The 52,189-nt window shown below is 71.9% G+C and carries 40 protein-coding genes, 2 tRNA genes and 2 pseudogenes; 29 read left to right on the top strand and 15 right to left on the bottom strand.

The annotated features are described in order from the left end of the window. The 5 genes and pseudogenes from N5I75_RS02760 to moeZ form a co-directional block, all read left to right on the top strand. Window positions 1-264 (top strand): annotated as a pseudogene (locus tag N5I75_RS02760) (transferase); the annotation flags it as partial. 29 nt (window positions 265-293) lie between these two features. Further along, window positions 294-1,925: a hypothetical protein gene (locus N5I75_RS02755; RefSeq protein ID WP_476673818.1), complete on the top strand. Its 1,632-nt coding sequence runs from the start codon at window positions 294-296 to the stop codon at window positions 1,923-1,925. Between the two features lie 226 nt (window positions 1,926-2,151). Beyond that, the gene (locus tag N5I75_RS02750) at window positions 2,152-3,123 is read left to right on the top strand and encodes an NAD-dependent epimerase/dehydratase family protein (protein ID WP_476673816.1); all 972 of its coding nucleotides are present in this window, start codon (window positions 2,152-2,154) and stop codon (window positions 3,121-3,123) included. After that, entirely contained in the window at window positions 3,111-3,860 is a 750-nt protein-coding gene (locus N5I75_RS02745; protein WP_476673814.1) for a spherulation-specific family 4 protein, read from the top strand. The genes N5I75_RS02750 and N5I75_RS02745 overlap by 13 nt, the downstream gene beginning before the upstream one ends. A gap of 63 nt (window positions 3,861-3,923) precedes the next feature. After that, window positions 3,924-5,102 (top strand): adenylyltransferase/sulfurtransferase MoeZ, encoded by a 1,179-nt coding sequence (gene moeZ, locus N5I75_RS02740; RefSeq protein WP_476673812.1) that lies wholly within the window; start codon window positions 3,924-3,926, stop codon window positions 5,100-5,102. A 112-nt stretch (window positions 5,103-5,214) separates the two neighbouring features. Here moeZ and N5I75_RS02735 read toward each other — a convergent pair whose 3' ends face one another. From N5I75_RS02735 to N5I75_RS02725, 3 genes are all read right to left on the bottom strand, one after another. Further along, window positions 5,215-6,849, bottom strand: a complete 1,635-nt coding sequence (locus N5I75_RS02735) for an alpha/beta hydrolase (protein WP_476673810.1) — start codon at window positions 6,847-6,849, stop codon at window positions 5,215-5,217. Window positions 6,850-6,945: 96 nt separating this feature from the next. Then, window positions 6,946-8,493 carry an alpha/beta hydrolase gene (locus N5I75_RS02730; protein ID WP_476673808.1) on the bottom strand — a complete coding sequence of 516 codons (1,548 nt, stop codon included), beginning with the start codon at window positions 8,491-8,493 and terminating at the stop codon, window positions 6,946-6,948. Window positions 8,494-8,614: 121 nt separating this feature from the next. Then, window positions 8,615-11,158 carry a lysylphosphatidylglycerol synthase transmembrane domain-containing protein gene (locus tag N5I75_RS02725; protein WP_476673879.1) on the bottom strand — a complete coding sequence of 848 codons (2,544 nt, stop codon included), beginning with the start codon at window positions 11,156-11,158 and terminating at the stop codon, window positions 8,615-8,617. 339 nt (window positions 11,159-11,497) lie between these two features. On the opposite strand from N5I75_RS02725, the gene N5I75_RS02720 reads away from it, so the two are divergent. The 5 genes from N5I75_RS02720 to nudC all read left to right on the top strand — a co-directional run bounded on the left by N5I75_RS02720 (window position 11,498) and on the right by nudC (window position 21,563). After that, a complete protein-coding gene (locus tag N5I75_RS02720; RefSeq protein ID WP_476673877.1) occupies window positions 11,498-11,872 on the top strand; it encodes an MGMT family protein in 375 nt (124 codons plus the stop codon). Between the two features lie 278 nt (window positions 11,873-12,150). Beyond that, complete coding sequence (locus tag N5I75_RS02715; RefSeq protein WP_476673806.1) at window positions 12,151-15,444, top strand: ATP-dependent helicase; 3,294 nt, start codon at window positions 12,151-12,153, stop codon at window positions 15,442-15,444. A 63-nt stretch (window positions 15,445-15,507) separates the two neighbouring features. Continuing rightward, window positions 15,508-19,089 (top strand): UvrD-helicase domain-containing protein, encoded by a 3,582-nt coding sequence (locus tag N5I75_RS02710; protein WP_476673804.1) that lies wholly within the window; start codon window positions 15,508-15,510, stop codon window positions 19,087-19,089. Between the two features lie 10 nt (window positions 19,090-19,099). Next, complete coding sequence (locus N5I75_RS02705; RefSeq protein ID WP_476673802.1) at window positions 19,100-20,521, top strand: dipeptidase; 1,422 nt, start codon at window positions 19,100-19,102, stop codon at window positions 20,519-20,521. 82 nt (window positions 20,522-20,603) lie between these two features. Beyond that, complete coding sequence (nudC, locus tag N5I75_RS02700; RefSeq protein ID WP_476673800.1) at window positions 20,604-21,563, top strand: NAD(+) diphosphatase; 960 nt, start codon at window positions 20,604-20,606, stop codon at window positions 21,561-21,563. A gap of 31 nt (window positions 21,564-21,594) precedes the next feature. Here the strand turns inward: nudC and N5I75_RS02695 are convergent, their stop codons facing one another. Then, window positions 21,595-21,837, bottom strand: coding sequence for a mycoredoxin (locus N5I75_RS02695; RefSeq protein WP_394430652.1), 243 nt, complete (start codon window positions 21,835-21,837; stop codon window positions 21,595-21,597). A gap of 161 nt (window positions 21,838-21,998) precedes the next feature. Between N5I75_RS02695 and N5I75_RS02690 the strand changes: the two genes are divergently transcribed. The 5 genes and pseudogenes from N5I75_RS02690 (at window position 21,999) to N5I75_RS02670 (ending at window position 25,925) form a co-directional block, all read left to right on the top strand. Beyond that, the gene (locus N5I75_RS02690) at window positions 21,999-24,215 is read left to right on the top strand and encodes an ATP-dependent DNA helicase UvrD2 (protein WP_476673798.1); all 2,217 of its coding nucleotides are present in this window, start codon (window positions 21,999-22,001) and stop codon (window positions 24,213-24,215) included. A 163-nt stretch (window positions 24,216-24,378) separates the two neighbouring features. Then, complete coding sequence (locus N5I75_RS02685) at window positions 24,379-24,702, top strand: hypothetical protein (RefSeq protein ID WP_476673796.1); 324 nt, start codon at window positions 24,379-24,381, stop codon at window positions 24,700-24,702. Window positions 24,703-24,889: 187 nt separating this feature from the next. Then, window positions 24,890-25,257: pseudogene (locus N5I75_RS02680) on the top strand (WhiB family transcriptional regulator). Beyond that, window positions 25,254-25,577 (top strand): hypothetical protein, encoded by a 324-nt coding sequence (locus N5I75_RS02675; protein WP_476673794.1) that lies wholly within the window; start codon window positions 25,254-25,256, stop codon window positions 25,575-25,577. Before N5I75_RS02680 ends, N5I75_RS02675 begins: the two are co-directional and overlap by 4 nt. Window positions 25,578-25,706: 129 nt before the next feature. Then, window positions 25,707-25,925: a hypothetical protein gene (locus N5I75_RS02670; protein WP_476673792.1), complete on the top strand. Its 219-nt coding sequence runs from the start codon at window positions 25,707-25,709 to the stop codon at window positions 25,923-25,925. A gap of 35 nt (window positions 25,926-25,960) precedes the next feature. Here N5I75_RS02670 and N5I75_RS02665 read toward each other — a convergent pair whose 3' ends face one another. Next, window positions 25,961-27,325 carry an ABC1 kinase family protein gene (locus tag N5I75_RS02665; protein WP_476673790.1) on the bottom strand — a complete coding sequence of 455 codons (1,365 nt, stop codon included), beginning with the start codon at window positions 27,323-27,325 and terminating at the stop codon, window positions 25,961-25,963. Between the two features lie 67 nt (window positions 27,326-27,392). Next, window positions 27,393-28,556 (bottom strand): ThiF family adenylyltransferase, encoded by a 1,164-nt coding sequence (locus N5I75_RS02660; protein WP_476673788.1) that lies wholly within the window; start codon window positions 28,554-28,556, stop codon window positions 27,393-27,395. Window positions 28,557-28,779: 223 nt separating this feature from the next. Between N5I75_RS02660 and N5I75_RS02655 the strand changes: the two genes are divergently transcribed. The 4 genes from N5I75_RS02655 to N5I75_RS02640 all read left to right on the top strand — a co-directional run bounded on the left by N5I75_RS02655 (window position 28,780) and on the right by N5I75_RS02640 (window position 32,601). Continuing rightward, window positions 28,780-29,376, top strand: a complete 597-nt coding sequence (locus tag N5I75_RS02655; RefSeq protein ID WP_476673786.1) for a M48 metallopeptidase family protein — start codon at window positions 28,780-28,782, stop codon at window positions 29,374-29,376. A 126-nt stretch (window positions 29,377-29,502) separates the two neighbouring features. After that, on the top strand, window positions 29,503-31,137 hold the full coding sequence (locus tag N5I75_RS02650; protein ID WP_476673784.1) for a TerD family protein: 1,635 nt from the start codon (window positions 29,503-29,505) through the stop codon (window positions 31,135-31,137). A gap of 11 nt (window positions 31,138-31,148) precedes the next feature. Next, window positions 31,149-31,829, top strand: coding sequence for an AIM24 family protein (locus N5I75_RS02645; RefSeq protein ID WP_476673782.1), 681 nt, complete (start codon window positions 31,149-31,151; stop codon window positions 31,827-31,829). Window positions 31,830-31,845: 16 nt separating this feature from the next. Continuing rightward, entirely contained in the window at window positions 31,846-32,601 is a 756-nt protein-coding gene (locus tag N5I75_RS02640) for an AIM24 family protein (protein WP_476673780.1), read from the top strand. Between the two features lie 103 nt (window positions 32,602-32,704). Here N5I75_RS02640 and N5I75_RS02635 read toward each other — a convergent pair whose 3' ends face one another. Beyond that, complete coding sequence (locus tag N5I75_RS02635) at window positions 32,705-33,229, bottom strand: NUDIX hydrolase (RefSeq protein WP_476673778.1); 525 nt, start codon at window positions 33,227-33,229, stop codon at window positions 32,705-32,707. Beyond that, window positions 33,226-34,701: a zinc-dependent metalloprotease gene (locus N5I75_RS02630; protein WP_476673776.1), complete on the bottom strand. Its 1,476-nt coding sequence runs from the start codon at window positions 34,699-34,701 to the stop codon at window positions 33,226-33,228. The genes N5I75_RS02635 and N5I75_RS02630 overlap by 4 nt, the downstream gene beginning before the upstream one ends. Window positions 34,702-34,893: 192 nt before the next feature. On the opposite strand from N5I75_RS02630, the gene N5I75_RS02625 reads away from it, so the two are divergent. From N5I75_RS02625 to N5I75_RS02610, 4 genes are all read left to right on the top strand, one after another. Then, on the top strand, window positions 34,894-36,009 hold the full coding sequence (locus tag N5I75_RS02625; protein ID WP_476673774.1) for an SDR family oxidoreductase: 1,116 nt from the start codon (window positions 34,894-34,896) through the stop codon (window positions 36,007-36,009). 117 nt (window positions 36,010-36,126) lie between these two features. Beyond that, window positions 36,127-36,591, top strand: coding sequence for a molybdenum cofactor biosynthesis protein MoaE (locus tag N5I75_RS02620; protein ID WP_476673772.1), 465 nt, complete (start codon window positions 36,127-36,129; stop codon window positions 36,589-36,591). A 124-nt stretch (window positions 36,592-36,715) separates the two neighbouring features. Further along, on the top strand, window positions 36,716-36,880 hold the full coding sequence (locus N5I75_RS02615) for a hypothetical protein (RefSeq protein ID WP_476673770.1): 165 nt from the start codon (window positions 36,716-36,718) through the stop codon (window positions 36,878-36,880). A gap of 55 nt (window positions 36,881-36,935) precedes the next feature. Next, entirely contained in the window at window positions 36,936-38,024 is a 1,089-nt protein-coding gene (locus tag N5I75_RS02610) for a YlbL family protein (RefSeq protein WP_476673768.1), read from the top strand. Between the two features lie 91 nt (window positions 38,025-38,115). On the opposite strand, the gene N5I75_RS02605 is transcribed toward N5I75_RS02610, so the two are convergent. After that, complete coding sequence (locus N5I75_RS02605) at window positions 38,116-38,658, bottom strand: PPA1309 family protein (protein ID WP_476673766.1); 543 nt, start codon at window positions 38,656-38,658, stop codon at window positions 38,116-38,118. A 139-nt stretch (window positions 38,659-38,797) separates the two neighbouring features. Between N5I75_RS02605 and N5I75_RS02600 the strand changes: the two genes are divergently transcribed. The 4 genes from N5I75_RS02600 (at window position 38,798) to N5I75_RS02585 (ending at window position 44,095) form a co-directional block, all read left to right on the top strand. Further along, window positions 38,798-41,779 carry a UPF0182 family membrane protein gene (locus N5I75_RS02600; protein WP_476673875.1) on the top strand — a complete coding sequence of 994 codons (2,982 nt, stop codon included), beginning with the start codon at window positions 38,798-38,800 and terminating at the stop codon, window positions 41,777-41,779. A 44-nt stretch (window positions 41,780-41,823) separates the two neighbouring features. Further along, a tRNA-Met gene (locus tag N5I75_RS02595) sits at window positions 41,824-41,897 on the top strand. Window positions 41,898-42,136: 239 nt separating this feature from the next. After that, window positions 42,137-43,954: a tetratricopeptide repeat protein gene (locus N5I75_RS02590; protein WP_476673765.1), complete on the top strand. Its 1,818-nt coding sequence runs from the start codon at window positions 42,137-42,139 to the stop codon at window positions 43,952-43,954. Window positions 43,955-44,021: 67 nt separating this feature from the next. Continuing rightward, window positions 44,022-44,095: transfer RNA gene (locus N5I75_RS02585), tRNA-Met, on the top strand. 115 nt (window positions 44,096-44,210) lie between these two features. On the opposite strand, the gene N5I75_RS02580 is transcribed toward N5I75_RS02585, so the two are convergent. After that, window positions 44,211-44,624, bottom strand: coding sequence for a Fur family transcriptional regulator (locus tag N5I75_RS02580; RefSeq protein ID WP_476673763.1), 414 nt, complete (start codon window positions 44,622-44,624; stop codon window positions 44,211-44,213). 136 nt (window positions 44,625-44,760) lie between these two features. Between N5I75_RS02580 and katG the strand changes: the two genes are divergently transcribed. Next, window positions 44,761-46,977 carry a catalase/peroxidase HPI gene (gene katG, locus N5I75_RS02575; RefSeq protein ID WP_476673761.1) on the top strand — a complete coding sequence of 739 codons (2,217 nt, stop codon included), beginning with the start codon at window positions 44,761-44,763 and terminating at the stop codon, window positions 46,975-46,977. Window positions 46,978-47,040: 63 nt separating this feature from the next. Here the strand turns inward: katG and N5I75_RS02570 are convergent, their stop codons facing one another. Together N5I75_RS02570 and hisN are read right to left on the bottom strand one after the other, a co-directional pair. After that, a complete protein-coding gene (locus N5I75_RS02570) occupies window positions 47,041-47,442 on the bottom strand; it encodes a CBS domain-containing protein (RefSeq protein ID WP_476673759.1) in 402 nt (133 codons plus the stop codon). Window positions 47,443-47,628: 186 nt separating this feature from the next. Further along, the gene (hisN, locus tag N5I75_RS02565) at window positions 47,629-48,426 is read right to left on the bottom strand and encodes a histidinol-phosphatase (RefSeq protein WP_476673758.1); all 798 of its coding nucleotides are present in this window, start codon (window positions 48,424-48,426) and stop codon (window positions 47,629-47,631) included. Window positions 48,427-48,605: 179 nt separating this feature from the next. On the opposite strand from hisN, the gene N5I75_RS02560 reads away from it, so the two are divergent. Beyond that, a complete protein-coding gene (locus N5I75_RS02560; protein ID WP_476673756.1) occupies window positions 48,606-49,202 on the top strand; it encodes a TetR/AcrR family transcriptional regulator in 597 nt (198 codons plus the stop codon). A 13-nt stretch (window positions 49,203-49,215) separates the two neighbouring features. On the opposite strand, the gene N5I75_RS02555 is transcribed toward N5I75_RS02560, so the two are convergent. From N5I75_RS02555 to aroA, 3 genes are all read right to left on the bottom strand, one after another. Further along, a complete protein-coding gene (locus tag N5I75_RS02555) occupies window positions 49,216-49,539 on the bottom strand; it encodes a DMT family transporter (RefSeq protein WP_398198764.1) in 324 nt (107 codons plus the stop codon). A gap of 163 nt (window positions 49,540-49,702) precedes the next feature. Then, the gene (rsgA, locus tag N5I75_RS02550; protein WP_476673754.1) at window positions 49,703-50,713 is read right to left on the bottom strand and encodes a ribosome small subunit-dependent GTPase A; all 1,011 of its coding nucleotides are present in this window, start codon (window positions 50,711-50,713) and stop codon (window positions 49,703-49,705) included. Between the two features lie 13 nt (window positions 50,714-50,726). Continuing rightward, window positions 50,727-52,097: a 3-phosphoshikimate 1-carboxyvinyltransferase gene (gene aroA, locus N5I75_RS02545; RefSeq protein WP_476673752.1), complete on the bottom strand. Its 1,371-nt coding sequence runs from the start codon at window positions 52,095-52,097 to the stop codon at window positions 50,727-50,729. Window positions 52,098-52,189 lie beyond the last annotated feature (92 nt).

The following is a 52,189-nucleotide window of genomic DNA, read 5'->3' as shown; positions in this document are numbered from 1 at the left end:
TTCACCGTCGAACAGAACGTCGCGGCATTTCACAGCATTTACCTCGACATCGTCTCGCACTGCCCGGTACGCCGGGACGCTATGGACGACGCGGGCGATCCCCTCCCGTTCTCCCACCCGGCCGAGGCACACGTCCCCGGCCACTGGACCGCACGGACCCCGGGCACCGCCCGCGTCCCCAGCTGGGCCCCGGGCGGTGCCGGGGGCGGCGAGCGCGAGCGATTGGCAGGAGTGGGCCGGCGCGGCGGAGAGGGCGAAGCATGAGAGGGCGTTCGAACACAACACGCGACGACGTGAACAGCGCCGACGCCAACACCGGCGCCGACGACATCGGCCTCGGAACGGACACGCCCCGCGTGCCCCCGGCCGCCGATGCCTCGGACGAGGCATCGGCTCAGGCCCTGACGCACACCCCGATGGACGAGTCGCGTGTCGCGGGCCGGGATGCGCGGGGCGCTGGATCGGGCCTTGGCGCGGTGCCCGGCGCCGATGCGGGCGGGGTTGGCTCGGACGCCGAGCCGAGCCGCACGGGCGGGGTTGGCTCGGACGCCGAGCTGAGCCGCGCGGGCCGGGGTCATGTCGACGCCCCGGAATCGGACGCCGGTCGGAACCAGGCCTCGGACGCCGGTCGCACCCAGGCCCCCGACGCCGGTCGCACCCAGACCTCGCACACCGGTCGCGACCAGGCCTCGCACGCCAGTCTCGACCAGGCCTCGCACGCCGGTCAGAATCGGCGCGCCGAACCGGACGGGCCCCGGCAAGCAACCACGCGCCCACTGACCCCGCGCCCACCGGTCACCCCCCACCCCGCCCCTGCGGCAAGCCCCCGCGCACCCCACCGCCGCACCAACGCCGACCCCGTCAAAGCGCTGATGCACCGGCACCGTGAACTCTGCGAGCGGGCCATCGACCCGTTGGAGATCGCCGCCGGGCTCGAGGCGCACGGCGTGACCGACCGGGCCGCGGCCCGCTACCGGCACAAGGACGTGTTCTCGCTCGCCGAGGAGATGTACGCACGCGTGCCGCGCAACGGCGAGCAGGACGCACCGTTCGCCGCCCCCCTCACCCCGACCCCCGGCGTACGCGGCGCATGGGCCCTGCTCGCGCTCCTCCCCGGCACCGTCTGCGCCCTGACCCTGCTCGCGCTCGCGCACACCTCCGGCACCGCCCGACTGACCATCGGCACCATCGGAGTGCTGGCCGGCGCGGTCGCGCTGCGCACCGCCCTGCGGCACGGCCCGCTGCGCGCCAAGCACCGGCCGACCACGCTCACCACCTGCTGGTGGATCTGCTGCCTCCTCACCTACGCCCTGCTCGGCGACGGCCTGCTGACCGCCGCCCTGTCCGGCGGCCCCGACGACACCTGGCCCCCGGCGACCGCACCGCTCCTCGCGTTCGCCGTGGCCGTGGCGCCCGCCGCCTGGTGCGCCGCGCTCTACTCGTCCGGAGCCCGCCGCCGCCTGGCCACCAGCCGTGGACTCGCCGAGTTCACTTCTTCCGCGCGGCCGCTGCTCCTCGCTGTCCTCGCCCTGTTCGCGCTCGCCCTGACGGCCCTGCTCGGCCTGTCCGGATTCCTGCTCGACCAGGACGTCGACTACGCGGGAGCGGGCTCGCTCGGCGTACTGCTGCTGCTCGCTCGCCTCCTCATCGTGCACGGGCGCACGCACGCCCCCGCCGTCGTGCTCGGTGCCGCCGCGGCCGTCGAGATCCTGGCCGTCGCCTCCGTGTTCGCCGCGCGCCTGCCCGGCTGCGACGCCCTCGGTACGCCCGTCGAAGCAGCCGTCGACGCCCTCGGCGCGGGCGTCGTACCCGGTGCGGCCTGCGGCGCCGCCGCCTTGGTGCTGCTCGTCCACGCGATGCGCACGCTGACCCGAGCCTCCGCCCACGCGAGCGCGGACAGCGCCGCAGCGGGGGGCGCTCCCTGACCACCGCGGCACGCCGCACCGAGCGCGCCGCGCCATCTGCCTTCCAGTCAGGCACACCCCTTCCCCGCGGGGCCGACACCGCGGGCTCCCCCGCTGACTCACGGCACAACGCATAAGGAGAACGCCAGATGACCACCCCTCCCCCCGGAGGCGCCGGATACGCCGGATACTCCGGACCTTTCGGGCCGCGCGACACCCACGGAGCGCGCACCCCGGGAGGCGTCCGATGAGGGTCCTGCTGATCGGAGCCAACGGATACCTCGGCCGCTTCGTCGCCGACAGACTCCTGGCGGACCCCGCCGTGCAGCTCACCGCGCTCGGCCGGGGCGACGACGCCGACGTCCGCTTCGACCTCGCCACCGGCAGTCCCGGCGCGCTGACCCGCTTCCTGGACGCCGTCCACCCGGGAGTGGTCGTCAACTGCGCGGGCGCCACCCGCGGCGGCGCCCGCGACCTCACCCGGCACAACACGGTCGCCGTCGCCACCATCTGCGAGGCCCTGCGCCGCAGCAGCTGCGGCGCCCGCCTCGTCCAGATCGGCTGCGGAGCGGAGTACGGGCCCTCACAGCCCGGCTCGTCCACCGCCGAGGACGCGGTGCCCCGCCCCGGCGGCCCGTACGGCGTCAGCAAACTCGCCGCCACCGAACTCGTCCTCGGCTCCGGCCTCGACGCCGTCGTCCTGCGGGTCTTCTCACCGGCGGGGCCCGCCACCCCCGCCGGCTCCCCGCTCGGCCGGCTCGCCGAGGCCATGCGCCGCGCGATGCAGGCCGGGGACGGTGAGCTGAAGCTCGGCGGCCTCGGCGCGCAGCGCGACTTCATCGACGTACGCGATGTCGCGCGCGCCGTGCACGCCGCGTCGCTCTCCGCCGCGCAGGGCGTCATCAACATCGGCTCGGGCCGCGCCGTGCGGCTGCGCGACGCCGCCGCCGTGCTCGCCCGGGTCGCCGGGTTCGGCGGCGCCCTCCACGAGCTCGACGCCCCCGCGGGCCCGATGCGGCAATCCGTCATCCACCCCCGCTCCGAATCCGACCACGGGACGCAGGGGCCGCCGCCCGCCGCGTACCCGTACCCGGACGGCTGCGGGAGCTGGCAGCAGGCCGACGTGCGCACGGCCCGCGACCGGCTCGGCTGGCGTCCGCGGATCAATCTCGAAGAGTCCCTCGCCGACATCTGGATGGAGGCGGCATGCCGTATCTGACCCCTGCCGCGACCGGCCTGTCGAGCACCGACGTACGCCTCGGCCTCGGCATCCCCGGCTTCGCGCACCCCCTCGTCGCGCCCGCCGAATGGGCCGAACTGACCCGCCCGGACACCCCCTTGCACTGGGTCGTCCTCAATGTCGCCCGCGGGCCGGGCGCCCGGCCCGACCCGCACTGCCTGGAGGCGGCCGGCCGCCTGCGCAACGCGGGCGTCCGTGTCCTCGGTCACCTCGACATGACCTACGGCGCCCGCTCCTTCGGGGAGCTCGTCTCGGACGCCCACCGCTTCCTCGACTGGTACCAGGTCGACGGGTTCAGCCTCGACCGCTGCCCCACCGAGCGGATCGCGCTGCCCGAGGTCCGGCGCACCGTGGCGACGCTGCGCGCGCTCGTCGGCGACGCCTACATCGTGCTCGGCCACGGCACCCACCCCTATCCCGGATACGCCGAGACCGCCGACCAGTTGGTGACGTTCTCCGGCTCCTGGAGCGACTACCGCTGGTCGCAGGTGGCGGAGTGGACCGCCGACTATCCGCCCGAGCGGTTCTGCCATTTCGTCCACGGCACGCCCCGCGGCCATCTCGACGAGGCGTTGCGCATCGCCCGCTGGCAGGGCGCGGGCACGATCTGGTTCACCGACCACACGGATCGCGGGGGAGCGAGCGACCCCTGGGAAGCGATGCCCGGCTACTGGGACGAGATCGTCTCGCGTATCGGACCGGGTGTCTCGGAATGAAGGAGGGCGTGGCAGTGTTGCAGACAGAACAACCGTACGTAGATACCGACCAACGGAGTCCCCGTGTCGCTGCCACCCCTGGTCGAGCCAGCTGCTGAGCTCACCGTAGACGAGGTCCGCAGGTACTCCCGCCACCTGATCATCCCGGATGTCGGGATGGACGGGCAGAAGCGGCTGAAGAACGCCAAGGTGCTCTGTGTGGGCGCCGGCGGCCTCGGGTCGCCGGCCCTGATGTACCTGGCCGCGGCCGGCGTGGGCACGCTCGGCATCGTGGAGTTCGACGAGGTCGACGAGTCGAACCTGCAGCGCCAGATCATCCACAGCCAGGCCGACATCGGCCGCTCCAAGGCGGAGTCCGCGAAGGACTCGGTCCTCGGCATCAACCCGTACGTGAACGTGGTCCTGCACGAAGAGCGGCTCGAGGCCGACAACGTGATGGACATCTTCGGCCAGTACGACCTGATCGTCGACGGCACGGACAACTTCGCCACGCGCTACCTGGTCAACGACGCGTGCGTGCTGCTCAACAAGCCGTACGTCTGGGGTTCGATCTACCGCTTCGACGGCCAGGCCTCGGTCTTCTGGTCCGAGCACGGCCCGTGCTACCGCTGCCTCTACCCGGAGCCCCCGCCCCCCGGCATGGTTCCCTCCTGCGCCGAGGGCGGCGTCCTGGGCGTGCTGTGCGCGTCCATCGGCTCCATCCAGGTCACCGAGGCGATCAAGGTCCTGGCCGGGGTCGGCGACCCGCTGGTCGGCCGCCTCATGATCTACGACGCCCTAGAGATGCAGTACCGCCAGGTGAAGGTCCGCAAGGACCCCAACTGCGCGGTCTGCGGCGAGAACCCGACCGTCACCGAGCTCATCGACTACGAGGCCTTCTGCGGCGTCGTCTCCGAAGAGGCGCAGGAGGCGGCGGCCGGTTCGACGATCACTCCCAAGCAGCTCAAGGAGTGGATCGACGACGGCGAGAGCATCGAGATCATCGACGTCCGCGAGCCGAACGAGTACGAGATCGTCTCGATCCCGGGCGCCAAGCTGATCCCGAAGAACGAGTTCCTCATGGGCACCGCCCTCGAGGGCCTCCCGCAGGACAAGAAGATCGTCTTGCATTGCAAGACGGGTGTCCGCAGTGCGGAAGTCCTCGCCGTGCTGAAGTCCGCGGGCTTCGCGGACGCCGTGCATGTCGGCGGCGGCGTCATCGGCTGGGTCAACCAGATCGAGCCGGACAAGCCGGTCTACTAGCCGGACCGCCGGGTCACCGCCCGGCCGTGACTGTCCCGGACGGGCCTCGCGCACCGCGCTCGGGGCCCGTCCGTCGTGTCCGGGGCCCGCCGCGCGCCGGTCGCGTCCGCGGTCAGGAGCACACCTTGCCGTCGCGCGGTATTCGACCCTCCAGCAGATACGCGTCCACCGCCGAGTCGACGCAGGAGCTGCCGGAGCCGTAGGCCCCGTGGCCCTGGCCCTTCCAGGTCAGCTCGATGCCGACACCCTCACCGAGTTCGTCGGCCATGCGGCGCGCCCCTTCGTACGGGGTCGCCGGGTCGCCGGTGTTGCCGACGACGAGCACCGGCGCCGCACCCGGCGCGCTCACGTCCATGTCGTCCCAGTGGCCCGGGACGGGCCAGTCGTGGCACCAGCCCGTGGTGTCCCAGCCCATGTACGGGCCGAAGACGGGCGAGAGCGTACGGAAGCGGTCGAGCCGCGCCTTCGTCTGCGCCACGGTCGGCCGCGCCCTGTCGTCGAGGCAGGAGATCATGCGCTGCGAGAAGCTCGCGGTGCCGTAGTGCCCGCTCTCGTCGCGGTCGTTGTAGGCGTCGGCCAGGGACAGCAGCGTCGTGCCGTCGCCCCTCTCCGCGTCCCGCAGACCGCGTGTGAGCGCGGGCCAGCTGTCCTTGCTGTAGAGGGTGACCGCCATGCCGGTGAGGGCGAGGGACTCGTTCAGTTCGCGAGTGCCGGCCGTGGGCAGTGGCCGCGCGTCGAGCCGCTTGAGCAGCGCCGTGATCCCGCGCGAGCCCTGTTCCGGGTCCTTGCCGCGCGATGTGAAGTAGTTGTCGAGGGCGCGCTGGAATCCGCGCGCCTGGTTCTCGGCCTCCCCGATGCGTCCCGCCGTCGGGTCCATGACCGCGTCCAGGGCGAGCCGGCCGACCTTGCCGGGGAACAAGTGGGCGTAGACCCCGCCCAGTTCGGTTCCGTACGAGATGCCGAAGTAGCGCAGCTTGTCGTCGCCGAGGACTTGGCGCATCAGATCCATGTCGCGTGCCGCCTCGGTGGTCGACACGTGGCGGAGCAGCTCTCCAGCCTTCGCGCAGCCCTTGCCGAGGTCGGAGGCGTCCTTGAGGAAGGCGGCCTCCTCCGCCGGGGTGTCGGGCGTCGCGTCGACGGATTCGGCGGCCTGCCGGTCCTTGTCACCGCGGCATCGCACACCCTCGCTGGCCGCGACCCCGCGCGGGTCGAAACTGACCAGGTCGTAGCGTTCGCGGAGCTTCTCGTACTGCGGCGCGAAGGCAGGCAGGCGCTCGACACCGGAGCCGCCCGGACCGCCGAAGTTGAACAGCAGTGAACCGATCCTGTCGTCCCGGTCGCCCTGGGCCTCGGCCCGGATGAGCGCGATGCCGATCGTCGGCCCGTCCGGTTTCGCGTAGTCGAGCGGGGCCTTGAGCGTCGCGCATTGCCAGTCGGAACCGGGGGCGGGCGTGCTTTCCGTGGCTCCGCAGCGGCCCCAGTCGAGGCGCTGGGCCGTGAGCGAGGAGGGGAGCGGGGGCGACTGGGCGGCTCGGGGTGGGGCCGAGGCGGTGGAACGGGAGGCGGAGCTCTTCGAGGGCGGCTTCGGATCGTTCCCGCCGCTGCCCGGACCGTTTCCTTCCGACCCGCTGCAACTCGTCGCCAGACCGGTGGTCAGCACGGCCACCGCCGTCAGCGCGATGGCGCGGACCCCTTTTCCCGCCCGTGTGCGTGTGCCCGTGCGGGCACGTGCATGTCCTGGTGCCACGGCACCTCCCCCCTGAACTGCCCCGTTTCGAGGAGCAGTCAGGCCATCGTAGGAGGGGGTGCCGACATCCGCTTCAGCCTGTGGACAACTCCATGATCACGAGCAGACCGTTCCCTCTTTCGGGACCTTCCCGTTCAGGAGATAGCCGTCCACCGCGGCGTGCACGCACTTGTTCCCGCTGTCGTACGCCCCGTGGCCCTGGCCCTTGTACGTCACCTCGACCCCCACGCCGTCGCCCAGCGCGTCGGCCATCTTCCGCGCGCCCTCGTACGGGGTCGCCGGATCGCCGGTGTTGCCGACGACGACGATCGGCGCGGATCCGGCGGCGCTGACATCCGGGTGGTCGGCGGCGCCGTCGACGGCCCATCCGGTGCAGCCGAGCATGCCCCAGGCCAGGTAGTCGCCGAACAGCGAGGAGGCGGCGCGGAACTCGGGCAGCTTCGCCTCCACGTCCGCAGCCGTGGAGCGCGCCTTGTCGTCGGCGCAGTTGATGGCGACGTTGGCGGCCTGGGTGTTGCTGTAGGTGCCGTCCTCGTTGCGTCCGTTCATCGAGTCGGACAGCATCATGAGGATCTTGCCGTCACCGTCGTACGCCTGTTGCAGGCCCTCGGTGAGGTACTCCCAGAAGTCCTGCGAGTACAGGGACTGGGCGATGCCGTTGGTGGCGGCGGTCTGGGTGAGATCGCGGGGGAAGATGCCAGGGATCGGCTCGTCCTCCAGCTCCTTGAGCAGCTTGGTGATCTTCTCCTTGACCTCGTCGGGGGTGTCGCCGACGGGGCAGTCCTCGTCCTTGGACGTGCAGTCCTTCGCGTAGTTGTCGAGCGCGAGCTGGAAGCCCTTCGCTTGGCCGAGCGAGCTTTCCCCGGAGTTCTGCGTGGGGTCGACGACGCCGTCGAACACGGCGCGGCCCACGTGCCGGGGGAACAAGTGCGCGTAGACGCCGCCGAGTTCGGTTCCGTACGAGATGCCGAAGTAGTGCAGCTTGTCGTCGCCGAGGACCTGGCGCATGAGGTCCATGTCGCGGGCCGCGTCGGTGGTGCGGACGTGGGGGAGGGTCTTGCCGGAGTTCTTCTCGCAGGCGTTGTTGAACGACTTGATGCCGTCGACGAGTTTCGTCCGCTCCGCCTTGTCGTCCGGGGTGGAGTCCTGCTGGAAGTACGCGTCGAGCTGCTTGTCGTCCTCGCACTCGACGCCGGCGCTGCCGCCCACCCCGCGCGGGTCGAAACTGACCAGGTCGTAGCGGGTGCGCAGCTTCGCGTAGTCGGTGGCGAACGCGGGCAGGCCGGTGACGCCGGAGCCGCCGGGGCCGCCGAAGTTGAAGAGCAGGGAGCCGATGCGCCTGTCCTTGTCGCCGCTCGCCTTGGCGCGGATGAGGGCGAGGCCGATCGTCCGGCCTTCGGGGGCGTCCCAGTCGAGCGGCGCCTTCATGGTGGTGCACTGCCAGTCGGCGCCGCCGGGCAAGGGGGAGGGGGCCGCACCGCCGCCTTGCGAGTCGGCGGGCGCGGGGCAGTCCTTCCAGCTCAGCTTCTGCGACGGCAGATCCACGTCGTCGTCCCCGGAATCGCCGCAGGCCGCGAGCGAGGCGGACAGCAGAGCGGCGGTGACGGCCAGAGCGGCGGCGCGGGGCCGGGACGGAGTGGGCATGCGTCCATCCTGCGGTGACGCTGTGCGGTGCGCTCGGGCAGCGGGCTGTGCGAGTGAGGTCGTTCCGGGCGTTTCCTGGAGGCACGCGCGCGTTGCGGAGCGCCCGCGCGCTTCAAGCGACTTAAAGAGCGCCCTTGCGCGTCAGGTGGTTGAAGAACAGCCAGCCGGGCAGCACGGGCAGCCACAGGGTGAGCAGGCGGTAGAGCAGGACCGCCGGGGCGGCCACCTCCTTGGGCAGGCCGACGGCGATCAGACCCACCGTCAGCGTCGCCTCGACGGCGCCCACGCCGCCCGGGGTCGGCGCGGCGGAGCCGAGCGCGTTGCCCGCGAGGAAGACGACGGCGACGCTGGCCAGGCTCAGGCTCGTCGTGTTGTCGCCGAAGGCGCGGATGGAGGCGTCCAGGCACATGACGAAGCAGGCGGTGAGGAGCAGCATGCCGCCGATGCCGGTGAGCAGCTTGCGGGGCCGCTGGAGCACGTCCAGCATGCGCGGGACGACACCGGCGAAGAGCGACCTCACGCGCGTGACGACGAATTTCCGCAGGAACGGGATCGACGTCACGACAAGGACGAGCACGGCGACGGTCAGCAGACCCGCGATGACCGTCCGGGACGGCGACAAGGACGGCGTCTTCTCCGTCCCCGTCAGGTAGCCGAAGGTCAGCAGCAGCAGGATGTGGCTGCCCATGCCGAACAGCTGCGAGGCGCCGACACTGGCGACCGCGAGGCCGGGGCGGACGCCCGCGCGTTGCAGGAAGCGCGTGTTGAGCGCCACGCCGCCGACGGCCGCGGGTGCCACGATCTTCACGAACGACCCGGCGACCTGCGCCGCCACGGTCCGCGGGAAGGCCACCCGCTCGGGCACGAAGCCCAGCAGGCTCATCGCCGCCGCCACGTAACTGAGCGCGGAGAACACCACGGCGAGGCCGACCCAGCCCCACTCGGCCTCGCCGACGATCGCGCCGAAGTCGATGTGCGTGAGCTGCGACAGCAGGAAGTACGCGCCGATCGCGCCCGCGATGAAACTGATCAGGGTGCGCGGCCGGATGCGCTCCAGGCGGGCCGGTTCGACCGGTGCCTGCGGCCGGATGCGGAGCACCTGGTGGCGGATCTGGGTGAGCAGGTCCTCCTCGCGCGCCTCGTCCAGGGCGACGTCTATGGCGCGCTTCTCGGCCTGCCGCTCCGCCTTCTCGGACTTCTTCTCGGACTTTTTCTCGGCGCGTACGGACTGCGCGCCGTCAGTGGCGGCGGTCTCTTCCAGGCGGGCCTGTTTGGCCTTGCTGGACGCCTCCAGGACGGCCTCGCGCTCGCGCTGGGCACGCTCCCGGCCGAGCTTGCGCAGCGTCGCCCTGGTGGTGCGGGTGAGCGCGATGGGCTGCAGCAGTGGCAGGCAGTCGGCGATGGTGTCGGGGCCGAGGACGCCGACGGCGGAGGCCACCGCGCGTCCGGCGCCGACCCGCAGGCCGAGGGTGGTGAGCATCTGCGCGATGTCCATGCGCAGGACCAGCTCGCCCGCGGCGATCTCGCCGCCGCGCAGATCCGTGAGGAACACCGTGCCGGAACGATCCACCAGGAGCGCGTCGCCCGCGAGACGCCGGTGGGCGATCCGCCGGGACTGCAGCGCCTGCACCTGGTGCCAGGTGTCGCGCAGCAGGTCGTCGGTGATCTCCTCGTCCGCCATCGAGTCCAGGGACCGGCCGCCGATGTGCTCGTACACGAGGATCACGGCGTCGGGACCGAGCTCGGAGGTGGCGATCAGCTTCGGCGCGTTCGCCCCGGCGGAGATCGCCGCGTAGGCGAGCAGCGCCTCCTGCTCCAGGGCCTGACGCAGCGACTGGAGGCTGCGGCGCTGGGTGATGCCGCGCAGCGTCAGACGGCGCCACACGCGGTAGAAGAAGCCCTGCGCCTGCTGTTCGCGGTCGACGACGGTGACGTCGAGGGGTGGCCCGTCCTCCAGGGTGACGAAGTAGCGCCGCCCCCTGTCGCCGTTCTCCGTGGCGCCCTCGTGCGCCTCCTCGCGGGAGGCGCTGACGGGGTGGAAGCCGACGTGGCGCAGGCCGGCGAGGAGCGTCTGTCCGGTGGGGCGCACGTTGGGCGAGCCGACCGCGTACAGCGTACCGTAGGCGACGGTCCAGCCGATGAGGATCGTCAGGATGATCGAGAACGGTGTGGTGTAGCCGGTGACCAGCATCGCGAAGGCGTCGAGCAGCAGCACCACCCACAGCACCACACGCCATCGTGGCCGCCGGGACATCCCGACGGCCGTCATGTACGCGATGACGGGCGCGAGGTAGCCGTGCACCGGATCGGTGAGGGCGTGGATGTCGCCCGGCGACACCTTGGTGAGCGCGTCCTGGATGGACTGCGGCGAGGCCTTGGCGACCCACAGGTCGGTCGCGAGCGTCACCCCGTGCGCGAGGACGGCCGCGAGCACTCCGTCGGCGATCCGCAGTCCGTCGCGCTTGATGAGCCGCTCGATGGCGAAGGCGACCGGGACGAGCAGGATGGCGATGCTGGAGGCGAGCCCCGCGAACTTGGTCAGCAGGTCGGGGGCCTGGCCTGTGCCCTTGTTGATGTCCTGGGCGAAGCCCGAGGTCGTGGCGTGCGCGAACGCGGCGATGGCCAGCAGGACGGCGATCGCGAGCACGCCCACGAGCAGCCGCATCAGGTCGGAAGGGCGGTGCACGCGCGCGGGGAGCAACGGTTCGTCGCCCTCGACCCGCTCCGCGTGCGTGTCCGTGTCGGCGCAGTCGGGGTCGTGCAGGGGACGCTCGTGCTTCGTCTCGGCGGCCTCCCCGGCCGCGTTCTCAGGGCGCGCCGGTGTCACAAAGGTGCCCTCCGCCTTGTCGGGGTGCACGCTCTGCTGCTCCGTCGTCTCTTGTTGATCTCGTATCACCGATCACCGCCCGCACGATGGTGGCATGTCCCGCCGCCGCAGGGAGGCATCAGGGTGCATTTCGTACGAGGCTCCGCGTTGTCGGTGGCGTGGGGCAGGATGGACCGGATGAGCGAGGAGAGCGAACCGGCGGGTGGACCGCCCGCCCACCCGGAGTACGCGGAGCGGGTCCTTGAGGTCGCCGAACTGATTCCGCCCGGCCGGGTCATGACGTACGGGGACGTCGCCGAGTGGCTGGGCGAGGGCGGCCCGCGCCAGGTGGGGCGCGTGATGGCGCTCCACGGCGGCGGCGTGCCGTGGTGGCGCGTGGTGCGCGCGGACGGGGCCCTGCTCCCGGGCCACGAACTGAGAGCGCTCGGCCACTACCGGGACGAGGGCACGCCCCTGCGGGACGCCGCCCGCTCCGCCGAGGGCCACCTGCCGCGCCTGGACATGAAGCGGGCTCGATGGGACGGCCGGACCCGCACGGAAGCTCACAGTTGACAGCTTCGGCCATCCCGCGCGCGGGCGGGGTGCCGGTGGCCCGTACGGGGGAAACGGCGCGTCCGGGGCACTTCGCCACGACCGTGTCCGTTCGTGAGACTGGGCACACCTGCGTCCGGAGTGACGTGAGGAACGCGTCGGAAGCGCGGCTTCCGCCACACTCGACGGCGTAGCGTCGACGGCACCGTCGATGGCAGACACCTCCTTCACCCCACCGCCACCGTTTCGCACGGCCGGCGCCTCGACCACCCGCACACCCACCAGGACCAGCGATCCACGTGAGCTCCACTTCGTCCACCAGGCAGCTGTCGCACCAGCCGGTCCGACAGGGGATCCCGGGCGCGTATCGACTGGTGCGCACCCCGGCGGCCTCCGTGGACCCCCCTCGTCTGGACGCACCGCAGCGTGCTGTGGTTGACCACGACCACGGGCCCCTGCTCGTCCTGGCCGGGCCCGGGACGGGCAAGACCACGACGCTGGTGGAAGCGGTGGCGGCGCGCGTCGCCAAGGGCACGGAGCCCGCACGCATCCTTGTGCTCACGTTCAGCCGCAAGGCGGCGGTCGAACTGCGCGACCGGATGGCGCTGCGCATCGGCGCGGCGCGCGCCCCGCAGGCGACGACCTTCCACTCCTTCTGCTACGCGCTCGTCCGCGCCCATCAGGACACGGACCTCTTCGTCGAGCCCCTGCGCCTGCTGTCGGGCCCCGAGCAGGACGTCGCCGTGCGCGAGCTGCTCGTCGGCCAGATCGACCTGGAGCAGGGCGGACTCGCGCACGTCCGCTGGCCCGACGAACTGCGCGCCTGCCTCACCACGCGCGGGTTCGCCGACGAGGTCCGCGCCGTCCTCGCCCGCAGCCGGGAGCTGGGCCTCGGCCCTGCCGCCCTGGACGCGTTCGCGCGCCGCATAGGCCGCCCGGACTGGCGCGCGGCCGCCACGTTCCTCGCCGAGTACCTGGACGTCCTCGACATGCAGGGCGTCGTCGACTACGCGGAGCTCGTGCACCGCGCCGTGCTCCTCGCCCACCGCCCCGAGGTCGCCGGACACCTGGCCGCGCAGTACGACGCCGTGTTCGTCGACGAGTACCAGGACACCGACCCGTCGCAGGTCAGGCTGTTGCACGCGCTCGCGGGCGGCGGACGCACCCTGGTCGCGTTCGGCGACCCGGACCAGTCGATCTACACGTTCCGCGGCGCCGACGTGAACGGCATCCTGGACTTCCCCGACGCCTTCCCGCGCGCGGACGGCACGCCCGCCCCGGTCGAGGTCCTCACCACGTCCCGGCGCTCCGCAAGCGGCCTCCTGGAGGCCACCAGGCGCATCACCCAGCGGATGCCGCTGACCCGCCTGCCCGCCGAGAAGGTGCGCGCCCACCGCGCCCTCACGCCGGTGCGTGAGGGCGGCAGGACCGAGGTCTACACGTACCCGACGGCCGGCACCGAGCTGGACAACATCGCGGACATCCTGCGCCGGGCCCACCTGGAGGACGGGGTCCCGTGGAGCGACATGGCCGTCCTGGTGCGCGCGGGCGCGCGCAGCATTCCCTCGGTCCGCCGCGCGCTCACAGCCGCAGGCGTTCCCCTGGACATCGACGGCGACGACCTGCCGCTGCGCCACGAGCCGGCTGTCGCGCCCCTGCTCACCGCCCTGAAGGCGGTCGCGCAGAGCCCGGCCGACGCGGACGCCGGGGACACCGCTTTCCGGCTCGATGTCGAGACCGCCCTCACCCTGCTGACCTCGCCGCTGGCGGGCATGGACGCCGCGGACCTGCGCCGCCTGGGACGCGCCCTGCGCGAGGAGGAGCGCGCCGCGGGCAATTCCGTGCCGCCGCCCTCCGACGCGCTGCTCGCCCGCGCCCTCGCCGAACCCGAGCGCCTCGCCCTGCACGACCCCGCCTACGCGCGCGGTGCGCAGCGCCTCGGCGCCCTCCTCGCCAGGGCCCGCGCGAAGCTCGCCGACGGAGGCAGCGCGGAAGAGGCCCTCTGGGAGCTGTGGAACGGCACACCGTGGCCGCAGCGTCTGGAGCGCGCCGCCCGCCGCGGTGGCGCGGCGGGGCGCAATGCGGACCGCGACCTCGACGCCGTGTGCGCCTTGTTCGCGATCGCCGCCCGCGCGGAGGAGCGCACCGGCGGCCGGGGCGCCCGCAACTTCCTGGAGGAGCTGGAGGCCCAGGACATCGCCGCCGACACCCTGGCGGGACGCGCCGTGCGCCCCGACGCCGTACGGCTGATGACCGCGCACCGCTCCAAGGGCCTGGAGTGGCGGCTCGTCGTCGTCGCGGGCGTCCAGGAGGGGCTGTGGCCGGACCTGCGCCGCCGGGGCTCCCTCCTGGAGGCCGACCGCATCGGCCGCGACGGCCTCGCCGAACCGCTCACCCCGGGCGCGCTGCTCGCCGAGGAGCGGCGGCTGTTCTACGTGGCCGCCACGCGCGCGAAGGAGCGCCTCGTCGTCACCGCGGTGAAGGCACCCGCGGACGACGGCGACCAGCCCTCCCGCTTCCTGACCGAACTCGGTGTCGAGCCCAAGGACGTCACGGGGCGCCCGCGCCGCCCGCTGGCCGTGGCCGCCCTGGTCGCCGAGTTGCGGGCCACCACGGTCGACCCGCGCGTCTCCGACACCCTGCGGGAGGCCGCCGCCCGGCGCCTCGCCCGGCTCGCCGCGCTCAGCGACGACGACGGCCGGCCGCTCGTGCCCTCCGCCCACCCGTACCGCTGGTGGGGCATGTACGAGCCCACCGAGAGCAAGGTCCCCCTGCGGGACCGGGACAAGCCCGTCGTACTGTCCGGCAGCGCCCTCGACCAGCTCGCCAACACCTGCTCGCTGCAGTGGTTCCTCGGCCGCGAGGTGAAGGCCGACGCGCCCGCCACCGCCGCCCAGGGCTTCGGCAATGTCGTCCACGTCCTGGCCGACGAGGTCGCCTCCGGACGCACCCCGGCCGACCTCGCCGTCCTCATGGAGCGCCTCGACTCCGTGTGGGACGCGCTCGCCTTCGACGCGCCCTGGAAGTCGGCGCAGGAGAAGGAGCACGCGCGCGTGGCGCTCGAACGCTTCCTCCAGTGGCACGTCATGGACCGCTCCGGGCGCACCCCGGTCGCCAGTGAGCACGCGTTCGACGTGACGCTCGAAGCGGGCTCGTACGAAGTGCGGATCCGGGGCTCCATGGACCGCGTGGAGCGCGACGCCGAGGGCCGCGCCTACGTCGTCGACTTCAAGACCGGCAAGCAGGCGCCCAGCGCCGCCGAGGTGGCCCGCCACCCCCAGCTCGCCGTGTACCAGCTCGCCGTGCGCGAGGGCGCCGTGGACGAGCCCTTCGACGGCGCCAGGCCGCACCCCGGCGGCGCCGAACTGGTGCAGCTGCGCCAGGGCGCCGCCCAGAAGGCCGGCGGCGAGGCGTTCCCGAAGGTGCAGGCGCAGGAGCCGCTCGAAGGGGAGTGGGTCGGCGACCTCCTGGCCACCGCCGCGGGAAAGGTCCTCGACGAGCGCTTCACCCCGACCACCGGACAGCACTGCACGCACTGCGCCTTCCGCGCCTCGTGCAGCGCGCGCTCCGAGGGACAGCACGTCGTGGAGTGACGTACGCCTCCGTCGGGACGGAACGGACCGGCGCTGTCAGTGGTGCCGGTTAGCCTCGTTGAGGTGACCACCCGCCTCACCGATCCCGAGCAGCTCAAGGAGCTCCTCGGCATCCCGTTCACGCCGGAGCAGACGGCCTGCATCGTCGCGCCGCCCGCTCCGCAGGTGATCGTGGCCGGGGCCGGATCCGGCAAGACGACGGTGATGGCGGCGCGCGTGGTCTGGCTGGTCGGCACCGGGCAGGTCGCGCCCGAGCAGGTCCTCGGCCTCACCTTCACCAACAAGGCGGCGGGCGAGCTGGCGGAGCGCGTCCGCAAAGCCCTGATCAAGGCGGGCGTCACCGACCCCGACACCATCGACCCGGACCACCCTCCTGGCGAACCCGTGATCTCCACGTACCACGCCTTCGCCGGGCGGCTCCTGACCGACCACGGGCTGCGCATCGGCCTCGAACCGACGACGCGGCTGCTCGCCGACGCCACCCGCTTCCAGCTCGCCGCGCGCGTGCTGCGTGAGGCGCCGGGGCCCTACCCGGCGCTCACCCGCTCCTTCGCCGACCTCGTCAGCGACCTCCTCGCCCTCGACTCCGAGCTGGCCGAGCACCTCGTACGGCCCGACCGGCTCCGGGCCTACGACCATGAGCTGCTGCGCTCCCTGGAGGGCGTCAAACTCAGCAACGCGGACCTGCGCAAGGTCCCCGAAGCCGCCGCCGCGCGCCTCGAACTGACCGAGCTGGTGAGCCGCTACCGGGAGGCCAAGCGGGCCCGGGACGTCCTCGACTTCGGCGACCAGATCGCCCTGTCGGCCACCCTGGCCGAGACCCGCCCCGAGGTCGGCGAGATCCTGCGCGACGAGTTCCGCGTCGTCCTGCTCGACGAGTACCAGGACACCTCGGTGGCCCAGCGCATCCTCCTCGCGGGCCTCTTCGGCGGCGACAGCGGCCACGCCGTGACCGCCGTCGGCGACCCCTGCCAGGCGATTTACGGATGGCGCGGCGCCTCGGTCGCCAACCTCGACGACTTCCCGCGCCACTTCACGTACGCCGACGGCCGCCCGGCGACCCGCATGGCGCTCAGCGAGAACCGGCGCAGCGGCGGCCGCCTCCTGGACCTGGCCAACGGCCTGGCCGAGCCGCTGCGCGCGATGCACGCGGGCGTGGAGGCCCTGCGGCCCGCCCCCGGGGCCGAGCGCGACGGCATCGTGCGCTGCGCCCTCCTGAACACCCACAGCGAGGAGATCGCCTGGCTCGCCGACTCCCTCGCCCACCTCGTCAGGACCGGCAAGGAGCCCGGCGAGATCGCCGTCCTGTGCCGCACCGCGACCGACTTCGCCGAGATCCAGGGTGCCCTCGTCGCCCGCGACATCCCCGTCGAGGTGGTCGGCCTGTCGGGTCTGCTGCACCTTCCCGAGGTCGCCGACCTGGTCGCCGTGTGCGAGGTGCTCCAGGACCCGGGCGCCAACGCGTCCCTGGTGCGGCTGCTGACCGGTCCGCGCTGGCGCATCGGCCCCCGCGACCTCGCCCTCCTCGGGCGCAGGGCCCGCCTGCTGGTCTCCCACGCGCGTGGAGGCGACGAGGACGACCTCGACCGGCGCCTGGCCGAGGCCGTCGAAGGCGTCGACCCCTCCGAGGTCATCTCGCTCGCCGACGCGCTCGACACCTTCCTGGAGACCTCCGTCGAGACCGACGGGGACGACGACGGGCTGCCGTTCTCCTCGGACGCGCGCGTGCGCTTCGCCCGGCTTGCCACCGAACTGCGCGATCTGCGCCGCTCCCTGTCCGACCCGCTCATGGACGTCCTGCACCGTGTCCTCGCCGTCACGGGCCTCGAGGTCGAACTCTCCGCGTCCCCGCACGCCCTTGCGGCCCGCCGCCGCGAGACCCTGTCCAACTTCCTCGACATCGCCGCCTCCTTCGCGGCCAACGACAGCTCCGCGTCCCTGCTCGCCTTCCTGGGCTTCCTGCGCACCGCCGCCCAGTACGAGAAGGGCCTCGACAACGCGCTGCCTGGCGGTGAGAACACTGTGAAGGTGCTCACCGCCCACAAGTCCAAGGGCCTCGAATGGGACGTCGTCGCCGTCCCCGGGCTCGTCAACGGCACCTTCCCGAGCAGCCAGGGCCGCGAGAAGTGGACCGCGCAGGGCAAGGTGCTGCCGCACGAACTGCGCGGGGACGCCGCCACCCTGCCCGACATCGAGGCGTGGGACTCCCGGAGCATGAAGGCGTTCCACGCCGACATGAAGGACCACCAGCACACCGAGGAGCTGCGCCTCGGCTACGTCACCTTCACGCGCCCCCGCACCCTGCTGCTCGGCTCCGGCCACTGGTGGGGCCCCTCCCAGAAGAGGCGGCGCGGCCCCTCCGACTTCCTCCAGGCGCTGTACGAGCACTGCGCCGCCGGGTACGGCGAGATCGAGGCCTGGGCCGACGAACCCGAGGAGGACGCGGAGAACCCGGCCCTCCAGGAGGCATCGGCCGAGCACGCCTGGCCGCTGCCGCTCGACGAGGCATCCCTGGCACGCCGCCGCGCGGCGGCCGACACGGTGCTCGCCCACGTGGAGCGCGCCGCCGACCCGGTGGAGGGCCGCGCGCACACGCAGACGCACCCCGCCGCGCAGGCCGAGCCCCCGTTCGAGGACCCGGACTGGCCGCCCCCGCCCGCCGACGAAGAACCCTCCTTCGGCGACGAAGAACCCCCCTTCGCCGACGAAGAACCCCCCTTCGGCGACGAGGAGCCGCCCTTCGCCGACGAGGAGCTGCAGGACGACTGGGACGCCCTGCCCACTGAGCGGCCCGCCGTCCCGCACCCCACACCGGAACCGCCCTCCCACGCGCGCGTGCCAGAGCCTGCGGACGAGCCCGCCTTGCCGGCCGTTCCGCACCCCGCCCCGGAGCCGACACTCACCGCGGAGGAGGCCCGCACCATCGCCTCCTGGGACCGCGATCTGGACGCCCTCACGGGCGAGCTGCTGCGCGCCCGCGCCGGGGTGCGCGACGTGCCCGTGCCGCACTCGCTCACCGCGTCCCAGGTGCTGCGCCTCGCCGCCGACCCCGACGGCTTCGCCCAGGAGCTGGCCCGGCCCATGCCGCGCCCGCCGCAGCCGGCGGCCCGCCGCGGCACCCGCTTCCACGCCTGGATCGAGGCCCGCTTCGAGGAGCTGCGGCTGCCCATGCTCGACCCGGAGGAGCTGCCCGGCAGCGACGCGGAGGTCGCCGACGAGCAGGACCTGGAGGCGCTCAAGGAGGCCTTCGAGCGCACCCCCTACGCGCACCGCACCCCCTACCGGATCGAACTGCCCTTCCAGCTGGCCGTCGCGGACCGCGTCGTGCGCGGCCGTATCGACGCCGTCTACAAGCAGGGCGACGGCGACGAGGCGACGTACGAGATCGTCGACTGGAAGACCGGCCACCAGCAGAACGGCGACCCCCTCCAGCTCGCCGTCTACCGGCTCGCCTGGGCCGAGCGGCAAGGCGTGCCCCTGGAGTCGGTCAGCGCCGCCTTCGTCTACGTACGCAGCGGGGAGACGGTCCGGCCGCGGCGGCTGCCCGGCCGCGCCGAGCTGGAGCGACTGCTCACCCAGGGACCGGGGACGGCGGAGGAGCCCGTCGAGGAGCCACCGGCCGAGCACGCCCCGGCGGGGGACTAGGCTCGTGAGCATGAGCAAGCCCGTCGAGAACGCTGACAGCGTGGTCAGCACGGTCCGTACGTACATCGAGAACAACCGAGCGGCGTTCCTCGACGATCTGGCCGCGTGGCTGCGGATCCCCTCCGTGTCCGCCCAGCCCGCCCACGCTCCCGACGTGCGGCGCAGCGCCGACTGGCTCGCCGCACAGCTGGCCGCGACCGGCTTCCCGACCACCGAGGTGTGGGAGACGCCCGGCGCCCCCGCCGTCTTCGCCGAGTGGCCCTCCGGCGACCCCGCCGCGCCCACGGTGCTCGTCTACGGACACCACGACGTACAGCCCGCCGCCCGCGAGGACGGCTGGGACACCGACCCCTTCGACCCCGTCGTCATCGGCAACCGGCTGCACGCGCGCGGTGCCGCCGACGACAAGGGACAGGTGTTCTTCCACACACTCGGCGTGCGCGCCCACCTCGCCGTGACCGGGCGCACCGCCCCCGCCGTCAACCTCAAACTGCTCATCGAGGGCGAGGAGGAGTCGGGCTCACCGCATTTCCGCGCCCTTGTCGAGCGCCACGCGCAGCGCCTCGCAGCCGACGCCGTGATCGTCTCCGACACCGGCATGTGGTCCGAGGACACCCCGACGGTGTGCACCGGCATGCGCGGCCTCGCCGACTGCGAGATCGAACTGCGCGGCCCCGACCAGGACATCCACTCCGGCTCGTTCGGCGGCGCCGTCCCGAACCCGGCGACCGCCGCCGCCCGCCTCGTCGCCGCGCTCCACGACGAGCACGCGCGCGTGGCCGTGCCCGGCTTCTACGACGGCGTCCAGGAGCTCACCGACCGGGAGCGCGCCCTCTTCGCGGAGCTGCCCTTCGACGAGGACCAGTGGCTGCGCACGGCCAAGTCCCACGCCACGCACGGCGAGGCCGGACACAGCACCCTGGAGCGCATCTGGGCCCGGCCCACGGCGGAGGTCAACGGGATCGGGGGCGGCTACCAGGGCCCCGGCGGCAAGACGATCGTGCCGTCCTCCGCCCTGCTGAAGCTGTCGTTCCGGCTGGTCGCCGGGCAGGACCCCGACCACGTCGAGAAGGCGATCACCGCCTGGGTCGCCGAACAGCTGCCCGCCGGGATCAGCCACACGATCACCTTCGGCGCCGCGACGCGGCCGTGCCTGACCCCGCTCGACCACCCCGCCCTGCAGTCCGTCGTACGGGCCATGGGCCGCGCCTTCGAGCAGAAGATCCGCTACACGCGCGAAGGCGGCTCGGGCCCGGCGGCCGACCTCCAGGACGTCCTCGACGCCCCCGTGCTCTTCCTGGGCATCTCCGTCCCCTCCGACGGCTGGCACGCGCCGAACGAGAAGGTCGAGCTCGACCTCCTCATGAAGGGCGTCGAGACAGCCGCCTACCTGTGGGGCGACCTCGCGGAGAACTGGACGGATGCGCACTGAACGAAGCCCCGCCCCCGCCGCACGACCCGTCGAACCACCCGCCGAACCATCCTTTTCACGACCGGGGGAGTTGGAAGCACCTGTGACCACCTGGACCGAACGCACCGCCGACCTTGTCGGAGACCGCCCGCTGACGCTCGCCGCGACGAGCGGGATCGACCGCGCCGCGCACCACCGCCTCGACGAGGCCTGGCTCGCCGCGGCCTGGAGCCACCCCTCGACCCGCGTCTTCGTGGTCTCCGGCGGTCAGGCGCTCATCGACGAGACGCCGGACGGCGCGACGGAACTGGTCATGACCCCGGCCTTCGAGGCGCCCCTCACCGAGGCCCACCGCTACTTCCTGGGCACCGACGAGGACGGCGTGAGCTACTTCGCGCTCCAAAAGGACAGCCTCCCCGGGCGCATGGACCAGTCCGCGCGCCCCGCCGGACTGCGCGAGGCGGGCCTCCTGCTGTCGCAGCGCGACGCCGGTCTCCTGGTGCACGCCGTCGCCCTGGAGAACTGGCAGCGCCTGCACCGCTTCTGCTCCCGCTGCGGCGAACGCACCGTCATCGCCGCCGCGGGCCACATCCGCCGCTGCCCGGCCTGCGGGGCGGAGCACTACCCGCGCACCGACCCCGCCGTGATCATGGCGGTCATGGACGAGCGGGACCGCATCCTCCTCGGCCGCCAGGTGCACTGGCCCGAGGGCCGCTTCTCGACGCTCGCCGGGTTCGTGGAGCCCGGGGAGTCCATCGAGCAGTCGGTGCGCCGCGAGGTCTTCGAGGAGGCGGGCGTCCTCGTCGGCGACGTCTCCTACGTGGCCAGCCAGCCCTGGCCGTTCCCCTCCAGCCTGATGCTCGGCTTCATGGCGCACGCCACCTCGACGGAGATCAATGTCGACGGTGACGAGATCCACGAGGCGCGCTGGTTCTCCCGCGACGAACTGCGGGCCGCCTTCGAGACCGGGGAGGTCATGCCTCCCTACGGGATCTCGATTGCGGCCCGCTTGATCGAGCTCTGGTACGGCGAGCCCCTGCCGAAGCCCAGCGACGCGCTGTGAGCGTGCGCCGGTAAGTTCGCCGGTGCGGGGCTCAGACGCCGATCTTCTGCTTGACCTGCGCCAGCGAGGGGTTGGTCAGCGTCGAGCCGTCGTCGAAGAGGACGGTGGGAACCGTCTGGTTCCCGCCGTTCGCCTTCTCGACGAAGGCCGCGGACTCCGGGTCCTGCTCGATGTTGATCTCGGTGTACTCGATGCCCTCGCGCGCCATCTGCTTCTTCAGTCGCTGGCAGTAGCCGCACCAGGTGGTGCTGTACATCGTCACAGTGCCCGGCATGTTCCTCGCGCTCCTTAAAGGCTGGGGTGCGTGTTCGCAATCAGACGAACGCGAGCGGCGGGCCCGCCATTCCCGCCTGCCCTCCGCATTAGTACGACTAACACCGGCCGCCTGTGGACAACGCGACGCATCCGTCCCCGCCGACCTGGCAGCATGGCGGGGTGACAGCAGCAACGCACTCCACCCTGTTCCCACAGGTCCCGCGGACGGCGGACGAGGTGCTCGACGGGCTCGACCCCGAGCAGCGCGCCGTGGCGACGGCCCTGCACGGTCCGGTGTGCGTGCTCGCGGGCGCGGGCACGGGCAAGACGCGCGCCCTCACCCATCGCATCGCCTACGGGGTCCGCGCCGGGATCCTGCAGCCGGCCAGTGTGCTCGCCGTCACCTTCACCAACCGCGCCGCGGGCGAGATGCGCGGCCGCCTCCGCCAGCTGGGCGCGGGCGGCGTCCAGGCCCGCACCTTCCACTCGGCGGCCCTGCGCCAGCTCCAGTTCTTCTGGCCGAAAGCCGTCGGTGGGGAGCTGCCCCGGCTCCTCGACCGCAAGATCCAGTTCGTCTCCGACGCGGCGGCCGCCTGCGGGGTGCGCCTCGACCGCGGCGAGCTGCGGGACGTGACCGCGGAGATCGAATGGTCCAAGGTCACCCAGACCGTCCCCACCGACTACGCGGCCGCGGCGCACAAGGCCGGCCGGGAGACCGTCCGCCACCCGGCCGAGATCGCCCAGATCTACGCGCACTACGAGACCCTGAAGCGGGACCGCTCCGTCATCGACTTCGAGGACGTCCTGCTCCTCACCGTCGGCATCCTCCAGGACCGGCACGACATCGCCGACCAGGTCAGGGCCCAGTACCAGCACTTCGTCGTCGACGAGTACCAGGACGTCAGCCCCCTCCAGCAGCGCCTGCTCGACCTGTGGCTCGGCGACCGGGACAGCCTCTGCGTCGTCGGCGACGCCAGCCAGACGATCTACTCCTTCACCGGCGCCACCCCGGACCACCTGCTCAACTTCCGCACCCGTCATCCCGACGCCACCGTCGTCAAGCTCGTCCGCGACTACCGCTCCTCGCCCCAGGTCGTCCACCTCGCCAACGGGGTCCTGGCGCGCGCGGGCGGGCGCGCCGCCGAGCACCGCCTGGAGCTGATCTCGCAGCGTGAGAGCGGACCCGAGCCGGTCTACGTCGAGTACGCCGACGAGCCCACCGAGGCCGAGGGCGCGGCACGCCGCATCCGCGAGCTGATCGCCTCCGGGGTCTCCGCGGGCGAGATCGCGATCCTGTTCCGCACGAACAGCCAGTCGGGCATCTACGAGCAGGCCCTCGCCGACGCCGGAGTCCCCTACCAGCTGCGCGGGGCGGAGCGGTTCTTCGAGCGGGACGAGGTCCGCAAGGCGCACCGCAGGCTGCGGGCAGCCGCGCGCTTCGGCCAGAACGACACCGGACTCGACGACGCCGTGGACCTGCCCTCCCAGGTCAGAGCGGTCCTCACGGGCGAAGGCTGGACGACCGAGCCCCCCGCCGGTTCGGGCGCCGTGCGCGACCGCTGGGAGTCCCTCGCGGCGCTAGCCCGGCTCGCCGAGGAGTACGCGCGCGCCGAGCCCGCCGCCGGCCTGGCCGGCTTCGTGGCCGAGCTGGACGAGCGGGCCAGCACCCAGCACGCCCCGACCGTCGAGGGCGTCACGCTCGCGTCCCTGCACGCGGCGAAGGGCCTGGAGTGGGACGTCGTGTTCCTGGTCGGCCTCGCCGAGGGCATGATGCCGATCACCTACGCCAAGACCGAGGAGCAGATCGAGGAGGAGCGCCGGCTGCTCTACGTCGGCGTGACCCGCGCCCGGCACCACCTGAGTCTGTCGTGGGCCCTGTCCCGCTCGCCCGGCGGCCGCCCCACCCGCAGAGCCAGCCGCTTCCTCGACGGCCTGCGGCCCGGCTCCACCGGCTCGGCCGGCCGGAGCGGCGGCGGAGGCCGCGGCGGCGTCGAGCACGGGACGCGGCCGGGCGCCGCCGAGCCGCTGGGCGCCGTGCGCCGCAGAGGCGCCCGGAAGGTGGCGCGCTGCCGGGTCTGCGGGCGCACGCTCGAAGCGGTCGAGATGAAGCTGATGCGCTGCGAGGACTGCCCCTCGGACATGGACGAGGGGGTGTACGAGCGACTCGTGGAGTGGCGGGCCCGCACGGCGGCCGCCCTCGGCCAGCCCGCGTTCTGCGTCTTCACCGACAAGACACTGATCGCGATCGCCGAGGCGGCACCGGAGGACGAGGCGGAGCTGTCCCGCATCCCGGGCGTCGGCGTACGCAAGTTTCGCGCCCACGGATCCGATGTGCTGGCCATTTGTGCAGGTCAGATCCTGGAGGACGAGCAGCAGGAGGCCCCCGAGGGGGACTGATTCAAACTCGTCGAAAAAATAGTTTGCGCATGCCCCAGCGATCCCCATAGGTTCTTAAGCACGAAAGCAGCGGCCTTCTCGGAGGCACTGGTTTCGTGCTGTACTTACAAGCCGTCGGACCGGTTCATCCCGGTCCCCAAGACGCCGAGAGGAGGCGATTCCAGTGATCAGCATCAACACCAGCCCCGTCACCACCGTGAAAATGACCGATCGCTCGGTGGTCGCTTCCTGCCTGCTCGGCTTCTCGAACCTGGGCACCGGTCTGTCTGGCGTCAGCGCCATGCGTCCGGAGTCCGGCCTGTCTCTCGCGGGTCTTCCCATTCGCGAGGGCAATGAGCGACCGACCAAGGCACCGGAAGCAGTAGCGGCGGCACAGGCTCAGGCCTATGCCTTCGCGGCGGCCGGTGCCGGATTCCGGAAGCAGACGACGCAGCACCACACGATGTGGGCCTTCCGTGGGCTCGAACCCTGGAGTGATCCAGCCTGATCGACGATCAGGCAGGCGCCTTCAGGGCCGCGGAACCCCACCCGGGATCCGCGGCCCTTCTGTTTTCCCGGAAGAACCAGCGATCTTCCGAGGGACCAGCTCGAAGGGGCCTCGGGACAACACAACAACCCGGCACCACCGCCACCCGGCACACCCGCCGGAACAACCAGACGAGGAAGACACCACCGTGCAACTCGAAGCGCACGCCCCGTCCGTACCGCCTTCGGACCCTCTTCCCCCGCCCGTCCCCACGGAGGACTCCACCTTGAACCCGCTGACTGCGCTCACCGCGCTCGATGACGCCATCGAGAACCTCGGCGTGCCCGTCCCCTGCCGTGCCTACGACCCGAGGTCTTCTTCGCGGAGTCGCCGGCGGACGTCGAGTACGCCAAGTCGCTCTGCCGTACCTGCCCGCTGATGGAGGCCTGCCTCGCCGGCGCCAAGGAGCGGCGCGAGCCGTGGGGCGTCTGGGGTGGCGAGCTGTTCGTCCAGGGTGTCGTTGTCGCCCGGAAGCGGCCGCGTGGCCGCCCGCGCAAGAACCCGGTCGCGGCATGAACACCCGAGGAACGATCGACCGCCCCCTGACGCACGACCCCAAGAAGCAGGCCCCGATGAAGCCGTCCACGAGCGAGCCCGCCGGCTCCGCGATCCCAGACTTCCCCACGTCCGACGCGAACGACTCGCGTCAGAACAGGACCCGTCAGATGCAACTCATCCCAGAAGCCCTGGCCCGTGCGCATATGCACGAGCAGCTGCGGGACGCCCACAGCGAGCGCCAGGCCCTGCGCCTGGTGGTCGCCCGCCGGATGCAGCGGCGCGCCGAGCGCGCCTCGCTGCGCGCCCGGCGGGCCCTGGCCCAGGCCGTCATGCAGTAAGGCGCCGTCGCGGCAGAGCCGTCACGCGGCGCAACCGTCACGCAGTTCTGCGGGGGCCGGTCCGAGAGGGCCGGTCCCCGCGGTGCGTTGTGCCGGACGATCATCGGTCCATGGAGTTATCGTCGCGGAGTGACGTCTCTTCCTGGCGGGGACTCCGCGCATCCGAACAACCAGCGGGCGGGCGACCAGCAGTACGTGGTGTGCGCCCGGTGCGGCACGAGTGCCCAGGGCACGCCGCTGACCTGGTCGTACTCCGTGGAGGACGGGGTGGGCCGGCACGTCTGCGACTCCTGCGCCCGCGAACACATCCGGGCCATCGAGGCCCGGCTCGACTCCGAGTGGTGGTGACCGGGGACTGGTGGTGAACGGGCCGCCGCCGGTGCTCAGGCCTCCGCGGCCGACTCCCGCTCGGGCTCCTCTTCCGCGTCGGCCACGAACCCGGGTACCCACGCCTCCAGTTCGTCCCGCAGCCGCACCGTGGCGCCGAGCTGGCACAGGACACCGATCGTGCTGAGCGTCACGCGGTGTATCAGCAGATACGACGGGGGCAGGTTCAGCTGCTTGCCCAACTGGTGCGCGGGTGACCGGATGTCGGCGATCCGCGCCGCCTGGGAGCGCATCCAGGAGCGGGTGAACGTGAACGCCTCGACCTGTGCGGGCTCGATGATCGGCAGCAAGTAGTCGAGGACCGCGTCCGGTTCGAGCTCGATCGACTCCCGGACGAAGCCCTCCTCGCGCAGCATCCCGTAGACCGCGAGGGCCTCGCCGTCGAGCGTCATCCGCAGGGCGCGGCCGATCGTGGCGGGCAGTCCGCCCGGCAGGCGGTCCACGGTGCCGAAGTCCAGGACACCGAGGCGCCAGCCGCCCTCGCCGTCCGGCAGCAGCCGGAAGTTCCCCGGGTGCGGATCAGCGTGCAGGAGGCCCGTGCGCGCCGGGCCGGAGAAGAGGAACCGTGCCAGCAACTGGCCCGCGCGGTCCCGCTGTTCCTCGCTCCCGTCGGTGATGACCTCGGCGAGCGGTGTCCCGTCGATCCACTCCGTGACCAGGACCTGTTCGCTCTGGTGCACGACGTCCGGCACCACGACATCGGGGTCGCCGGCGAACTCCTCGGCGTGCGCGCGCTGGGCCTGCGCCTCCAGCTCGTAGTCCAGCTCCTCGGTCACCCGGTCGCGCAACTCGGCGATCAGCGGCTTGATGTCCATGCCGGGTATCAGGGGCCCCAACAGCCGTGCGAACCGGCTCAGTTGCGCGAGGTCCGAGAGCAGCGCGTCACCGGCGCCCGGGTACTGCACCTTCACGGCGACCTCGCGCCCGTCGTGCCACACGGCGTTGTGCACCTGGCCTATCGAGGCGGCGGCCGACGGTTTGTCCTCGAACTCCTGGAACAGCTCCTGCCACTGCGCGCCGAGGCGCTCCTCGAGCACCGCGTGCACGGTGCGCGTGGGCATCGGCGGCGCGGCCTCCTGGAGCTTGGTCAGCGCGGCCCGGTACGGACCGGCGACCTCCTCCGGCAGGGCGGACTCGAAGACGGACATCGCCTGCCCGAACTTCATCGCCCCGCCCTTCAGCTCGCCGAGGACCTTGAACAGCTGGTCGGCCGTGCGCTGCTGCAGCTCGCGGCCCACGATCTCGGCGGACTTGCCGCCGATGCGTTTGCCGATGCCCCAGGTCGCCCGGCCGGCGAAGCCGATCGGTAGTGCGGCCAGCTTGGCGGTACGGGTAACCGCCTTCCGGGGAAGATCAGACATACACCCCTCCAAGTGCCGGACAGCCGTGCCGCGCATGCCCAGGCATCATGACGCCGTCAGCCGTTGCTTACACCGCCATTGTGTCGTGCGGCCCTCGCTCCACGGAGGTCTCCTTCCCGTTACCTCCCTCACCCGCACCGCACGGGCACTGCGGATGTGGCCAGACCGGCCGGGCATGCCAGTCGAGCCCCGGCGCGGCCGCCTCCCAGCGCGCCCCGGTCGACGACGGCAGCTCCCCGTCCAGGAAGGCGAGTCCATGCGCCGCGGCGAGACCCGCGACGGCGGTGGCGAGCCCCAGGTCACAGGCCTGGACCTGACGGCTCGCCTGCCCCGACCCCCACTGGGCGAGCAGCCGGGGCCAGGTGGGATCCCGCTCCGTGCGCCCGAGCAGCAGGCAGTGGGCGCAGCCGGTGCCGCCGGGCAGGACGAGGGGCCCCACGATCCCGGTGGCCTCGACCACACCCGCGTAGAGGTGCGGGATGCCCGCCGCGACCAGGTCCTCGGCGGCCGTGGGGGCAGGGGAGTGGACCGCGAGTCCGTCGCGCGGGGCGATGATCACGAGGGAGAGGGCGGACTCCTCCTGCTCCCGGCTGACCGGCCGGTCCTGCGTCCTGCGCCGGTCGGGGCGCGGGGGCCGCGCGGGCGCCGACGCGCGCACCACCTGGCGCGCCGACACGTCCCGGCGCTCGCCGACCGCCTCCACCGGCTGCCCGCCCGGTGCCACGTCCCACGGTTCGACGCAGCCGCCGTCCCGCACATCGACATGGCCCACGCCCGCGGCGGCGAGGACGGACGCCACCAGCGCCCCCACGCGTCCGGCGCCCCGCACCTGCACCCGCACGCGGTGCCGGGCCGCGAGCTTCCGGACCGCCTCGGCGGGCTCGGCCGTGGTCACCGTGAGCGCGGCGTGGTCGGGGCGGAGCCGGTCCATCACCTGCGTCTGTTTCCGGAGCGCTTCGGCGTCCGGGCCGCCGCCGGTGGTGTCGTCGAGCAGTCCGGCCCCGCTCAGCCGTTCCAGGAGCGCGTCCACATGGCCGTCGGGCAGGCCCATGCGCTCGGCCTCCTCCCGCAGCAGGGGTACGCCGCGTGTCCCGTCGAGCAGGGTCAGGAAGCTGCCTGTGGCCGTGTCGACCGGGCCGAGCACCACGGCGTGCGCCGGGGTGAGCCCGAACTGCACTGTGTTCAAGTCGTGCCAGCCGCGCCGCAGGCCGGGTTTCAGGATCGGATGCATGGCTGTGTCCCCCCGTGCCGAATAGTCCGAAGCGAGCCGTCGGTCGCTCGATGGCCAGCATGCTCGCCCGGCGAGAACCGTGCCGAAGGTTGTCCACAGGCGCGGGGTGATAGTCGTACTGGTGGAACGATGGTGCCGGGGCGGCGCACAGAACAGCTGTGGCAGCGCACCGAACCGTTCAGGAGACGGGACTTCCGCACCGCGCAACCGGTAACGTCGGGGCGTGCCCGCCGACCCTCTGCACCGTGCCACGAAACCGCAGCGCAGCACGACCAGTCCGCCGCCGGGCGGCCCCGGAGTGAGCGCGGTCGAGGTCCGCAGGAGCTCCCGGCGCCGCAGGACGGTCTCCGCCTACCGCGAGGGCGACCGCACCGTGGTGCTCATCCCGGCCCGGATGTCGGAGGCCGAGGAGCAGCGCTGGGTGACGGTCATGCTCGACAAGCTCGCGGCGCAGGAAAGCAAGCGGGTCCTCGGCGACACCGAACTCGTCGAGCGCGCCCAGCGCCTCTCCGGGCAGTACCTCGGCGGCAAGGCCCGCCCGACCTCGGTGCGCTGGGTCACCAACCAGAACACCCGATGGGGCTCCTGCACCCCGGCGGAGGGCAGCATCCGTCTTTCGCACCGCTTGCAGGGAATGCCGGAGTACGTCGTCGACTACGTGCTCGTCCATGAGCTCGCGCATCTCCTCGTGCCCGGCCACGGCCCGCGGTTCTGGCGGCTCCTGGAGGCGTATCCGCGGACCGAGCGGGCGCGCGGCTACCTCGAAGGGGTGGTCGCGGCGGACCGCCTTCCGCATCTGCCGCCCGCGCGCGGGGAGTGACACCTCTCACCGTCGCCCCACCGGTCCGGTTCTGTACCAGGGCTGTACCGACATCTCCCGCTTCTGGCGTTTGCAGTTAGCCTGACGCGACGCAATCACCATCGGGATGGGGGACGGTCGTTACGCATGGCCAGGGAATTCCAACGCGGCCACAAGGCCAAGATCAGCGACCTCACCGCGGGTACGGATCTGTACGTCGGCGTGCAGATCACCGGCCCCGGACTGACCTTCGACATCAGTTGCTTCGGGCTCGACGCCGAGGAACGGCTGTCGGACGACCGGTACTTCGTCTTCTTCAACCAGCCCAAGACGCCCGAGGAGTCCGTCCAGCTGCTCGGCGCGCAGGCCGGTGACACGGAGTCCTTCCGCGTCACGCTCGACAAGATCCCGCCGTCGATCCAGAAGCTGTCGTTCACCGCGACCATCGACGGTGCCGGGCAGATGTCGCAGGTGGCGCCCGGGTACCTCCGTATCGTCGCCGGTGGTGAGGAGGTCGCCCGGTACTCCTTCCACGGGGGCGAGTTCTCCACCGAGCGCGCGGTGATGCTGGGCGACTTCTACCTGAAGGACGTGTGGCGGTTCGCCGCCGTCGGACAGGGCTTCGACGGTGGTCTGGACGCCCTGCTGAGGAACTTCGGCGGAGAGGTCGCCGAGGAGGAGCCCGCCGCGCCGCCGCAGTCCGCGCAGGCCCCCGGCTTCGCACCGCCCGCCTTCGCCGCGCCGTCGGCACCCGCTCCGGAACCGGCCCCCGCGCCGCCCGCCTTCGGAGCGCCGTCGACCCCGGCCCTACAGCCCTACGAGCCGCCCGGGACGCCGCCGCCCGCCCCGGCCCCGGCCGCGCCTCCCGTCCACGCCGCGCCGACCGTCATCGCGCCGCTGACCACGCCGCCGGGCACGGTCCCGCCGCCCCCGGCCCCCGCTCCGTACGGCCAGCAGCCACCGCAGCAGCCCTCGTTCGGACAGGTCCCGGGCCAGGGTGGTGCCACCCTGCCGCCCGGTTACGGGCAGCCGCCCCAGGCGCCGCCCGGCTACGCACAGCCGCCCGCCGCCCCGTCCCCGTACGGCGCCCCTCAGGGCATTCCGCAGCAGGCCGGGACCCCGGGCGTCGCGGCCGCGCTCGAGAAGTACCGCGAGGCGCCCACCGGGCAGCGCTGGACTTTGCAGAACAAGAAGCTGATCCGTGTCGACCTCGGGGCCGCCGGCGACCAGCCCGTGCTCGCCCGGCAGGGCAGCATGGTGCTCTACCAGGGCAAGGTCGAGTTCAGCTACAAGGGCGCGGGTTTCGCGGGCCGCATTGTCGGCAACGCCACCGGCCAGGAGATGCAGCTGATGCGCTGCACCGGGCGCGGCCAGGTCTTCCTCGCCGAGGAGGCCACCTACCTGCACCCCATCGAGCTGCAGGGCGACGCGATCTGCGTGTCCGCCGAGAACGTCCTGGCCTTCGACGAGAGCCTGCAGCACGAGGTGCGCAGGATCGAGGGGCACGGCATTCCCGGCGGCGCCCTCTTCGTGCTGCAGTTCCAGGGCACGGGGACCGTCGTCGTGAAGACGCACGGAACGCCCGTCGTGCTGCCGGTGACGCCGACGACCTTCGCCGACTGCAACGCGGTCGTCGCCTGGTCCGCCGCCGCCCAGGCGATCGTCTCCAGCCAGGTCCGGATGCGCCGCAACGCCTACCCCGGGGACAGCGGGGAGAGCGTGAACCTCCAGTTCCGGGGCGCGCCCGGCAATTTCATCGTCGTCCAGCCGTACGAGGTCTGAGGGAGCCCGTCATGAACCAGCCACTCGCGGGCTTCGCCCCGACACCCGTAGCCGCCCGCATGGAGAACCACGGCAGCAACATGCTGAAGGTCGCCATGCAGACCGGGAACGACCTCTACGCGCGCGTGGGCTCGATGGTCGCCTACGAGGGCTTCGTCCAGTACGAGCCCAATCCGCCCGCCGTCCGCCAGGTCGCGCGCGACTGGATCACCGGCGAGGGCGCGCCCCTCATGAAGTGCTCCGGTGACGGTCTGCTGTACCTCGCCGACTACGGCGCCGACGTCGTCGTCATCAACCTCGGCGGCGACTCGATCTCCGTCAACGGCACCAACCTGCTCGCCTTCGACGCGCATCTGCAGTGGGGCGTCGAGCGTGTGAAGGGTCTCGCCAAGTTCGCGGGGCAGGGCCTGTGGAACATCAAGGTCAGCGGGCAGGGGCACGTCGCCCTGACCTCGCGCGGCACCCCCATCGTCGTCGACTGCGGCCGCGGCGAGGACGAGACGTACGTCGATCCGGACGCGCTCATCGCCTGGTCACCGACGCTGAAGGTGAAGGGCAAGCGCAGCTTCCGGGCCGGCTCGCTCATCGGGCGCGGCAGCGGCGAGGCCTACCAGATGGGCTTCTCCGGGGAGGGCATCGTCGTCGTCCAGCCCAGTGAGGACAGCACCGACCGTCTCCGAGCACGGGGCTGAGGGGGAGGGGACCACCATGCAGAGCCCGCTTTTCGCGTACAACGAGCAGCAGACCCACGAGCGCTACACGGTGCAGAACCCGCAGATGCTGCGGGTCGCCCTGGACGGCCACGACGACATCCTCGCCCGCAAGGGCTCGATGGTCGCCTACCAGGGCCTGATGGAGTTCGACGGCGAGGTCCAGACGTCCGGGCAGCGCCGCTCGCGCGCGTACACCGGCGAAGGACTCGACCTCATGCGGTGCCACGGACAGGGCACCGTCTACCTCGCCAACCTCGCCCAGTACATCCACGTGGTCGATGTCGAACAGGACGGCCTGACCGTCGACAGCGCCTACGTCCTCGCGATGGACTCGACGCTGCACCACGAGGTGATCGCCGTCGACAGCCAGTTCGGCATCTCCGGCTCCGGCAAGTACCAGCTCAACATCACCGGGCACGGCAAGGTCGCCCTGATGACGTCGGGCCAGCCGCTGATGCTCCAGGTCACGCCCGACAAGTACGTCAACGCCGACGCGGACGCCGTCGTCGCCTGGTCGACCGGGCTACGAGTGCAGATGCAGGCCCAGACGCACTCCTCGGGCGTCTGGCGGCGCCGCGGCAACACCGGCGAGGGATGGGAGCTCAGCTTCATGGGGCACGGCTACGCGCTCGTCCAGCCCAGCGAGCTGCTGCCGCCGCAGAACGCGGTCGTCGGGCAGGGGCTCGCGGCCCAGTACGGCATGGGACAGCAGGGCGCCCGCGGCCAGAACCAGGGCAACGTCTGGAGCTGACGCCGCACAAGGGCAGGTGTAAGGGGCGGGCACCGTGGTGCCCGCCCCTTACACACGGTCGGCACCGTGGTGCCCGTCCCTTACACACGGTCGCGCCGAGACGCTAGAGGCGCGCCCTCGTCGCCTCCACCAGCCGCACCACCGACGCGTCGGCCACATCGGCGACCTCGTCGTACGGGAACCAGCGCAGGTCCAGGGACTCGTCGCTGATCGCCTCCATGGCGTCCGCCGGGGCGAGCGCCGCGTACTGCGTGTCCAGGTGCTGCGTGCAGGGCCCCGGGATGGGGTGCCGGTCGAGACGGACCGGGCCGCCCGGAAGGAGCGTCAGCCCCGCGATGCCGGATTCCTCGGTCGCCTCCCGCAGCGCCGCGGCGGCCAGTGTCGGATCGCCCGGCTCGCAGTGCCCGCCCATCTGGAGCCACATCTGCAGCTTCTTGTGCAGCGTGAGCAGGACGCGCCCGCGCTCGGGGTCGATCACCAGCGCGCTCGCCGTCAGGTGGCCCGCGGTGCAGGGCTTCCACATCGCGGCGTCACCGTGGGCGGCGAGGTGGTCCAGGTAGGCCTGGCGCAGCTCGGGCTGGTCCTCGTAGCCCTTGAGCACGAGGACCGCGTCGTCGTACAGGCTCACTTGTCGGTGTCGTCCTTGCCGTCGGTGCCGTCGGTGCTGCCCTTGTCACCCTTGCCGCTGTCGCCGCCCTCGTCACCCGAACGGTCGGCGCCGGCCGCTTCGCCGAGCATCTTGTCCAGCTCCGAGAAGTCCAGCTGCTCGCGGTGGACGAAGCCGTCCGGGTCGTCCAGGTCAGAGGCGGTCGGCAGCATGTCCGGGTGCTCCCAGAGGCCGTCCCGGCCGTCCACCCCGCGCGCGTCCGTGAGCGAGGCCCACAGGCGCGAGGCGTCCCGCAGGCGGCGCGGGCGCAGCTCCAGGCCGATCAGCGTCGCGAACGTCTGCTCGGCGGGGCCGCCGGAGGCGCGGCGGCGGCGCAGCGTCTCGCGCAGCGCGTCGGCGGACGACAGACGCGGCTTCGCGGCGGCGTGGACCACGGCGTCGACCCAGCCCTCCACCAGCGCGAGGGCCGTCTCCAGGCGCGCCAGGGCGGCCTTCTGCTCCGGGGTGTCCTCCGGCTGGAACATGCCCTGCTGGAGTGCGTCCTGGAGCTGCTCGGGGTTCTGCGGGTCGAACTGGCCGACCACGTCCTCCAGCTTCGAGGTGTCGACCTTGATCCCGCGCGCGTACCCGTCGACCGCTCCGAACAGGTGCGAGCGCAGCCACGGCACGTGCGTGAAGAGCCGCTGGTGGGCGGCCTCGCGCAGCGCCAGGTAGAGGCGGACCTCCTCCTTGGGGATGCCGAGGTCCTTGCCGAACGCCTCGATGTTCAGCGGAAGCAGCGCCGCCTTGCCGGCCGGGGCCAGCGGCAGGCCGATGTCGGTGGAGCCCACGACCTCGCCCGCGAGCACGCCGAGGGCCTGCCCGATCTGCGAGCCGAACATCGCGCCGCCCATGGAGCGCATCATGCCGATGAGCGGGCCCGCCATGGCCTGCATCTCCTCGGGCAGGACGTCGCCCATGGCCAGACCGACGCGCTCGGCGACCGGGTCGACCAGCTCGCGCCACACCGGCAGGGTCGCCTCGACCCACTCGGCGCGGCTCCACGCCACCGCCGTACCGGCGCCCGACGGCAGCGACGTGGCGTCGTCCAGCCACAGGTCGGCCAGGCGGACGGCCTCCTGCACCGCGGTGCGGTCGGCGGCGCCGACGCTCGCGTCCTTCACGCCGTCCTGCGTGCCCTGGGAGACCGTCTGGCGGGCGATGTCCTTGGCCATGTCCCAGTTCACCGGGCCGCCCTCGTACGAGAGCATCTGCCCGAGCTGCTGGAACGCCGCTCCCAGGTCGTTCGGGTTCATCGAACCGAACATCGCCGCGAACGGGTTGTCCCCGCCCGCGCCGCCCGGCCCGCCGGCGCCCGGCAGACCCGGGAAACCGAATCCGAGCGGGTTGGCAGGTCCCTGACCGCCACCGCCCTGCTGGCCCTTCTTCTTGCCCTCGTCGCCGTCCTCCGGCTCCTCCGGCGGAAGGCCGAAACCAAATGGGGTGTCACTCACGGGATTCCTCGGCTGGTAAGGCCACCGGTTCTCTCCCGGCGGCGACTGCCCGACTACACACACCCAGCGTAGACACCGTGACGGGATCGGGCCTCGGTGCTTCGCCGACTGATGTCCTGCGGCAGGATGGATGCCTCCTGGTACGTACGTGTCATACGCGTACGTACTGAAGACAACCGCTGGAGACGCCGGGTGAGTTCCCCAGATCCGCAGGTTCGCGCAGCGCGAAACCCCTCAACCAGTCAAGGCCCACGCGGGCCCGTCGTCGCGGTCACCGGTGCCGCGTCCGGCGTCGGCGCCCAGCTCACCGAGCGGCTCGCGGCCTCCGACGCGATCAAGCAGGTGCTCGCCATCGACGAGCGGCGCGGCGAGTGCGCCTCCGCGACCTGGCACGTCCTGGACGTACGGGATCCGGCCATCGCGGAGAAGCTGCGCGGCGCGGACGTCGTCGTCCACCTGGCGCTCGACCTCGATCTGGAGTCGGACCCGGCGGCCCGCACGGCGTACAACGTGCGCGGCACCCAGACCGTGCTGACCGCGGCCGCCGCGGCCGGGGTCCACCGCGTCGTGCTGTGCACCTCGGCGATGGTCTACGGCGCGCTCGACGACAACGAGCTGCCGCTCTCCGAGGACGCCGAGCTGCGCGCCACGGCGGAGGCGACCGGCGTCGGCGACCTCCTGGAGATCGAGCGGCTCGCCCGGCGCGCCCCGCGCGCGCACCCCGGGCTCAACGTGACCGTGGTGCGCCCCGCCGTGCTCGTCGGCGGCGGCACCGACACGGCCCTGACCCGTTACTTCGAGTCGCCGCGCCTCCTGGTGGTGGCCGGGTCGCGGCCCGCCTGGCAGTTCTGCCACGTGGAAGACCTGTGCAGCGCCCTGGAGTACGCGGTCCTGGAGCAGGTCGACGGGGAGCTCGCGGTCGGCTGCGACGGCTGGCTGGAGCAGGAGGAGGTCGAGGAGCTCAGCGGCATCCGGCGCATGGAACTGCCGTCGGCCGTCGCGCTCGGCGCCGCCGCGCGGCTGCACCGCATCGGCCTGACGCCCTCCCCGGCCGGTGACCTGGCCTACACGATGTACCCCTGGGTCGTCAGCGGCAGCAGGCTGCACGACGCCGGGTGGCGGCCCCGCTGGACGAACGAGGAGGTCCTGGCCGAGCTCCTCGAGGAGGTCGCGGGGCGGCGCACGGTCGCGGGCCGGCGTCTCGGCCGCAAGGACGCGACGGCGGCGGGCGCCGCGGGCGCGACGGTGGCGCTGCTCGGTACGGCGGCGGTCGTCCGGCGGGTGCGCAAGGCGCGGCGGCGGATCTGAGCCCCGGCGCGGTCGCCCACGGAGCGACGGAGTCGTAGAAGGCTCCAATCCGCCACGCGCGCGTGCCGGGCGAAAGCGCTATTCACGGTTGTCGGCGGCGTACGGCACGATGAGCGCATGGCACCCACCCAGCACGACCACCCAGGTGAGCAGGCGGCGCAGGACCCGATCACGCTGCTCGCCATCCGTGAGACGCCGCTCTCCCTCGACGAGGTCTTCCGGGCCGTCGGGGACGACGCGGCGGGCGGCACCGCGCTCTTCGTGGGGACGGTGCGCAACCACGACGGCGGGGCCGACGTGGACCGGCTCGGCTACTCCTGCCACCCGACCGCCGAGGCGGAGATGCGACGCGTCGCCGAGAAGGTCGTCGCCGAGTACCCCGTGCGCGCCCTGGCGGCCGTCCACCGGGTCGGCGACCTGAGCGTGGGCGATCTCGCCGTCGTCGTCGCCGTCTCCTGCCCGCACCGCGGCGAGGCCTTCGAGGCGTGCCGCAAACTCATCGACGACCTCAAGCACGAGGTGCCCATCTGGAAGCACCAGACGTTCTCCGACGGGACCGAGGAGTGGGTCGGCGCCTGCTGACGCCCGTTGTGCCTCCCGTGTGGTTCCGGTTGCGAAACGGCACCCCTGCTGTGACGGTTGACGCCGAGGGCGGTTAGTCTGCTGATCAGTCAATTGCGGTCGCACACGGGATCGGGAGGTCGGCATGGGGGCGCTCATGTGGCTGCTCATCCCGGTCGTCGCCGGGGTCGGGGCCGCCCTGTGGGGCTCCTGGGCGGGCCGGCGCCGTACGCAGACGGGCGACCACAGCGAGCTGAGCGGTTACGCGCGCTTCCGCGAGGCGATGGAGAAGTCCGAACCCGGGACGTGAGACGGGCATCCGGCCCCACAGGTGCGCCGACAGACACGTCCCGTACTGTCGTTCCATGCCACGCCGCACCGCGACGATGCTCGCCTCGACCCTGCTGCTGATCGCGCTGCTCTGCGCAGGGGTGCTCATCAAAGTGCCCTACGCGGAGATGTCGCCGGGGCCGACGGTGAACACCCTCGGGGACCACGAGGGCGAACCGGTGATCCAGATCTCCGGGCACAAGACGTACGAGGCCAGCGGCCACCTGAACATGACGACGGTCCGCGTGACCAGCGCCGACTTCAACATGAACCTCGTCTCGGCCGTCTACGGTTGGCTGGCGCACGACAACATCGTCGTCCCGCACGACACGCTCTACCCGGACGGCCAGACCGAGGAGCAGTCCTCGCAGGAGAACGCCGAGGAGTTCAGCCAGTCCCAGGAGAGCGCCAAGGTCGCCGCCCTGAACGAGCTGAAGATCCCCGTGAAGTCCTGGGTGATCGTCTCCACGGTCGTCAAGGACAGCCCGGCCCAGGGCAGGCTGCACGCGGGCGACGTCATCAAGACCGTCGACGGCACCAAGGTCACCAAGCCCGCCGACGTGGCGAAGCTCGTCACCAAGCACAAGGCGGGCGAGAACGTCGTCTTCACCGTCGTGCCCGCCAAGGAGGCCGCCGCCGCCGAGAAGGAGGGCAAGGAGGCGACCCGCACGGAGAAGGTCACCATCAAGACGGCCAAGGCCGAGGACGACCGCGCCATCGTCGGCATCCAGGCCGGGACCGACCACACCTTCCCGTTCCAGATCGACATCAAGCTCGCCGACGTGGGCGGGCCCAGCGCGGGCCTGATGTTCTCCCTCGGCATCGTCGACAAGCTCACGCCGACCGATCTGACCGGCGGCAAGTTCGTGGCCGGTACCGGCACCATCGACGACGACGGCAAGGTCGGACCCATCGGCGGCATCGGCATGAAGGTCGTCGGCGCCCGGCAGAAGGGCGCGCAGTACTTCCTGACGCCGAAGGACAACTGCGCCACGGCCGCGAAGGACACCCCGGACGGCCTGACGCTCGTCAAGGTGGACACCATCGACGACGCCATGGACGCCCTGAAGGACATCCGCAGCGGGAACACCGCCGCCCTGCCGAAGTGCACGGCGAAGAGCTGACAAGAGCTGTGCGGAGGGGCGCGCCGGAGTCTCCGGCGCGCCCCTCTGGGTCTCCGTACGGGCCGCCTACGCGCGCGTAGGCGGGCAGCGGTCAGTCCGCGAACGTCGCTGACAGCGCCTCCGCGAGCCCCGGCACCAGCTGCGAGCCGGTCAGGACCTCGGTCGCGGAGTCCTTCTCGCGCAGCCGCAGCGCCGAGTCACGGGTGCCGTCGCGGAGCACGCCGACCGTCATGCGGACCTCCTGGCGGTCCGGGTGCGCGGCGACCCAGGCCGCCAGCTTCTTCTCGCTCAGGCCCTCCGGGACGCTCGCCTCGGCCGACGGCGGCAGCATGAGGCGCTCGACCGTCAGGGCGCAGCCCACGACGGCGTCCGGCCAGGCGATGGTGCCGAGGAACTCGTCCAGCGCCTTGCCCGCGGGGATCTCGTCCTGCTCGATCGGGGTGTAGCCGGCGCTCTCCTGTTCGCCGTCCAGGCCGAGCTGGGAGGCGAGAGCGGGTTCCTGGGCGCGCAGGGCGGCGGTGTCGACAAGGGCGAAGAGGCGGGCGGGCTGGTCCCAGCCGAGGCCGGAGGCGTACTCGTCGATCTCGAGTACGGCCCGGGTGAGGGGGCTCGCTGCCATGGGAGTGTTGGACATGGTCACAATCCTGCCTCGTTCCTCCCCCGAACCGGGAACTGAGTAAAGCGTGAGTAAGTTGCATAGGTGATGGGTTCTCGATCTCGGGGACCCGGCCGATCGATTACTCAACTTCGAGGTGCGCACCTTGGCTTTCCAGATGCCGGACCGCGGCGGAGGCCCGACGGGGCCGCGGATCAGAGTGGGCCGCCCGTCGCGGCGGGCCCGGACGCTGCTGCTGACGCTGGGCGTCCTGGCCGTGCTCGGCATGGCCTTCGTCATGTTCGCCGGATTCTGGACGGACTGGCTCTGGTACCGATCGGTCAACTACTCGTCCGTCTTCACGACGACGCTGTGGACGAAGATCGGACTCTTCTTCGTCTTCGGTCTGCTCATGGCGCTGGCCGTCGGCGTGAACATCTGGCTGGCGCACCGGCTGCGCCCGCCGCTGAGCGCCATGTCGATGGAGCAGCAGAGCCTCGACCGGTACCGCATGGGCATCGCGCCCTTCAAGAAGTGGCTGCTGCTCGGCATCACGGCCCTGGTGGGCCTGATCGCGGGCGCCTCCGCCGCGGGCCAGTGGCGCACCTGGCTGATGTTCGTGAACGGGGTGCCGTTCCACCAGAAGGACCCCCAGTTCCACCTGGACGTGGCCTTCTACGCGTTCGACCTGCCCTGGTACCGCTTCCTGCTCGGCTTCGGCTTCGCGGCCACCGTCATCGGCCTGGTCGCCGCCGCGCTGACGCACTACCTGTACGGCGGGCTCCGTGTCACCAGCCCGGGCGCGCGCGCCACCGCGGCCGCGACGGGGCATCTCTCCGTCCTGCTCGGTGTGTTCGTGGCCCTGAAGGCCGTCGCGTACTGGCTCGACCGGTACGGGCTCACCGTGAAGTCCAGTGACTTCAAGGCGACGGACAACTGGACGGGTCTGCGGTACGTCGACGCGAACGCCTATCTGCCGGCGAAGACGATCCTGTTCTGCATCGCCGTCATCTGCGCGGTGCTGTTCTTCGCGACCTTGTGGCGCCGTACCTGGCAGCTCCCGGTCATCGGCTTCGGCCTGATGGTGCTCTCGGCGATCCTGATCGGCGGCCTGTACCCGGCCATCGTCCAGAAGTTCCAGGTCCAGCCGAACGAGCAGTCCAAGGAAGCCCCGTACATCGAGAAGAACATCGATGCGACCCGCAAGGCGTACGGGATCGACAAGGCGGACCCCGTCGACTACAGCGGCAAGAGCGGGGACGACAGCAAGCAGCAGCGCACCGACTCCGACTCGGCCGCCAGCTACCGCCTGAACGACCCGAACATCGTGTCGCCCACCTTCCAGCAGCTCGAACAGCAGCGGAAGTACTACCAGTTCCCGACCACCCTGGACGTGGACCGGTACAACGGCGTGGACACGGTCGTCGGCCTGCGCGAGCTGAACCTCGGCAAGCTCGACAAGCGCAACTGGATCAACGACCACTTCGTCTACACGCACGGCTACGGCGCCGTGACGGCGAAGGGCACCTCGACGGCCCAGGGCGCCCCCCAGTTCACCGAGTCGGGTCTGCCGACCACCGGTGACCTGGGCGACTACAACCAGCGCATCTACTACGGCGAGAAGACGACGCAGTACTCGATCGTCGGCGGGCCGCAGAAGGAGCTGGACTACGAGCAGGACGACGGCACGCAGAAGACCACGAGCTACACGGGCAAGAGCGGCGTCAACCTCTCGAACCCGGTCAACCGCGCCGCGTACGCGGTGGCCTTCAGCGAGCCGCAGATCCTCTACTCGGGCGCCATCGGCGACGGGTCGCGCATCCTGTACAACCGCACGCCCAAGGAGCGCGTCGAGGCCGTCGCGCCGTGGCTGACCATCGACGGCGACGCCTATCCGACCGTCGTCGACGGGAAGATCAAGTGGATCGTCGACGCCTACACGACGTCGAACGGCTATCCGTACGCGTCCCGGACGACGCTGGGCGACACGACCGCCGACTCCCTCAACGAGGGGGACAACCAGCGCGCGGTGGTGGCCCAGCAGAACCAGGTCAACTACATCCGCAACTCGGTGAAGGCGACCGTCGACGCGTACACGGGTGAGGTCAAGCTCTACACGTGGGACGACGACGACCCGGTCCTGAAGACGTGGAAGAAGGCGTTCCCCGGCACGGTCGAGGCGAAGAGCGCCATCCCGGCGGACCTGAAGGAGCACCTGCGCTACCCGCAGGACATGTTCAAGGTCCAGCGCGAGCTGCTCAGCCTGTACCACGTGACGAACCCGGCGCAGTTCTACAACGCGTCCGACGCCTGGCAGGTCCCGAACGACCCGACGAAGAAGGACAACAGCGCGGTCCCGCCGTACTACCTGTCCATGAAGATGCCGGGCCAGACCAGCCAGCAGTTCTCGCTGACGACGACGTTCACGCCCAGCGGGCGGCCGAACCTGCGGGCCTTTATGGCCGTCGACGCCGACGCCACGAGCAAGGACTACGGGACCATAAGGCTCCTGAGAGTCACCGAGGACAAGGTCTACGGACCCGAGCAGGTGCAGAACAAGCTCAACTCCTCGAACCCCGTGGCGAACTGGGTGCGCGACATGAAGGGCGCCGACTCGACGGTCCTGTACGGCAATCTGCTGACAGTCCCGCTCGACAAGGGCTTCCTCTATGTCGAGCCGATCTACGCACAAGGGCGTAACGCCGAGTACCCGCTGATGCGCAAGGTCGCGGTCTCCTACGGCGACCGGATGGGCTTCGCCGACTCCCTGCCGGAGGCGCTCAACCAGGCCTTCGAAGTCGACGGGGCGCAACCGGCCGAGCCGGAGAAACCTGGTGGGGACACGACGAAGCCACCGGCGAACTCCACCGTCAAGGAAGCACTGGCCGACGCCGAGAAGGCCTTCGAGGACGGCCAGAAGGCGCTCAAGGAAAACGACTGGGCCGCGTACGGCGAGGCCCAGGACAAGCTCCAGGAGGCCCTGCAGCGCGCCGACAAGGCACAGACGCAGGCCGACAAGGACGCCAAGGCCGACGACTCCAAGGCGGGCGACAAGGCAGACAGCGACAAGGCAGACAGCGACAAGGCAGACAGCGACAAGGCAGACAGCGACAAGGCAGACAGCGACAAGGACACCGGGAAGACCGGTGACAGCGGCTGATTCCGTTGCCGCCCCCGCGCCGTGGTACGGTTTGTACACAACGGCGCGGGGTGGAGCAGCTCGGTAGCTCGCTGGGCTCATAACCCAGAGGTCGCAGGTTCAAATCCTGTCCCCGCTACTGATGATCGAAGGCTCGGAAGCATCAGCTTCCGGGCCTTCGGTGCGTCGGGGCCCCGGGCGTCACGAGCCACCGGCATGTGCGGACTCTGTATCAAGACGATACGAACACTGCTCCGCCCGGGGACAGTTCGGGGAATTGTGTTTCACTTGTCGCCCTGTGGGCATGTCGACAAAACGCTGAAGTGACCTCAATGGCTGCGGTATACCAGGTGTACCCGGGTTGCGGGTGGTGCGACGATGGACGTTATGGGGGACAAGGCAACTCTGTTGGATACAGGGCGGTTTGTGCAGCCTTCCGACCGGGACGAACCCGGCGAGGCGGCGGAAGAAGCACGCCAGCGGCTGGCCGCCGAGGCCGGCGACGTCGAGGCGATGAGTGTCCTCGGCGCCATGCTGCTGCGCCGCGGTGATCTCGACGGAGCCGAACCCCTGCTGCGCGGCGCCACGGGCGAGGGCGACCGCGCCGCCGCCAACAACCTGGGCGTCCTGCTGCACCAGCGCGGCTACCCGGACGAGGCCGCCGGATGGTGGCGCGTCGCCGCCGTCGCCGGTTCGGCCGCCGCCGCGCACGCGCTCGGCCGCCACTTCCGCGAGCGCGGCGACGAGCCCGGCGCCGAGTACTGGCTGCGCCAGTCCGCCGAGCAGGGCCACACGCTCGGCGCGTACGCCCTCGCCGACCTCCTGGAGCACCGCAGCGACGTCGGCGCCGAGCGCTGGATGCGGGTCGCCGCCCAGCGCGGGCACCGCGAGGCCGCGTACCGGCTCGCCCGCGCCCTCGACCGGCAGGCCGCCCGCCTCGGCCCCGAGGATGTGCTGGTCACCGACGAGAACAAGCAGCCCGCCGCCGAGGCCGAGCAGTGGTACCGGCAGGCCGCCGCCAAAGGGCACCGCCGCGCCGCGCTCCACCTCGGCTCGATCCTGGAGAAGCGCGGCGAGCTGAAGGAGGCCGGCCGCTGGTACCTGACGTCCGCCAAGGACGGCGAGCCGCGCGCCGCGTGCGCCCTCGCCTTCCTGCTGCGTGACGCCGGGGACGAGGAGAGCGCCGCCGTGTGGTGGCTGCGCGCCGCCCAGGACGGCGACGGCAATGCGGCCAACGCCCTTGGCGCGCTGCACGCCGAGCGCGGCGAGACGCAGACCGCCGAGCGCTGGTACCGGGCCGCCATGGACGCGGGCGACAACAACGGCGCGTACAACCTCGGCCTGCTCTGCGCCGAGCAGAAGCGCACCGCCCAGGCCGAGAGCTGGTACCGCCGCGCCGCCTACGCGGGCCACCGCGAGGCCGCCAACGCGCTGGCCGTGCTGCTCCTGCAGAACGGGGACGCGGTCGGCGCCGAGCCCTGGTTCTCCAAGGCGGCCGAGGCGGGCAGCGTCGACGCCGCCTTCAACCTCGGCATCCTCTACGCGGGCCGCGACGAGCCGGACGCCGCCCAGCAGGCGCTGCGCTGGTACGAGCGCGCTGCCGCAGGTGGGCACACCGAGGCCGCGCTGCAGGCCGGCATCGCCCGCCTGCGCGAGGGCGACGAGCCGAGCGCCGAGCGGCACCTGCGGTGCGCCGCGGGCGGCGGCAGCCCCGAGGCCGCCTACCGGCTCGCCCAGCTGCTCGACGTGCGCCGTCCGCCCGCGCCCCGGCACGAGCTGGGTGAGCCGGTCACCGAGAAGAGCGAGTGCGAGGAGTGGTACGAGCGGGCCGCCGAGCACGGGCACCGGCGCGCGCAGGTCCGCGTAGGGATGCTCGCCGCCGTGCGCGGCGACGTGGTCGAGGCGGCCCGCTGGTACCGGCAGGCCGCGGAGGCGGGCTCGCGCAACGGCGCGTTCAACCTCGGCCTGCTCCTCGCCCGCGAGGGCAGCGAGCCGGAGGCCGCGCTGTGGTGGACGCGGGCCGCCGACGCGGGGCACGGCCGGGCCGCGCTCCGGCTCGCCCTGCTGCGCGCGCGCCGCGGCGATCTCGTGGAGGGGCAGAAGTGGGCGTCCCGGGCGGTGGAGCTGGGCCCTGCGGAGGTCGCCGAGCGGGCCGGGCGGCTGCGGGACGCGTTGCGGCAGGAGCTGTCGGCGTAGCCCTCGTAGGCCGGCGCGGAATGGATTTGCGCTGGTCGGGGGCGTCCCGTAGAGTTGCATTCAACGGCGCGGGGTGGAGCAGCTCGGTAGCTCGCTGGGCTCATAACCCAGAGGTCGCAGGTTCAAATCCTGTCCCCGCTACTCAAGGTCTCAGGGCTGGAATCCAAGGATTCCGGCCCTGAGCCGTTTCCGCCTCCGCGGCTACGAAGAAAAGGCCCGCATCAGCAGATGCGGGCCTTGTCGCGTGCGGCGACGGCTACGACGCGCAGTTCGGGCAGACGCCCCGGTATGTGACCTCGACGTCCGAGATCGTGAAGCCGAAGCGCTCCGAGTCGGGCAGGGCCGTCAGGGGATTGCCCGTCGGGTGGACGTCACGGATCTGGCCGCACTGGGCGCAGACCAGGTGCTGGTGCGGACGGTGCGCGTTCGGGTCGTACCGCTTCGCCCGCTTGTCGGTGGCCACCTCGATGACCTCACCGAGGGACACCATCTCGCCCAGCGTGTTGTAGACCGTGGCCCGGGAGATCTCGGGGAGCTTCGCGACCGCGCGGGCATGGACCTCGTCCGCGGTCAGATGGACGTGCTCTCCTTCGAGGACCTCGGCCACGACACGTCGCTGCGCGGTCATGCGCCAGCCGCGCTCGCGCAGTCGTTCCAGGAGGTCACTCATGACAACCAGCCTAACAGCAAGGGGACAAGATCCCGATCGAATGTGACTTTGGAGCTTTCCTTGACTTAGACAGTGTCCATACTAGGATCTCTCTTGGCTGAGGCCAAGCGACAGGACACTCCCCGGAAGGGTTCGCATGACCGAGAACCATGAAGCAATCGTCACGGACGCGAAAACGGAGGAGACGGGTGGCTGCCCGGTCGCGCACGGCCGCGCCAAGCACCCGACCCAGGGCGGCGGCAACACGCAGTGGTGGCCCGAGCGCCTCAATCTGAAGATCCTCGCCAAGAACCCGGCGGTGGCCAACCCGCTCGGCGCGGACTTCGACTACGCGGCGGCGTTCAACGCCCTCGACCTCCAGGCGGTCAAGCGCGACATCGCCGAGGCACTGACCACCTCGCAGGACTGGTGGCCCGCGGACTTCGGCAACTACGGCCCGCTCATGATCCGGATGGCCTGGCACAGCGCCGGCACGTACCGGATCAGTGACGGCCGCGGTGGCGCCGGTGCCGGTCAGCAGCGGTTCGCGCCGCTCAACAGCTGGCCCGACAACGGCAACCTCGACAAGGCACGCCGTCTGCTGTGGCCGGTCAAGCAGAAGTACGGCCAGTCCATCTCCTGGGCCGACCTGCTGATCCTCACCGGCAACGTGGCCCTGGAGACGATGGGCCTCAAGACCTTCGGCTTCGCCGGCGGCCGCCCCGACGTGTGGGAGTCCGAGGAGGACGTCTACTGGGGCCCCGAGACCACCTGGCTCGGCGACGAGCGCTACACCGGCGACCGCGAGCTGGAGAACCCGCTCGGCGCCGTGCAGATGGGCCTCATCTACGTGAACCCGGAGGGCCCCAACGGCAACCCGGACCCGATCGCCGCGGCGCGTGACATCCGGGAGACGTTCCGCCGCATGGCGATGAACGACGAGGAGACCGTCGCCCTCATCGCCGGTGGCCACACCTTCGGCAAGACGCACGGCAACGGTCCGGCGGACGCCGTCGGCCCCGACCCCGAGGCCGCGCCGATCGAGGCGCAGGGCCTCGGCTGGGCCAACAGCCACGGCACCGGCAAGGGCGCCGACGCCATCACCAGTGGCCTCGAGGTGACCTGGACCAGCACCCCGACCCAGTGGGGCAACGGGTTCTTCGACAACCTCTTCGGCTACGAGTGGGAGCTGACCCAGAGCCCCGCCGGTGCCAACCAGTGGGTCGCGAAGGACGCCGAGGCGACCATCCCCGACGCGCACGACCCGTCGAAGAAGCAGCTCCCGACGATGCTGACGACCGACCTGTCGCTGCGCTTCGACCCGATCTACGAGCCGATCTCGCGCCGCTTCCACGAGAACCCCGAGGAGTTCGCGGACGCCTTCGCCCGCGCCTGGTTCAAGCTGACGCACCGCGACATGGGCCCGGTCGTCCGCTACCTCGGCCCCGAGGTCCCCGCCGAGGAGCTGCTCTGGCAGGACCCGCTGCCCGCGCGCACCGGTGAGGTCATCGACGCCGCGGACATCGCCGCCCTCAAGGAGCAGGTGCTCGCCTCGGACCTGACGGTCGCGCAGCTGGTCTCGGCCGCCTGGGCGTCCGCCTCCTCCTTCCGCGGCAGCGACAAGCGCGGCGGCGCCAACGGTGGCCGCATCCGCCTGGAGCCGCAGCGCAACTGGGAGGTCAACAACCCCGACGACCTGGCGCAGGTCCTCCGTACGCTCGAAGGCGTCCGGGAGTCCTTCAACGCCAAGGGCGGCCGTCAGGTCTCCCTCGCCGACCTCGTCGTGCTCGCGGGCTCCGCGGCTGTCGAGAAGGCGGCCAAGGACGGCGGGTACGACATCGAGGTGCCCTTCTCGCCGGGGCGCGTGGACGCCACGCAGGAGCAGACGGACGTCGAGTCGTTCGCCGCGCTCGAGCCGGCCGCCGACGGCTTCCGGAACTACGTCGGCAAGGGCAACCGCCTCCCGGCCGAGTACCTGCTGCTCGACAAGGCGAACCTGCTGACGCTGAGCACGCCCGAGATGACCGTCCTCGTCGGCGGCCTGCGCGTCCTCGGCGCCAACACAGGCAAGTCGAAGCACGGCGTGCTCACCGAGCGTCCGGGCACCCTGAGCAACGACTACTACGTCAACCTGCTCGACATGGGCACGACGTGGAAGTCGACGTCCGCGGCGCAGGACGAGTTCGAGGGCCGTGACGCGAGCGGCGCCGTCAAGTGGACCGGCACCCGTGCCGACCTGGTCTTCGGCTCCAACTCCGAGCTGCGCGCGGTGGCCGAGGTCTACGCGAGCGACGACGCGAAGGAGAAGTTCGCGCGGGACTTCGTCGCGGCGTGGAGCAAGGTCATGGACCTGGACCGGTTCGACCTGGTCTGACCCGACCCGTGAACAAGGCGTGAAGAAGGGCCGGTTCCCCGAGGGGAGCCGGCCCTTCTCGCGCTAGACGGCCAGCGTCGGCGCCTTGCGCCTCGCCGGGGTCCAGCACCGCGTGATGTCGCGGACCGAGACGATGCCGACGGGCTCGCCGCCGTCGAGCACGATGAGGTGGCGGAAGCCGCCGTGGGTCATCGCGTCCGCCGCCTGCTCCAGGGTCCATACCGGGGTGGCGAAGACGACGTCGGTGGTGGTGTGGGTGCCGGCCGTCTCGCGGTCCGGGTCCTGGTTCAGGGCCAGTGAGTTGAGGACGTCGCGCTCGGTCAGGATGCCGATGCCGGAGCCGTCGGGGTCGAGGACGACGGCCGCGCCGACGCGGCGCGCCGACATCAGCCGGGCCGCCTGGCGCAGGGTGTGGTTGGGGCCGATGGTGAGGACCATCGTGCTCATGGCGTCGCGGACGAGCATGGATGGAGCCACCTTCCTTGGGAGGCACCTGTGGACCCGCTCCGCCCCGGTCACGGCCGGGTACGGGAAACGATTCACAAGTTCACAAGTGGGGGGACTCTCAGAGTTACAGGCAAAGGGAGCGTCAACAAGAGGGCGCGCGAGGTGAGTTGAGGGGCGCCCGCACGGCTGCGGACGCCGGTCGGCTCAGTGCCCGGTGAGGTAGCTCAGCATCTCGTCGTGCAACAGCCCGTTCGACGCCGCCGCGTTGCCGCTGTGCGGGCCCGGGCGCCCGTCGAGGCCGGTGAACGAGCCGCCCGCCTCGGTCACCACGATCGCGGGCGCCGCCATGTCCCACAGCGACAGCTCCGGCTCCGCGCAGAGGTCGACCGAGCCCTCGGCCACCATCATGTAGGGCCAGAAGTCGCCGTAGCCGCGCGTGCGCCACACCGTCCGGGTCAGGTCCAGGAAGCCGGGCAGGCGGCCCTGCTCCTCCCAGCCCGTCAGCGAGGAGTACGCGAAGGAGGCGTCGGCCATCCGGCCCACCTTGGACACCTGCAGCCGGGTCGCGGACGTCAGGCTGCGGCCGGTGAACGCGCCCGCGCCCTTCGCCGCCCACCAGCGCCGGCCGAGCGCGGGCGCGGAGACCACGCCGACGACCGGCTGATAGCCGCCCTCGCCCGCCTCCATCAGCGAGATGAGCGTCGCCCATACGGGGACACCGCGTACGTAATTCTTGGTGCCGTCGATCGGGTCGATGACCCAGCGGCGCGGCCCGGTGCCCTCGACGCCGTACTCCTCGCCGAGGATCGCGTCCCGCGGCCTGCCGCGCTTGAGGTGACCCCGGATCAGCTCCTCGGCGGACTTATCGGCCTCGCTGACCGGCGTCATGTCCGGCTTGGTCTCCACCTTCAGGTCGAGGGCCTTGAACCGGTCCATCGTCGCGGCGTCGGCGGCGTCCGCGAGGACGTGGGCGAGGCGCAGATCATCGTGGTAGTCGGGCATGACTGCACAGTATCGATCGTGGTCGCCCGAGAGCCACACGGCCTCCGCGCGCGTGGGGCGCGGCAGGGGCGTGCACAAGGGCGCGTACGGGTCCGCGTACGCGCTATTGACAGGGCAGTCGGGCCCGTCAACTCTGGCGGAACAAGCCGTTCTGATGACGGCGGCCCGGGGAGGCGACGATGCCTGCAGCGCGGGAATCCCTACTGGACGCGGCGTACACGGCGCTCGCGCGGCGCCCCTGGTCCGGGGTGCGCATGGTGGACGTGGCGGCGGTCGCCGGGGTCTCCCGGCAGACCCTCTACAACGAGTTCGGCTCCAAGGAGGGGCTCGCCCGCGCCCTCGTGCGGCGCGAGGCCGACGCCTACCTCGCGGGCGTCGACCGGGCCCTGAAGGAGGGCGGCCTCGACACGGTCGCCGAGTGGACCGTGGCCAGCGCCCGGCGCAATCCGCTGGTCCGCGCCGCGCTCACCGGCTGCTGGAGCGAGCGGCTGCCCTCGCCGACCCTGTCCGCGGTGCCGTCCTCCTCGGCCGTGCCCGCGCAGCGCCGCGCGGACGGACCACTGCCCGCCCCCGCCGACCTCCTCGCCCTCGTACGGGACCGGACGCTCGCCGCGCTGGGCTCGGCGGGCGGCGCCAAGACGGAGAGCGAGGCGCTCGCGCGCGACTGCGAACTGGCGGTGCGGCTCGCCTTGTCGTGCGTCATGGTCCCGCCGGGGGAGGGGGGCGTGGCGCGCCTCGTGCGCGAGACGATCCGGCAAGGGCGGGCGCACGCCTGAACCGGAGCGCGCGCTACTGCGCCGACCCCGACAGCTGCAGGCCGATCACGCCGGCGATCACCAGGCTGATCGAGACGATCTTGAGCGTGGAGACCACGTCGCCCAGGAAGATCATTCCGTAGATCGCGGTGCCCGCCGCGCCGATGCCCGTCCACACCGCGTACGCCGGACCCACGTCGAGCTTCTTCAGGGAGAGCGTGAGCAGGCCGAAGGAGCCGAGCGCGAACGAGGCGAAGGCGATCGTCGGCCACAGCCTGGTGAAGCCGTGCGAGAGCTTCAGACAGACGGCGAACCCCGTCTCCAGGAACCCCGCGACGATGACCAGCAGCCACGCCATGTGATGTGCCTCCCGTGCTCCGCTGATCCCGAGGATCCCCAAGATCCCGAAGGTTCCGAGGATCCCGCTGACTCCGACTGAGAAACGTACGGTTTCGATCTTGCGTCCGGCTTGGTGTGATTATGCCTTCACCCATGCCCGGGGGCAGCAAACAAGACAGAGGTCAGTCGCCCTCGCGCCGCTCGCGCGTGGCGAGCAGACGGCGCAGCGAGTACAGGCGCGCCGGGTCCGCGTGGCCCTCCGCCACCCAGGCGTCCAGGGCGCAGTCCGGCTCGTCGTGGCTGCACGCGCGCGGGCAGTTCTCCGTGCCCGGCTCCAGATCGGGGAAGGCGTGGATCACCCGCGAAGGGTCCACGTGGTGCAGGCCGAACGAGCGTACGCCCGGGGTGTCGACCACCCAGCCCGCCTCACCCGGCAACGGCAGCGCCCGCGCCGACGTGGTGGTGTGCCGGCCGCGCCCCGTGACCGCGTTGACATGGCCCGTCGTACGGCGCTGGTCCTGCGCCACCAGGGCGTTCACCAGCGTCGTCTTGCCGACGCCCGAGTGGCCGACGAACGCGGTGACCTTGCCGTCGAGCTGCTCGCGCACCCGCGCCACCGCCGTACCGTCCTCCAGCTCCTCGCGGCTGGTCACCACGTAGGGGATGTCGAGGTCCCCGTACAGCTCCAGGAGCTTGTCCGGCGACGCCAGGTCCGACTTGGTGAGGACGAGGAGCGGGGTGAGGCCGCCGTCGAACGCCGCGACGAGGCAGCGGTCGATCATGCGCGGGCGCGGTTCGGGGTCGGCGAGGGCCGTGACGATGGCGAGCTGGTCGGCGTTGGCGACGACCACCCGCTCGTACGGGTCGTCGTCGTCCGCCGTACGGCGCAGGACCGACGAGCGCGGCTCGATGCGGACGATGCGCGCGAGGGTGTCCTTCTTGCCGGACAGATCGCCGACGACGGCCACCTGGTCGCCGACGACCGCCGCCTTGCGGCCCAGCTCGCGGGCCTTCATCGCGTGGACCGGGCGGTCGTCGATCAGAACGGTGAGGCGGCCCCGGTCGACGGTGAGGACCATGCCCTCCGCCGCGTCCTCGTGCTTCGGCCTGATGTTCGTCCGCGGCCTGTTCCCCTTGCGGTTGGGGCGCTGGCGGATGTCGTCCTCGTCGGTGTGCTTGCCGTAGCGGCGCATCGCTCCGCGGTCCCTACGGCCGGTCCGCCTCGGACGTCCCGGATGTTCCGGGCGTCCCGGATGCCTCGGGCGTCCCGAGCATCCCGGTCCACATGTCGGGGAAGTCCGGCAGCGTCTTCGCCGTCGTCGCCACGTTCTCGATCTGCACGCCGTCCACGGCCAGGCCGATGATCGCGCCCGCCGTTGCCATGCGGTGGTCGTCGTACGTGTGGAAGATCCCGCCGTGCAGGCGGCGCGGGCGGATGTGCAGGCCGTCCGCCGTCTCGGTGACGTCACCGCCCAACTCGTTGATCTCCTTGGTGAGCGCGGCCAGGCGGTCCGTCTCGTGCAGGCGCAGGTGTGCGACGCCGCTGAGCGTGGAGGGGCCGTCGGCCAGGGCCGCCACCGCCGCGATGCCCGGGGTCAGCTCGCCGACCTCGCCCAGGTCCACGTCGATGCCGTGGATCGTGCCCGAGCCGGTGAACGTCAACCCCTGCTCGGTCAGTTCGCAGGAACCGCCCATCCGCGTGAAGATCTCGCGCAGCGCGTCGCCGGGCTGCGTGGTGTGCGCCGGCCAGTCGGGGATCGTCACCCGGCCGCCCGTGACCAGGGCCGCCGCGAGGAACGGCTGCGCGTTCGACAGGTCGGGCTCGATGACGATGTCCCGGCCGAGCAGGGCGCCGGGCGTGACCCGCCAGACGTTCGGCTCGCCGCCCGACTCCGGGGTGTCGACCTGCGCGCCGACCGCCCGCAGCATGTCCACCGTCATCCGGATGTGCGGCATCGAGGGGAGCGTCGAGCCCGTGTGGCGGACCTCCACGCCCTGGTTGAAGCGCGGCGCCGACAGCAGCAGCGCGGACACGAACTGGGACGACGACGACGCGTCGATCTCCACCGGGCCGCCGTCGAGCGCCCCGCCGCCGTGCACCGTCAGCGGCAGCGCGCCGCGGTTGTCGTCGTCGATGCGGGCGCCGAGCGTGCGCAGCGCGTCGATCACGCCGTGCAGCGGACGCTCGTACGAGCGGGGGTCGCCGTCGAACCGGATCGGGCCGTCGGCGAGCGCCGCGACCGGCGGCAGGAAGCGCATGACCGTGCCCGCGTTGCCCACGTCCACCGTGGCCGGGCCCTGCAGGCCCGACGGGATGACGCGCCACGCCTCGCCCGAACCGTCCGGGCCCACGCCCTCCTCGATCCCCACGCCCATCTCGCGCAGTGCGCCCGCCATCAGCAGGGTGTCGCGCGAGCGCAGCGGACGGCGCAGCCAGCCCGGCTCGGCGGCGAGCGCGGCCAGGACGAGGGCGCGGTTGGTGACGGACTTCGACCCCGGCACCGCTACGGTCGCGTCGACGGCTCCGCTCGCGACGGGGGCGGGCCAGAGGGCGGTGGGCGCGGGGTGCGTGGTCATGCCCCCACTTTAGTGGGCCCGGGCCGGGGCACCTGCTCAGAGGCTGAGCAGCCAGCGGCCTCCGCCGAGCAGTGAGCACAGTGCTACGGCAT

Source organism: Streptomyces sp. R818 (assembly GCF_056172735.1).
Note: the sequence above shows the minus strand (reverse complement) of the source record. Positions and strands in the feature narration are given on the sequence as shown.

Bases quoted from the DNA above. Each gene is read 5' to 3' on its own strand.
- N5I75_RS02750 (WP_476673816.1), top strand. From the start codon at position 2,152: ATGAGGGTCCTGCTGATCGGAGCCAACGGATACCTCGGCCGCTTCGTC.
- N5I75_RS02745 (WP_476673814.1), top strand. From the start codon at position 3,111: ATGCCGTATCTGACCCCTGCCGCGACCGGCCTGTCGAGCACCGACGTA.
- N5I75_RS02730 (WP_476673808.1), bottom strand. From the start codon at position 8,493: ATGCCCACTCCGTCCCGGCCCCGCGCCGCCGCTCTGGCCGTCACCGCC.
- N5I75_RS02725 (WP_476673879.1), bottom strand. From the start codon at position 11,158: ATGCGGCTGCTCGTGGGCGTGCTCGCGATCGCCGTCCTGCTGGCCATC.
- N5I75_RS02720 (WP_476673877.1), top strand. From the start codon at position 11,498: ATGAGCGAGGAGAGCGAACCGGCGGGTGGACCGCCCGCCCACCCGGAG.
- N5I75_RS02705 (WP_476673802.1), top strand. From the start codon at position 19,100: ATGAGCAAGCCCGTCGAGAACGCTGACAGCGTGGTCAGCACGGTCCGT.
- N5I75_RS02695 (WP_394430652.1), bottom strand. From the start codon at position 21,837: ATGCCGGGCACTGTGACGATGTACAGCACCACCTGGTGCGGCTACTGC.
- N5I75_RS02675 (WP_476673794.1), top strand. From the start codon at position 25,254: ATGAACACCCGAGGAACGATCGACCGCCCCCTGACGCACGACCCCAAG.
- N5I75_RS02665 (WP_476673790.1), bottom strand. From the start codon at position 27,325: ATGTCTGATCTTCCCCGGAAGGCGGTTACCCGTACCGCCAAGCTGGCC.
- N5I75_RS02660 (WP_476673788.1), bottom strand. From the start codon at position 28,556: ATGCATCCGATCCTGAAACCCGGCCTGCGGCGCGGCTGGCACGACTTG.
- N5I75_RS02650 (WP_476673784.1), top strand. From the start codon at position 29,503: ATGGCCAGGGAATTCCAACGCGGCCACAAGGCCAAGATCAGCGACCTC.
- N5I75_RS02645 (WP_476673782.1), top strand. From the start codon at position 31,149: ATGAACCAGCCACTCGCGGGCTTCGCCCCGACACCCGTAGCCGCCCGC.
- N5I75_RS02640 (WP_476673780.1), top strand. From the start codon at position 31,846: ATGCAGAGCCCGCTTTTCGCGTACAACGAGCAGCAGACCCACGAGCGC.
- N5I75_RS02620 (WP_476673772.1), top strand. From the start codon at position 36,127: ATGGCACCCACCCAGCACGACCACCCAGGTGAGCAGGCGGCGCAGGAC.
- N5I75_RS02615 (WP_476673770.1), top strand. From the start codon at position 36,716: ATGGGGGCGCTCATGTGGCTGCTCATCCCGGTCGTCGCCGGGGTCGGG.
- N5I75_RS02610 (WP_476673768.1), top strand. From the start codon at position 36,936: ATGCCACGCCGCACCGCGACGATGCTCGCCTCGACCCTGCTGCTGATC.
- N5I75_RS02605 (WP_476673766.1), bottom strand. From the start codon at position 38,658: ATGTCCAACACTCCCATGGCAGCGAGCCCCCTCACCCGGGCCGTACTC.
- N5I75_RS02600 (WP_476673875.1), top strand. From the start codon at position 38,798: ATGCCGGACCGCGGCGGAGGCCCGACGGGGCCGCGGATCAGAGTGGGC.
- N5I75_RS02590 (WP_476673765.1), top strand. From the start codon at position 42,137: ATGGACGTTATGGGGGACAAGGCAACTCTGTTGGATACAGGGCGGTTT.
- N5I75_RS02580 (WP_476673763.1), bottom strand. From the start codon at position 44,624: ATGAGTGACCTCCTGGAACGACTGCGCGAGCGCGGCTGGCGCATGACC.
- katG (WP_476673761.1), top strand. From the start codon at position 44,761: ATGACCGAGAACCATGAAGCAATCGTCACGGACGCGAAAACGGAGGAG.
- N5I75_RS02570 (WP_476673759.1), bottom strand. From the start codon at position 47,442: ATGCTCGTCCGCGACGCCATGAGCACGATGGTCCTCACCATCGGCCCC.
- hisN (WP_476673758.1), bottom strand. From the start codon at position 48,426: ATGCCCGACTACCACGATGATCTGCGCCTCGCCCACGTCCTCGCGGAC.
- N5I75_RS02560 (WP_476673756.1), top strand. From the start codon at position 48,606: ATGCCTGCAGCGCGGGAATCCCTACTGGACGCGGCGTACACGGCGCTC.
- N5I75_RS02555 (WP_398198764.1), bottom strand. From the start codon at position 49,539: ATGGCGTGGCTGCTGGTCATCGTCGCGGGGTTCCTGGAGACGGGGTTC.
- rsgA (WP_476673754.1), bottom strand. From the start codon at position 50,713: ATGCGCCGCTACGGCAAGCACACCGACGAGGACGACATCCGCCAGCGC.
- aroA (WP_476673752.1), bottom strand. From the start codon at position 52,097: ATGACCACGCACCCCGCGCCCACCGCCCTCTGGCCCGCCCCCGTCGCG.